39 protein-coding genes and 1 tRNA gene (1 of these 40 running past the window's edge) are annotated in these 43,726 nt (G+C 37.6%); 13 read left to right on the top strand and 27 right to left on the bottom strand.

What is annotated here, in order from left to right; all coding sequences use genetic code 11:
• Positions 1–7 precede the first annotated feature (7 nt).
• From I6U49_RS11975 to I6U49_RS11930, 10 genes are all read right to left on the bottom strand, one after another.
• Positions 8–988 carry an IS110 family RNA-guided transposase gene (locus tag I6U49_RS11975; RefSeq protein WP_198627550.1) on the bottom strand — a complete coding sequence of 327 codons (981 nt, stop codon included), beginning with the start codon at positions 986–988 and terminating at the stop codon, positions 8–10.
• Positions 989–1,340: 352 nt separating this feature from the next.
• Positions 1,341–3,497 (bottom strand): prolyl oligopeptidase family serine peptidase, encoded by a 2,157-nt coding sequence (locus I6U49_RS11970; RefSeq protein WP_198628886.1) that lies wholly within the window; start codon positions 3,495–3,497, stop codon positions 1,341–1,343.
• A 129-nt stretch (positions 3,498–3,626) separates the two neighbouring features.
• Positions 3,627–4,130 carry a DUF4625 domain-containing protein gene (locus tag I6U49_RS11965; protein WP_198628884.1) on the bottom strand — a complete coding sequence of 168 codons (504 nt, stop codon included), beginning with the start codon at positions 4,128–4,130 and terminating at the stop codon, positions 3,627–3,629.
• 51 nt (positions 4,131–4,181) lie between these two features.
• Positions 4,182–4,526: a hypothetical protein gene (locus I6U49_RS11960; protein ID WP_198628882.1), complete on the bottom strand. Its 345-nt coding sequence runs from the start codon at positions 4,524–4,526 to the stop codon at positions 4,182–4,184.
• Positions 4,526–6,901, bottom strand: a complete 2,376-nt coding sequence (locus I6U49_RS11955; protein ID WP_198628879.1) for a TonB-dependent receptor — start codon at positions 6,899–6,901, stop codon at positions 4,526–4,528. Before I6U49_RS11955 ends, I6U49_RS11960 begins: the two co-directional genes overlap by 1 nt.
• An 81-nt stretch (positions 6,902–6,982) precedes the next feature.
• Positions 6,983–7,303, bottom strand: a complete 321-nt coding sequence (locus I6U49_RS11950) for a hypothetical protein (protein ID WP_193711893.1) — start codon at positions 7,301–7,303, stop codon at positions 6,983–6,985.
• Positions 7,304–7,374: 71 nt separating this feature from the next.
• Positions 7,375–8,364 (bottom strand): aspartate-semialdehyde dehydrogenase, encoded by a 990-nt coding sequence (locus I6U49_RS11945; RefSeq protein WP_193711894.1) that lies wholly within the window; start codon positions 8,362–8,364, stop codon positions 7,375–7,377.
• Positions 8,365–8,631: 267 nt separating this feature from the next.
• Positions 8,632–9,066 carry a large-conductance mechanosensitive channel protein MscL gene (gene mscL / locus I6U49_RS11940; protein WP_193711895.1) on the bottom strand — a complete coding sequence of 145 codons (435 nt, stop codon included), beginning with the start codon at positions 9,064–9,066 and terminating at the stop codon, positions 8,632–8,634.
• A 69-nt stretch (positions 9,067–9,135) separates the two neighbouring features.
• Positions 9,136–10,242 (bottom strand): alanine racemase, encoded by a 1,107-nt coding sequence (gene alr, locus I6U49_RS11935; protein ID WP_198628877.1) that lies wholly within the window; start codon positions 10,240–10,242, stop codon positions 9,136–9,138.
• Positions 10,235–10,882, bottom strand: a complete 648-nt coding sequence (locus I6U49_RS11930; RefSeq protein ID WP_193711897.1) for a thymidine kinase — start codon at positions 10,880–10,882, stop codon at positions 10,235–10,237. The genes alr and I6U49_RS11930 overlap by 8 nt, the downstream gene beginning before the upstream one ends.
• 385 nt (positions 10,883–11,267) lie before the next feature.
• Here I6U49_RS11930 and I6U49_RS11925 point away from each other — a divergent pair, with 385 nt between their 5' ends.
• Genes I6U49_RS11925 through I6U49_RS11915 form a run of 3 tightly spaced genes read left to right on the top strand, consistent with a single transcriptional unit; the run spans position 11,268 to position 13,310 of the window.
• Entirely contained in the window at positions 11,268–12,062 is a 795-nt protein-coding gene (locus I6U49_RS11925) for a hypothetical protein (RefSeq protein ID WP_198628875.1), read from the top strand.
• Between the two features lie 10 nt (positions 12,063–12,072).
• A complete protein-coding gene (gene rsmI, locus I6U49_RS11920; RefSeq protein WP_198628873.1) occupies positions 12,073–12,744 on the top strand; it encodes a 16S rRNA (cytidine(1402)-2'-O)-methyltransferase in 672 nt (223 codons plus the stop codon).
• Positions 12,744–13,310 carry a uracil-DNA glycosylase family protein gene (locus tag I6U49_RS11915; RefSeq protein WP_198628871.1) on the top strand — a complete coding sequence of 189 codons (567 nt, stop codon included), beginning with the start codon at positions 12,744–12,746 and terminating at the stop codon, positions 13,308–13,310. Before rsmI ends, I6U49_RS11915 begins: the two co-directional genes overlap by 1 nt.
• 20 nt (positions 13,311–13,330) lie before the next feature.
• Here I6U49_RS11915 and ade read toward each other — a convergent pair whose 3' ends face one another.
• Complete coding sequence (gene ade / locus I6U49_RS11910; RefSeq protein WP_198628869.1) at positions 13,331–14,959, bottom strand: adenine deaminase; 1,629 nt, start codon at positions 14,957–14,959, stop codon at positions 13,331–13,333.
• A 132-nt stretch (positions 14,960–15,091) separates the two neighbouring features.
• On the opposite strand from ade, the gene recJ reads away from it, so the two are divergent.
• Positions 15,092–16,786, top strand: coding sequence for a single-stranded-DNA-specific exonuclease RecJ (gene recJ / locus I6U49_RS11905; RefSeq protein WP_198628896.1), 1,695 nt, complete (start codon positions 15,092–15,094; stop codon positions 16,784–16,786).
• Positions 16,787–16,934: 148 nt separating this feature from the next.
• On the top strand, positions 16,935–17,288 hold the full coding sequence (locus I6U49_RS11900; protein WP_198628868.1) for a hypothetical protein: 354 nt from the start codon (positions 16,935–16,937) through the stop codon (positions 17,286–17,288).
• On the opposite strand, the gene I6U49_RS11895 is transcribed toward I6U49_RS11900, so the two are convergent.
• The gene (locus tag I6U49_RS11895; protein ID WP_198628866.1) at positions 17,289–18,044 is read right to left on the bottom strand and encodes a UDP-2,3-diacylglucosamine diphosphatase; all 756 of its coding nucleotides are present in this window, start codon (positions 18,042–18,044) and stop codon (positions 17,289–17,291) included. It abuts the gene before it with no gap.
• A 142-nt stretch (positions 18,045–18,186) separates the two neighbouring features.
• Positions 18,187–18,660: a 6-pyruvoyl trahydropterin synthase family protein gene (locus tag I6U49_RS11890; RefSeq protein WP_193711905.1), complete on the bottom strand. Its 474-nt coding sequence runs from the start codon at positions 18,658–18,660 to the stop codon at positions 18,187–18,189.
• Positions 18,661–18,760: 100 nt separating this feature from the next.
• Between I6U49_RS11890 and I6U49_RS11885 the strand changes: the two genes are divergently transcribed.
• Positions 18,761–19,417, top strand: coding sequence for a 2OG-Fe(II) oxygenase (locus I6U49_RS11885; protein WP_198628864.1), 657 nt, complete (start codon positions 18,761–18,763; stop codon positions 19,415–19,417).
• Positions 19,418–19,699: 282 nt separating this feature from the next.
• Here I6U49_RS11885 and I6U49_RS11880 read toward each other — a convergent pair whose 3' ends face one another.
• The 4 genes from I6U49_RS11880 to I6U49_RS11865 form a co-directional block, all read right to left on the bottom strand.
• A complete protein-coding gene (locus tag I6U49_RS11880; protein ID WP_193711907.1) occupies positions 19,700–19,888 on the bottom strand; it encodes a hypothetical protein in 189 nt (62 codons plus the stop codon).
• An 89-nt stretch (positions 19,889–19,977) separates the two neighbouring features.
• Complete coding sequence (locus I6U49_RS11875; protein ID WP_198628862.1) at positions 19,978–20,745, bottom strand: enoyl-CoA hydratase/isomerase family protein; 768 nt, start codon at positions 20,743–20,745, stop codon at positions 19,978–19,980.
• A 116-nt stretch (positions 20,746–20,861) separates the two neighbouring features.
• Positions 20,862–22,190 (bottom strand): MATE family efflux transporter, encoded by a 1,329-nt coding sequence (locus tag I6U49_RS11870; RefSeq protein ID WP_198628860.1) that lies wholly within the window; start codon positions 22,188–22,190, stop codon positions 20,862–20,864.
• Between the two features lie 69 nt (positions 22,191–22,259).
• Complete coding sequence (locus tag I6U49_RS11865; protein ID WP_198628858.1) at positions 22,260–22,793, bottom strand: GNAT family N-acetyltransferase; 534 nt, start codon at positions 22,791–22,793, stop codon at positions 22,260–22,262.
• A 72-nt stretch (positions 22,794–22,865) separates the two neighbouring features.
• Between I6U49_RS11865 and I6U49_RS11860 the strand changes: the two genes are divergently transcribed.
• Positions 22,866–22,939 (top strand) — tRNA-Ala (locus tag I6U49_RS11860).
• A 291-nt stretch (positions 22,940–23,230) separates the two neighbouring features.
• On the opposite strand, the gene I6U49_RS11855 is transcribed toward I6U49_RS11860, so the two are convergent.
• The 5 genes from I6U49_RS11855 to I6U49_RS11835 all read right to left on the bottom strand — a co-directional run bounded on the left by I6U49_RS11855 (position 23,231) and on the right by I6U49_RS11835 (position 32,916).
• On the bottom strand, positions 23,231–24,133 hold the full coding sequence (locus I6U49_RS11855) for an alpha/beta hydrolase family protein (RefSeq protein ID WP_193711911.1): 903 nt from the start codon (positions 24,131–24,133) through the stop codon (positions 23,231–23,233).
• Between the two features lie 6 nt (positions 24,134–24,139).
• Positions 24,140–26,923 (bottom strand): PD-(D/E)XK nuclease family protein, encoded by a 2,784-nt coding sequence (locus tag I6U49_RS11850; RefSeq protein WP_232804705.1) that lies wholly within the window; start codon positions 26,921–26,923, stop codon positions 24,140–24,142.
• Between the two features lie 27 nt (positions 26,924–26,950).
• The gene (locus I6U49_RS11845; RefSeq protein WP_198628856.1) at positions 26,951–28,369 is read right to left on the bottom strand and encodes an OmpA family protein; all 1,419 of its coding nucleotides are present in this window, start codon (positions 28,367–28,369) and stop codon (positions 26,951–26,953) included.
• Between the two features lie 190 nt (positions 28,370–28,559).
• Positions 28,560–29,753, bottom strand: a complete 1,194-nt coding sequence (gene kbl / locus I6U49_RS11840; RefSeq protein WP_193711913.1) for a glycine C-acetyltransferase — start codon at positions 29,751–29,753, stop codon at positions 28,560–28,562.
• Between the two features lie 31 nt (positions 29,754–29,784).
• On the bottom strand, positions 29,785–32,916 hold the full coding sequence (locus tag I6U49_RS11835; RefSeq protein WP_198628854.1) for a UvrD-helicase domain-containing protein: 3,132 nt from the start codon (positions 32,914–32,916) through the stop codon (positions 29,785–29,787).
• Positions 32,917–33,084: 168 nt separating this feature from the next.
• Between I6U49_RS11835 and I6U49_RS11830 the strand changes: the two genes are divergently transcribed.
• The gene (locus I6U49_RS11830; protein ID WP_193711915.1) at positions 33,085–33,693 is read left to right on the top strand and encodes a superoxide dismutase; all 609 of its coding nucleotides are present in this window, start codon (positions 33,085–33,087) and stop codon (positions 33,691–33,693) included.
• Between the two features lie 547 nt (positions 33,694–34,240).
• Here the strand turns inward: I6U49_RS11830 and I6U49_RS11825 are convergent.
• From I6U49_RS11825 to purN, 4 genes are all read right to left on the bottom strand, one after another.
• Positions 34,241–36,139, bottom strand: coding sequence for an amidophosphoribosyltransferase (locus I6U49_RS11825; protein ID WP_193711916.1), 1,899 nt, complete (start codon positions 36,137–36,139; stop codon positions 34,241–34,243).
• A gap of 60 nt (positions 36,140–36,199) precedes the next feature.
• Positions 36,200–37,123, bottom strand: coding sequence for a PfkB family carbohydrate kinase (locus I6U49_RS11820; protein WP_193711917.1), 924 nt, complete (start codon positions 37,121–37,123; stop codon positions 36,200–36,202).
• Positions 37,124–37,298: 175 nt separating this feature from the next.
• Positions 37,299–37,766 carry a ribonuclease HI gene (rnhA, locus tag I6U49_RS11815; RefSeq protein WP_198628852.1) on the bottom strand — a complete coding sequence of 156 codons (468 nt, stop codon included), beginning with the start codon at positions 37,764–37,766 and terminating at the stop codon, positions 37,299–37,301.
• Entirely contained in the window at positions 37,766–38,365 is a 600-nt protein-coding gene (purN, locus tag I6U49_RS11810) for a phosphoribosylglycinamide formyltransferase (RefSeq protein WP_198628850.1), read from the bottom strand. Before purN ends, rnhA begins: the two co-directional genes overlap by 1 nt.
• 148 nt (positions 38,366–38,513) lie before the next feature.
• Here purN and I6U49_RS11805 point away from each other — a divergent pair, with 148 nt between their 5' ends.
• The 5 genes from I6U49_RS11805 (at position 38,514) to pyk (ending at position 42,797) form a co-directional block, all read left to right on the top strand.
• Positions 38,514–38,750: an acyl carrier protein gene (locus I6U49_RS11805; RefSeq protein WP_013069791.1), complete on the top strand. Its 237-nt coding sequence runs from the start codon at positions 38,514–38,516 to the stop codon at positions 38,748–38,750.
• Between the two features lie 16 nt (positions 38,751–38,766).
• Positions 38,767–40,020 (top strand): beta-ketoacyl-ACP synthase II, encoded by a 1,254-nt coding sequence (fabF, locus tag I6U49_RS11800; protein WP_193711920.1) that lies wholly within the window; start codon positions 38,767–38,769, stop codon positions 40,018–40,020.
• Between the two features lie 11 nt (positions 40,021–40,031).
• Complete coding sequence (gene rnc / locus I6U49_RS11795) at positions 40,032–40,763, top strand: ribonuclease III (protein ID WP_198628848.1); 732 nt, start codon at positions 40,032–40,034, stop codon at positions 40,761–40,763.
• Between the two features lie 115 nt (positions 40,764–40,878).
• The gene (locus I6U49_RS11790; RefSeq protein ID WP_193711922.1) at positions 40,879–41,367 is read left to right on the top strand and encodes an IPExxxVDY family protein; all 489 of its coding nucleotides are present in this window, start codon (positions 40,879–40,881) and stop codon (positions 41,365–41,367) included.
• Positions 41,367–42,797 (top strand): pyruvate kinase, encoded by a 1,431-nt coding sequence (gene pyk / locus I6U49_RS11785; RefSeq protein ID WP_198628845.1) that lies wholly within the window; start codon positions 41,367–41,369, stop codon positions 42,795–42,797. Before I6U49_RS11790 ends, pyk begins: the two co-directional genes overlap by 1 nt.
• Positions 42,798–42,989: 192 nt before the next feature.
• Here pyk and dinB read toward each other — a convergent pair whose 3' ends face one another.
• Positions 42,990–43,726: the 3' portion of a DNA polymerase IV gene (gene dinB / locus I6U49_RS11780; protein WP_198628843.1), read on the bottom strand. 367 nt of this gene lie beyond the right edge of the window; the window shows 737 of its 1,104 coding nt (coding positions 368–1,104); its start codon lies beyond the right edge, outside the window; the stop codon is at positions 42,990–42,992.

Below are 43,726 nucleotides of genomic sequence, written 5' to 3'. Positions count from 1 at the left end.
CTGATTTCTATGACACTTGCAAGTTATTATTATATATTTTTTGATTTTTTATGATGGCAAAAATTCTATGAATGATCTTATTTCTTACAGCATTTAAGACGCTCATTTTGTTTTTGCCTTCATTTACCTTTCGATGGTAATATTGTTTTAAATCAGAAGGCAATTGGATCGCCCTCATGGCTGCTAAATGCAGTATTTTCTTAATGCCTTTATCTGCATAGATAGAAACCGATGCCCTACCAAAAACAGAAGTTCCTGAACTTTTTGAAAATGGCGCCACTCCAGCATAACAGGCAAATTTACGAGGATTTGTGATCGATTTAAATGCATTTGTTTTAATCAACATATTCCACGATAAAATAGGACCTACTCCAGGAATAGCACGTATTAAATGGTATTGGTGCTTCAATACACTATTGTGCTCAATAACCTCAATTATTGATTTGTCGGTTTGTTTTATTTTTTCAGTTAGTAATTGAATAAGTTCAGCTCCGTGCTCTTCCAGTTGCGGCAAGTCAAGATCTGCAATCAGTAGGTTTTCTTTGTTTTTTGCTTTGAGTTGGGCTCTTTGCTTAATTAACAGGTTCCTATGGGATATAAGTGCTTTCAGCTTTTCTATTCCCGGTTCTGGTTTTTGATGTGGTTCGAGTTCTGTGTGGTTTTTTTCCAGGAATTTAGCAATACGGAAGGCATCTATAATATCATCTTTTCCTCTGGTGAGTCCAATACTTTTGTGTAAATGCAAAGGATTTACTTCGTAAAAAACGATATTTAAAGAGGTTAAGACTTCAATAATCTTACGGCCATATCGCCCCGTATTCTCAATACAGACTTTTAAACTTTGTGGCTTTGAGCCACTAAAAAAAACTTTTATAGCTTTTTTGTTGTTATCAATACGTTTGGCCAGTTTCTTCTCACCTTTTATAGAACAAATATCCAATGTGTTTTTACTGATATCAATACCTACAAAAGTCAATGAATTTTTCATAATTTTGGTTTTAGTTATGAATGGATTAAATTAAATAGGACTCAATTCCTTAATAATGGGCTTTTAATCCCGAATTTCTATTTGAGTTACTATTTAGGGAAAGAGTAGGTACTGAATCAGCATATAGCTCTTTTAACTGGAACTTGTTATAGTTAGCCTACTCTTTTTTAATCCTTAATTTACACAAATTTTACTCTTGCAAGTCTAAAGGAACTTGTTTCAGCTTCTAACATGTTTTTAATTATCAATACGCTAGATCCCCGATAAAGAATCGGGGCAGGCTTTGAAATAAATTCAAGATGACGGTTTAAAACCTTTTCAAACAGCTTCTTTAAAATAGATACTAAATAAATTATCCTTTTAGGTTTTCTTCAGTTTTATTGGGTAAAGTCTCAAAGCCCATATTGTAAAGTGTAAAGCCAAAAATATCGGCATATTCTTCAATAATCATACTGGTAGGCTTTCCGGCTCCGTGCCCGGCTTTGGTTTCAATTCTTATTAAAGTGGGGTTATTACCGGCTTGTTTTTCCTGCAATTCAGCAGCAAATTTAAACGAGTGCGCAGGTACCACACGGTCGTCATGATCTCCGGTAGTAATTAAAGTAGCAGGATATTCTGTTCCTTCTTCAACATTATGAATTGGTGAATAATTGTAGAGATACTCAAACATCTCTTTGCTATCTTGAGATGTTCCATAGTCATAAGCCCAACCCGCACCGGCGGTAAAGGTATGGTAACGTAACATGTCTAACACCCCAACGGCCGGCAGGGCTACTTGCATAAGATCTGGGCGTTGGGTCATGGTAGCTCCTACTAAAAGTCCACCGTTAGACCCTCCACGAATGGCCAGGTAATCGCTAGATGTATAGTTTTCTTCAATAAGGTATTCGGCAGCTGCAATAAAATCGTCAAAAACATTTTGTTTCTTCAATTTTATCCCGGCATCGTGCCATTCTTTACCATATTCGCCACCACCCCTAAGGTTTGGCACGGCATATACGCCGCCTTGTTCCATCCAAATCGCATTTGCGGTATTAAAAGAGGGCGTTAAACTTACATTAAAGCCTCCGTAGCCATAAAGTATTGTTGGGTTCTTACCGTTAAGCTCAAGGCCTTTTTTATGGGTGATGATCATAGGAACTTTTGTTCCGTCTTTTGAAGTATAAAATACCTGTTTGCTTTCGTAATCTTCGGGGTTGAATTTTATATTTGGTTTATTATAAATCTCAGAAGTCCCTTCTTCAATATTGTATTTGTAAATCGTACCCGGAGTTACATAATTGGTGAAAGAATAATACAATTCCTTATTTTCTTTTTTAGTTCCAAAGCCACCTGCAGAACCAACTCCCGGAAGTTCAACTTCGCGAACCAATTCGCCTTTATAATCATATTGTTTTACTTCTGAAACTGCGTCTACCATATATCTGGCAAAAAAATAGCCTCCACCGGTAGAAGGGCTTAATACATTTTTGGTTTCAGGAATAAAATCTTCCCAGTTTTCGGGACCGGGATTTGTAGCGTCTACGGTTACAACTTTACGATTAGGTGCTTCTAAATTAGTAACGATAAATAATTTACTTCCTTCATTTTCTATAACATAAGTATCAGAATCTTCGTGATCTAAAATGCTTACTAATTCTGAGTTTTCTTTAGAAAGATCTTTCATAAAAAGTTTTCCTCCTGAAGTAGAATTCCTGGCAGAGATAAATAAAAAGCGATCATCTTCTGAAACACTACCACTAACATAACGATGCTTTTGTGCTTCTGAATCTCCAAAAATTATTTGATCTTCATTCTGTGGGGTTCCCAATTTATGATAAAACAGCCTATGCTGATCTGTTTTTGCCGAAAGCTCGCTACCCTCGGGTTTCTCGTAGCTGGAATAGTAAAAACCTTCGTTGCCTTTCCAGGAAATCCCACTAAATTTTACATTTTGGATCGTGTCTTCTATACGTTCTTTATTTTCGGTATCTATTACAATCACTTTCCTCCAGTCGCTACCGCCTTCAGAAATGGCGTATGCTGCTTTGCTACCGTCTTTAGAGAAACTTAAACCGGCCAGGGAGGTGGTGCCGTCTTCGCTAAATTTATTAGGATCAAGAAAGGTTTCCGTTTCACCATCATCACCTTTTTTCCTATAAACCACATATTGGTTTTGAAGTCCGTCATTTTTATAAAAATAAGTATAATCACCTTCCTTAAAGGGAGCCCCTATTTTTTCGTAATTCCATATTTCAGAAAGACGTTCTTCGAGTTCTTTTTTATACGGAATACTGTTTAGATAATCAAAAGTAACCTCGTTTTGGGCTTTTACCCATTTTTCTGTTTCTTCGCTTCGGTCGTCTTCCAGCCAGCGGTAAGGGTCTTTTACTTCGGTCCCAAAATAATCGGTTACCGTATCTACTTTCTTGGTTTCTGGATAGTTCAAAGTAATTTCTTTTTCTGATTTAGAATCGTTGCACGAAGCCAGGACGGCAAGGGCAAAAATTCCGGAGAATGTTTTTTTCATAAATTATTATTAATGAGGATAATGCCAAATGTAATTAATTTTAGAATGTATTTTTATAAAGTTGATAAATTAATGATGGCCGTATTATTAATAATACGGCCATCATTAGTAGAATTAAAAGTTTAACTATTAGTGGTCATGGTCATGATCGTTACCATCACCATCATGATCCCCTTCTATATGAAGTTCAAGAAAGGCTTGCGACTCGTTCCCGGCAGCATCAGTTACAAATAAACCAAAATGGTAATGCCCTTCGCTAATATGCTCCCCATTAATTTCAGCAGGCACTGGAATATGATGATGAGCTTCAAAGCTTTTTTGTCCTGGTTCTATTTCAAAAACCTCACTGTAGCTCCACGGATTATCCTTATGCCCTTCCTGTTTTGCAATGGCGTGTGTATGCCCGTCAAAAGCATTGTGAATTTCCACCTTATAAGAAGCCAATTCTGTATTATCGGTTAAAAGTGCATCAAAATGAACTTCTCCTCCCGGGGCGATTTCTTCTCCGTCTACGGGATCTGAAATTACAATTTCCGGAGCTTCTGTGTCTATTACATTGTCATCGTCTTCACTACAAGAGGCCAGGAATAATGTTGCGGTAATACTAAATAAATAAACTAATTTGGTTTTCATTTTTTAATTTTTTTATATTTTTCTCTATATCGAGATTGAAATTTTATGTTTTTATTTTTTATACGGGAAATTACTTTTGAAAGGTGGCCCACGTAGCAGAAAGTTAAAATTAGGTTGCTGTACATAATTTTCCAGGCAGCAGTGTTTTATACGATTTCTTAGCGTTTCGTTTTTGTGCGATTTCTTTAACTTTTCTTCGCTTAAGATTAAAGGAGAGAATCCATTTAGATGGTAGTTGCAAGTATGATATTCAAACTCATTTGACTTCGTAAAAACAAGCTTGCTATTATCGTAGGAGTGATGCTTTACTACAAAATAATGCATAGCACTTACTCCCTGCGGAAATAAAAACACGGCAAGTAAAAAGATGCTGATATGTTTTTTAAGCTTTTGCATTATTTGATGGGTATCTTCACCATTAACTGGATGTTTCTACCCATTTCAGGGATTTCCAGGGCCCGGTAAAAATTGGTATGGTTAAAATATTTAGTATTAAAAACATTGCTAGCCTGAAGGTTTATGGCCGCTTTAAAGTTTGCTATTTGGATATTAGTTCTTAATCCACCACCAAAAACCTGATAACCGGGAGTTATTTCTTCATTTTGCGCAACCCTTTCCTGTTGAAAGGCAAAACTGCTATTGGCAAAAATTTCGGTATTTTTAAATGTTTTAGACTTATGGGAAAAATCGTAACCTATTTCAAGAAAACCATTTACGGGCGGGGTAAAAGGTAAAGGGAAGTTGCGGGATTTGTCACTGGTTACCTGTCGGTTATATAAATATTCAAAAGTGAATTGGGTATGCCACTTTTCTGCAAAAACTGTATAAAAATCTAACTCTACCCCGGTTAATAGTGCTTCACTTTGAGTGAATTGGTAAACTTGCCCGGCGTGTGGTAAAATTGAAAATCGTCCGCTGGGATTTAGAAAAATGTAATTTTCAAAATAATACAAATAAGGGCTTAGGGAAGCCTTTAAATCGTTTTTACGGTAATTCAATTTTGTATCTAAAACATAGCCTTTTTCAGGGTCTAAATTTGAATCGCCCCGCTCGTGCCTAAAAGAACCGTGGTGAATACCATTGGCGCCCAGCTCTATGGCCGTAGGTAGCCTAAAACTGGTACCGGTGTTTACAGAAAAATCCCAATTTTTGTGGAAATTAAATAGCGCCCCGGCCATTACATTTACGTTGCTGAAGTTCCTGGTTGTTTGTTCGCTACGGGTGGCATAATCTGTAGCGGTGGTTGTGGTGCTTCCATTTCCAATTAAATATTCATATAAATTGCTATCGTAAAAGCTTTCAATTTTAATCTTGCTAAGATCCAGTCTTGCACCTGCATTCAAATTGATGTTTTTTGAAACCTGGTAAGAATGTGTGGCATAAATTCCCTGGTTAACGCGAGCGTATTCCGGGAGTAAAAAATTGTAACCACTAATAGTATTATCCTGAAGCTGGGTTTGAACCCCAATAGAAGTAGTATGATTTTCAATAAAATCTTTAGTAAATTTCACCTGGGCGTCATAAGTGTTAAGGTCAAAATTGAGCTCTAAATCTGGATTAACTGCAGGGGCTAGCTGTCCGGTATAATGTGTGTGGAACCGGCTCCACTCCTGCCGGTGGTTATTTTGGAAACCTAAGATAGCTTCTAGCTTGAAGTTGTGAAAGAACCATTCATTTTTATTGATAAGCTTTAGATGGTTAACCCGTTGAAACGGATACTCGATATTTCTTTGGTCCCCATCGTCCTGTACCCTGTTTGTAGAAGGAATACCATGAGCCCCAGGAAAAAAACCAGATTTAAAATAAACATTGCTAATGCTAAGGCTTCCTTTGTAATGCTCTCCCAAATAACCTACCTGTCCATATAAATTAACCTCTTTTCCTGCGGTGTTTTTTAGCCTATTATTAAAAATAGGGACATTTCGGTTTAAGTATACAATAGTATCTGTAGGTACCGAATAATCTCCAAATTCACTTCCGGTGGCTTTAATTTTATAAAAAAACCGCTTATTTCTTAAGGCCAAATTGGTTGAAGCGGTCAGAGTATTGTTCACGCTTTTGGTAAGTCCAATTACTTCGCCTGAAAGCCCTTCCCCGGGCACTCTATCATTAATTATTTTTATAACTCCGCCAATGGCGTCGCTACCGTGTTCTATAGCACCAACACCTTTTATAATTTCAATATCTTCTACAGAGAATGCGTCTATTTCCAGCCCATGGTCGGCACCCCATTGCTGGCCTTCCTGTTTAATACCGTTTTCGGTGACCGCTACACGGTTAAACCCAAGTCCGCGAATTATAGGTTTAGATGCACCTGCACCAATTTCAGAAGCATTCACGCCGGGTAAGCGTTCCAGGCTAGTAGCCAGTGAGCCAGAAAATTGTTCCTGGAGGTACTTTTTGTTAACTTTTTCGATATTTTCAGAAGACCTTCTGCGCGCATGGCTATTTATAAAAACTTCTTCTAAAGCGGCAGCATCTTCTTTTAGTTTAAAATTAACCACAGTATCTTCAGCCAGTGAGATTAGTGTATCTAAAGTTCTAAAACCAATATATGAAACGTTGATACGATGCTCACCTTCCTTTAAAGCACCAATGCGGTAACTGCCATTTTCCCCGGCTAAGACAAACCGGTTATTTATATGAATATGAGCTCCTAAAAGAGCTTCATCCTGTTCATTTACAACCCTTCCCTCTAATTTTAATTGTTGGGAAAAAGTAATTGTAGGAAAAATGGTAAAAAGCAATAAAACAAATTGTAATTGTTTCATAGAGAAAAATACTGTGATTAATAAAAAGAGAATACAGTAAAATCAACTTTTAAAAAGTTAGATTTTATGCTTAAAAATTATTTAGCTAATCACAGCTGGAGGAGCCCTAAGGGAAAATAATCGGTTAGGAAAAAGGTTAACTGTTTCTGCTAAAGAGATAGCGTAAACCGTTTCTTTTTGGGGAGTATATATTTCGTAAGTAAATATTGAGGGGGCATCAATATTGGAAATGTGGAAATCACATACATCACAATCTATAGATGCCTGGGTAAACTCTATACTTATTGCTGAATTGCTTTCAGAGCTTACTTCATGATGAAACGCGTGCAGGGCAGGCAGAAGGCTTGCTGCTAATATCACTATACCTAAAATAGTGCTTATATGTACGCTAATTTGTTTCATTGGTCGCAAAAGTAGAAAACCGGCCCATAATTACAAGCCGGTTTCTTTCTTTTAACAAAATTAGTCGAAATTTACACCAATTTATTTTCAACCAGGTATTCGGCAATTTGTATAGTGTTGGTAGCGGCGCCTTTTCTAAGGTTATCGGCTACTATCCACATATTTAAACTTTTGGGTTGCGAGTAATCCCGACGAATCCTACCTACAAAAACATCGTCTTTGCCTTCAGCATAAATGGGCATTGGGTAAGTATTGGTGTCTGGATTGTCCTGTACACTTACTCCCGGGAATTCACTTAATATTTTTCTTACTTCGGCTTCCTCAAAGTCGTTTTCAAATTCAATATTCACAGATTCTGAATGCCCGCCAACCACAGGAATTCTAATCGCGGTTGCACTTACCAATACCGATTCGTCTCCCAAAATCTTTTTGGTTTCTTTGGTAAGCTTCATCTCTTCTTTGGTATAGCCGTTTTCCTGGAAAACATCACAATGTGGCAAAGCATTCTTATGAATAGGGTAGGGGTAGGCCATTTCCCCTTTTTCATTTTTATATTCGTTTTCCAATTGTTCTACAGCTTTTACGCCGGTACCGGTTATAGACTGGTAAGTAGAGACAATAACTCGCTTAATTTTAAAAGCGTCGTGCAATGGTTTTAATGCCATTAATAACTGGATAGTAGAACAGTTAGGGTTGGCAATAATCTTGTCTTCTTTTGTTAATTCTGAAGCGTTAATTTCGGGAATTACCAGTTTTTTGGTTTCATCCATTCTCCAGGCCGAAGAATTATCTACTACCGTTGTTCCGTTTTCGGCAAATTTTGGAGCCCACTCTAAAGAAGTTTCACCCCCGGCAGAAAATAAGGCGATATCTGGTTTAATATCTACCGCAGTTTGAAGACCAATAACTTCATAGTCTTTTCCTTTAAAATTGATCTTTTTTCCTACAGATCTTTCAGAAGCTACCAGGTATAATTCAGTAATTGGAAATTCCCTTTCGGCTAATACTTTTAGCATAATTTCGCCAACCATTCCGGTGGCACCTACCACTGCAATTCTCATAATTATATTTTTTTGTCATTTCCGCAATTCGACAAAGTCTAGCATAAACTTTGGCGGAAATCTTCTTTGTTTAATATATGTTCTTAAAACAAGCCGCAAATTTATTATCCTTGGCTTAACTTACATAGTTTCAGTCCTTAAAATTGAAAAGAATTATTGTTTTTAAACTAATTTGTGATTTTAGTTAAAAAAAGACCCCGCAGTTTCCTGTGGGGTTTAGTTAAATTACGACATTTTTAATATGAGCAGTATAGCGGTACTCGTATCTTAAGTTCTACTGTTTTGTTTTTTTAACTCATCTCTAATTTGAGTAAGTAAATCTTCCTGGGTGGGACCTTTTGGTTCTACTAACTTTGGAGCCTCTTTTTCTTTTTTGGTCTTTTCGTAGGCACGCAGTACTAAAAATATAAAAAAGGCAACAATTAAAAAGTGAATGATCGTATCTATTAAATTTCCATAGGTAATTACAGCGGCTTCAGCTTCTTTTGCTGCTTCAAGGCTGTTGTAAGAAGCGCCGTCTAAAGAGATAAACTTCTGTGAAAAATCGGTTCCACCTGTTATTAAACCTATTATAGGCATAATAACATCGGCCACAACAGAAGCGACAATTTTATTAAAAGCAGCACCTATCACTACTGCAGTTGCAAGAGCTATAATATCGCCCTTGAGAATAAATTTCTTAAAATCTTTAAAAAAACTCATGCTAAATTTTGGTTAGATTAGTAGAAAACCAAATTACACAATAATTGAATATAAAAGGAATTAAATTAATTAGTCGATAATTAAGCGCTTTACTCGTTGTGAGATACCGGTAATAAGTTCATAGGTAACAGTGCCTCCTTTTACTGCTAAATCACTAGCCTGCTGTGGGCCACCAAAAATAATTACTTCATCACCTTCATTACAGTCAATACCTGTAATATCTACCATAATACTGTCCATACATACAGTACCTACAATAGGAGCGTACTGTTCGTTTATAAAAACTCCAGCTTTTTTATGGCCATAAATACGTTTTATGCCGTCTGCATGGCCTACGGGCAGGGTAGCAGTTTTTCCAGTTTTCTCTGCTTTAAAAGCTCGCCCATAACCTACCGTATCGCCTTTTTCTAAATATTGAATCTGAGAAATAATAGTTTTAAAAGTGGCAACAGGTTTAAGTTTTTTGTTGAGGTTTTCATCGTTGGCAAAGCCATAAAGTCCCAGGCCGCTTCTTACCATAGAAAAAGCAGCAGAAGGATAGTTGAAAATCGCTGAGGTATTACAAAGGTGCAATAAGGGTTCGTAGCCAATATCCTGTATAAGTTTGCCTGCCAGTTCTTTGAATTTATAAATTTGAGAAAGGGTGAATTCCCTTTCTTTCCAGTTTTCGCTGGCTGCTAAATGAGTAAATGCCGAAACTACTTTAACAGATTGTGTGCGCCTTAAACTTTCGGTAATATGGTGGTAGTTAGCCTCGGTAAAACCAAGCCTATTCATACCCGTGTTAAACTTTATATGTACCGGATAGTTGTGTTGCTTTTGTTTTTCAGCTAATTCTATAAAAAGCTGAAGTGTTCTGGCGCTATATAAATTAGGCTCCAGGCAGTGTTCAATAATTTGCGGATAATTTACAGGTTGCGGATTTAATATTAAAATAGGTGAAGTAATTCCTGCTTTTCTAAGCCGAACTCCCTCTTCTGTATAGGCAACCGCAAAATAATCGGTACCTAAACTCTCCAATTTTAGGGCTATGGTATCAGCATCATGACCATAGGCAAAAGCCTTAATAACCGACATAAATTTAACACCCGGTTTTAGCTGGGATTTTATCGTTTTAAAATTATGAGCTAAGGCGTTAAGGTCTATTTCCAGAACGGTTTCTTCGGCTTTAGGCATTTTTATTCTTTAATTTAGCTTGTAATTCTTCGGCATCTTTCACATCAAACTTATTCACTCTTTCTTTAAGCATAGCCTTATAATAAGCAGCACGGCTTAAAGGTTCGTACTCTTCATTCTCCCCAAGAAAAACCAAATCGTCATTAATTGCTTTTCTGTAACTAAATTGAGCCAGGTTTCCGGTATGGGTACAAACGGCATGTACTTTGGTAACATATTCTGCCGTGGCCATAAGATAGGGCATAGGGCCAAAGGGGTTTCCTTTAAAATCCATATCCAATCCTGCTACAATTACCCGAATTCCCCTATTGGCAAGATCGTTACAAACCGTTACAATCTCATCGTCAAAAAACTGGGCTTCATCTATACCTATCACGTCGCAGCCATCGGCCAGAATCCTAATGTTGGAAGCCGAAGGCACGGGAGTAGACCTAATTTCATTAGAATCGTGAGAGACCACCATTTCCTCGTCGTAACGGGTGTCTATGGCAGGTTTAAAGATCTCTACGGTTTGTTTGGCAAACTGGGCCCTTTTTAAACGGCGAATCAGTTCTTCGGTCTTGCCCGAGAACATACTACCGCAAATAACCTCAATCCATCCAAATTGCTCTTCGTGATTTACTGTATTTTCGAGAAACATTTTGTAATTTTCAAATCGAAATGGGAACTTGCCCTTTTTGATAAAGTTGGAACAAATTTATTAAAAATACAAGCTGTTAGCGGCTCGTAATTACTAAAGTTATTAAAGTGGGCTATACGAGCCCGATTAAAGCCGGGGAGCTAAGTATTGCAAAGAGAAATCAATAATCCCGAATAAAGGTAAAAGTTAAGGACTGCTGGGGGAGTTTAATGAGTAAGGCACTTTTTTTGCAGCTATATTAGCTGTTGGTTGGTGCGTAAATACTCCTGGGAGGCTTGGAACTCGTAAGTTTTCCTATTTAAAACTTTATAGGTTTCTCCTAGGTGATTTTATGGATATTTGAGTTATTGTAGATAAAATTGGGTTTATAAATATTGCTAAAAAGATGAAAAACAGACTTAAAAAAAGCTTAGTAGAGCTTGCCGAAGAAATAATTTCGGAAAAGGAAAAGTTAGATACCAAAGCCCTTAAATTAAAGGCAGCGAGCTTATATGAGCAGCTTTCTATATTGAATTTTATGGAACAAAACCTCGAGGCACTTGAAACTCCTGAGGAAGTTCCGAGCCCTAAAATAGAGAAGAAGCCCGAGCAGAAAGAACCAATGCAGTATCAAAGGGACGATTATGCGCCAGATGGAACAGAATACCGAAAGGATGCCGATGCCATTACCGAACCTAATACAGAAAAAATAAAAGATATAGTTGCGCAAATGCCTGCGGAATCTGAGCGTGTAGATGAACTTATAGAACAGGCAAACCCTAAACCACAGGCCCCTCCGGCACAACAATCTCTTCAAATGGATATAGAAGAGCAATCAAAACCTAAACCCCAGGCACCTAAAAACGATTTTAGAAATATTGGGGTAGATTATGATAACCTTCCAGATTTTACTCCTTTAAATAACAAACAAAAAGACCAAAGGCCTAAATCGGTAAACGACAGGTTGAAAAAAGGAATTAATATTGGCCTTAACGAACGTCTGGCATTTATAAAAAATCTTTTTGATGGAAATACTTCAGATTACAACCGGGTAATTTCCCAATTAAATACCTTTAGCTCTCTAGAGGAAGCTCAAAAATTCATCCAATTGGTAGTGAAGCCAGATTATAACCACTGGGAGGGAAAAGAAGATTATGAAGAGCGGTTTTTGGCCAAAATTGAGAATAAGTTCAGTAATTAAAACTGTTTTAATGGCAAAATTGTTCCTGGTGCCCACTCCAATAGGAAATTTAGACGATATGACTTTTAGGGCTGTAAAAGTGCTAAAGGAGGTTGATACCATACTTGCGGAAGACACCCGAAATAGTGGTAAACTTCTAAAGCATTTTGATATTGGTACGCCTATGCAAAGTCACCATATGCATAACGAGCATAAAACCGTAAATCATATTGTTGACCGGATTAAGAGTGGAGAAGACATAGCATTAATTAGCGATGCCGGTACGCCCGCTATTTCAGACCCGGGATTTTTATTAACACGGGCCTGTGTGGAAGCAGGTATAGAGGTAGATTGTTTACCCGGGGCAACAGCTTTTGTCCCGGCGCTTGTAAACAGCGGTTTCCCTAACGATAAATTTATTTTTGAAGGATTTTTACCGGTAAAAAAGGGCCGGCAAACCCGTTTAAATTTACTGGCAGAAGAAACCCGTACCATGATTTTTTATGAGTCACCCCATAAATTACTAAAAACACTAAAGCATTTTTCAGAATATTTTGGCCAGGACAGGCCGGTTTCGGTTTCAAGGGAAATTACCAAACTGCACGAAGAAACCATTCGCGGTACAGCAACCGAGGTGCTTGAACATTATACAAATAAACCTCCTAAAGGTGAAATTGTTATTGTGGTAAAGGGGAAATCTTAATGCAACAACTGCTAAAAGAAGCCCGGAATTGTAAATTTTGTGAAAAGCATTTACCGCTTGGGGCAAAGCCTATCGTAAATGCCACTAAAAATTCTAAAATCGTTTTAATTAGTCAGGCGCCGGGTAGAATAGTGCATCAAACCGGGGTTGCCTGGAATGATCAAAGCGGAAAAAAGCTTCGGGAATGGTTGGGGGTAAACGAAAATACTTTTTACCAGCCTAATAACTTTGCCATTCTGCCTATGGGCTTTTGTTATCCCGGAAAAGCTAAAACCGGAGATGCACCACCCCGAAAGGAATGTGCACCTATGTGGCACAATACTATACTTTCAGAATTAAAAAATATAGAGCTTACAATTCTTATTGGAGCCTATGCAGCAAATTATTACCTACCCGGCGAATTAAACCTTACCCAAAAAGTAAAGGCTTATCGGGATTTTTTGCCCAATTATTGGTGTTTACCACATCCTTCGCCGGTAAACCGGTTTTGGCGCACTAAAAACCCCTGGTTTGAGGAAGAAGTAGTCCCTAAATTACAAAACAGGATCCGGGATATTATTGCTTAGAGTAATCTTGTTACCAGGATTTAAATTTTCTGTAAATCAACAAAATCAAACTTTTTCCCGCTAAACAAGCCTTTATCTGAAAGTTTTAGATCGGGAATTACCAAAAGAGCCATAAAGGAAAGCGTCATAAAAGGAGCTTTTAGAGTACTGCCCAATTCTTTGGCCATTTTATCTATTTCCTGGTATAATTTGCCGGTTTCCCAGCCATCTTTATCGCTAATAATTCCGGCAATTGGTAGCGGTAGAACTTTTTGATCATTTTCATTCACGCTACAAATTCCGCCTTTATTTTCAATGATGAGGTTTACCGCATTGCAAATCTCTTCGTCTGAAGTTCCCAGCGCGATAATATTATGCGAATCGTGCGCAACCGAGCTGGCGATGGCTCCTTTTTTCAACCCGAAATTCTTTATAAACGCTACCGCGGGAGCTTTGTCTTCATACCGGTTAACCACCGTTATCTTTAAAATATCCTGTTCAATATCTGAAATTAGTTCCCCGTTCTTTTCTAAAACTTTCTGCTGAATTTCATTAGTAATAAGTTCTCCATCCAGGGCTTCGATTACTTTTATAATATCTCCAGCGGCTTTTATTTTAAAATCTTCCGGGTTTTTAGAGGAAGTATTAAAATTATTCGGCTTTTCAAAGGCAGAAGATTTGATGTGAGAGTTACCGTTTTCAGCAACTAACTTACCGTTGATATAAGTTTGTAAAACTTCAAAGCTGGTTAGGTCATTTACCACAATAAAATCGGCCGAATCGCCTATTCTTAGTTGTCCAACTTCCAAATTATAATGATTCACCGGATTAATACAGGCAACTTTCAGTACCTTAAAAACATCAATTCCTTTGGCAACTGCTCTTGCACAAAGCTGGTTAATATGCCCTAAAATAAGGTCGTCTGGATGTTTATCATCAGAGCAAAACATCATATTTTTATAATGTTCGGGAAGCAAACTTATAAGCGCTTCAAAATTTTTGGCGGCACTACCTTCACGAATAATCACTTTCATGCCTAGGCCAAGCTTTTCGGCTGCTTCTTCTGCGGTATAGCATTCATGATCTGTAGAGATACCCGCTTCAGCATATTTTTTGGCATCGTCGCCGCGCAAACCGGGCGCATGCCCATCAACGGGTTTTTGAAAATGTTTGGCCCAGGCAATTTTCTTAAGTACTTCTTCATCTTTAAAAATTACGCCGGGATAATTCATCATTTCGGCAAGATATTTTATTTCAGGTAAGGCCAATAAATCTTTAATAGCTTCAGAATCAATAATCGCTCCCGAAGTTTCAAAACTGGTTGCCGGCACACAGGAAGGCGCACCAAAATTAAATTTCAACGGACTCTCCTTTCCGTTTTCAATCATAAACCTAACGCCTTCTTTCCCTAAAACATTGGCAATTTCATGCGGGTCGGAAACTGTGGCTACCGTACCGTGAATTACAGCCAGACGGGCAAACTCTGTAGGGACCAACATAGAACTTTCAATATGAATATGTGCATCTATAAATCCGGGAAGTAAAAAGCTTTTTACATTGTGTTGCTTTTCTTCAATCTTTTTGATTTTCCCGTTTTCGATGCTGATTTCTGCAGGGAAAATCTTTCTGTTTTGAATATCTACGTACTGTCCCTGTATAATTTTGGTCATATTTTATCTATAAATCCTGAAGTGTGAAAGTAGGGATTATTATTAAGTACTGAAATTTTTTGGAAGTCGGTTTTAGTGAAAACCCTCTTATTTTGATTGAAATACAATACGTATTTTTGGGAAAAAATTACAATGCGCTGGACTATAAAACCTAAACCCGATCCCTTATTAGTTGAAAGATTAGCCGAAGAATTGGGGGTAGAAACACCCGTGGCAACATTGTTGGTTCAGCGGGGCATTTGTAGTTTTGAGGCCGCCAAAAAGTTCTTTAGGCCCAGCCTGAAAGACCTGCACGATCCATACCTGATGAAAGACATGAATTTGGCGGTAGACCGAATTCAGCAGGCCATCGCTTCCGGAGAAAATATTATGGTGTATGGCGATTATGATGTAGATGGGACTACCAGTGTAGCCCTCATGGCTTCTTATTTAAAAACCCTTACCGCAAATATCGCCACCTATATTCCCGATAGATATACCGAAGGTTACGGGGTTTCCTACTGCGGCATTGATTTTGCAGCCGATAATGATATCTCCCTAATTATCGCGCTTGATTGTGGAATTAAAGCTATAGATAAAGTAGCTTATGCGGCCGAAAAAGGAATAGATTTTATTATTTGTGATCACCACCGGCCGGGAGAACATATTCCCGAAGCTGTGGCAGTTTTGGATCCCAAAAGGGAAGATTGTGAATACCCCTATAAAGAACTTTGTGGTTGTGGGGTTGGTTTTAAATTAATTCAGGCCCTAAATACTAAAAGAGGGGGAGCTCCTGAGGTTTTATTGCCTTATCTAGACCTGGTTGCTACAGCCATTGGTGCCGATATTGTGCCCATCACCGGAGAAAACCGAATTCTGGCTTATCATGGGCTGAATGTAATTAATGTAGCCCCAAGAATGGGTTTTAAAGCAATTTTAGCTCAGGTTAAAAAGGATAAACTCACGATAACCGATGTGGTGTTTATTATTGCGCCTCGTATAAATGCCGCCGGAAGAATGAAACATGGCTTGCATGCGGTAAATTTACTTACCGAAGAAGATGAGGCTACTGCTATGAATTTTGCCGCAGAGATAGAGAGTTTTAATGCGGAAAGAAAGGATACCGATAAAGCAATAACCGTGGAAGCACTTGCCCAGATTGAGGACTTAAAAGAGCAGGAACGATATAGTACCGTGGTGTACCATGAATCCTGGCATAAAGGGGTAATTGGGATAGTAGCATCGCGTTTAACCGAAACCTATTATCGTCCTACCCTGGTTTTTACCAAAAGTGGGGAAAAGCTGGCTGCTTCAGCGCGTTCGGTGAAGGGATTTGATGTGTATAATGCCCTGGAAGCCTGTAAAGAGCATATAGAACAATTTGGCGGGCATAAATATGCAGCGGGACTCACTTTGGAAGCTTCGGAATATGAAAATTTTAAGACAAAATTCGAGTCGGTGGTTTCTGAGACGATAGATAGGCGACTGCTAACTCCTGAAATTGCTGTAGATGCCGAAATTGACCTGGATGAGATTACCCCGAAATTCTTTAGAATTTTAAAGCAATTTGCTCCTTTTGGCCCGGGTAATATGAGTCCTGTTTTTATGACCCAAAACCTTAGTGATACCGGTTATGGCAAATGTGTGGGTGCCGATGAAGCACATTTAAAATGCCGGGTAAAACAAAGGGGTAAAGAACCCGTTTTTGATATGATTGGTTTTGGGCTGGGAGAGAAATTCGAGACAATTTCAGAAAAGAAAATTTTTAAGGCGGTGTATTCTTTAGATGAAAATGAATGGAACGGGAAGGTTTCCATTCAGTTGAAATTAAAGGATATCAGTGAATAAATTACTTCTATTTAGATTCATTTTAAATAAAAACTTTATATTTGACTAAGCTTCCTGGAAATAAGGTAAGTGGTTAGGAAATGATAGTTGAACTTTGAGCTTGGTTTCAAAGTTTTTTAATCTCGATTATCGAGAAAAATATTTTAAAATGGAAGATGTAGCTTTAATTTATCATAACAAATTGGGGATTTCCTTTAGGTGGAAAAATAACTTACCAAACGCCGATCCCGCACGGGTACAGATGGTTTTTAAAGATATGGGCTTTTATTTATTACCCGAAGAAATTAAGCACTTCTCCAGCAATATACAGGCAGCTAAATATTATAATTGCGGTAATTGTAGTAGAGAAAAATCCTGTAGGAATATTCTTTTGAGATCTCCACTTGAAAAAATGGATTTTGCGGTAAGTGCCATAGAGCTGGAACAAATTTCAGATTTAATAGAGGGAACTTTATTTAAGTTAAACCTGGAAGATTATTTAAACGGCTGTGGGAAGAATTAGTTATTTCAATTTTTTCAGCTCAGTCTCTTTCCCATCAAAAACCGCGTAGGTATAAAAATCTATCCAATCGCCAGTGTTGATATAGGTAGATTTTCCGTTTAAATCTATTTCCAGGGGTAAATGCCGGTGACCAAACAGAAAGTAATCGTAATGTTTTTCTTCTAATTTTCTACGGCAATATTGAATAAGCCATTCTTTTTCTTCTCCTAAAAACTCCTGCTCTTCCTTTCCCGAAATTGCCTTATTTTTTACCGAAAAATATTGTGCCAGCGGAATGCCTAAATCGGGATGTAACCATCGATAAAGCCATTTTGAAAACGGATTGGTAAATACCTTTTTCATACGCTTATAGCCGTGGTCCCCAGGCCCCAAACCGTCCCCATGGCCCACAAGAAAAGTTTTATCGTTAAATGTGAATTCCTGCGGCTTATGAAATACAGGGATATTTAATTCTTTTTCAAAATAATCGTGCATCCATAAGTCGTGATTGCCTACAAAGAAGTATACGGGAATACCACTGTCTTTAATTTCGGCCAGTTTTCCTAAAACCCTCACAAAACCTTTAGGCACAGCGTGTTTATACTCAAACCAAAAATCGAATAAATCTCCGAGTAAAAATATGGCAGCAGCGTCTTCTTTAATTTCATCCAGCCATTTTACAAACCTTATTTCCCTTGGTTTGCTTTCTTCCTGGGTAGGTGCACCCAGGTGATTGTCACTGGAGAAATAAACTTTTTTGCCTTCGGGGATATTCATTTATGATAATTCTAAGCTGTAAATATAAATATTTTAGGAAATGAGTTTATAGGTTTGGAAAACCTGAGATTTTAACCCTTCCGTCTTAATCTTCTCTCGAAGATTAATCCACCTTCCCTCAAAAGGGAAGGAGTTTCTTTGGTTACTCCCCCTTTGGGGGCTGGGGGGCCTGATCGCTTGCATACCATTCAGCAAAACTGGATTCGGTTTCCTGTAGTTTTAGGGAATGTAGTTTTATATGCTCGGGTAAATACTTTTGAATCTTTTCAGCAAAATCCACTACCATATTTTCGCTGGTAGGCTGGTAATTTACCAGGATTACGTGATGCCCTCTATTTTTTAATTCCTCGGCAAGCTCTACGTGGGGGGTGTTTTTATTGAAAACCGTTGCGTGGTCAAACTGATCTACAATTTCAGATTTTACAATTTTTTTTAAGTCCCCAAAATCTATCACCATACCAAACTTTACATTGTCTTTATCGGTAATTGGCTCCCCAATCACACAAACACTAAGTTTATAACTATGGCCGTGAACATTTCGGCATTTTCCATCATAACCATACAGGGCGTGGCCGGTTTCAAAAGAGAACTGTTTGGTAATTCTAATCTTGCTCATTCTGCGTTATTTTTGGCAAAGTTAAGGGTTTTTTAGCGTTATATTTTTTTCCTAAACAATTAAGTTTCTGTTGTATATTTGTAGGCTTTTTTTATAAAAAATGAAAACTAAAACTGATTTAGAACTGTTTGAACAACTGGATTTTAAAGAAAATCCTTTCTACGAAAACATTATTACCAATTTAGTTGAAAACCACTATAGCATTGTAGATAATTTCTTTAATGCTGAAGAGGTTGCGATGCTTCGAAAGGCATTAAAATTAAAATTTGACGAATCCCAATTTAAAAAGGCTGCAATTGGTAATAGAACCAACGAAATTGTGGCGAAGTCTATTCGGGGAGATTTTATTCTATGGCTCAATGAAGCCGAAGCAGGGGAAGCTGAAAGTTTGTTTTTTAATAAAATTAATTCATTAATAGCCTATTTAAACAAAACCTGCTTTTTGGGGATTTTAACCAAGGAATTTCATTATGCGCTTTATCCCGAAGGTACTTTTTACCAGCGGCATTTAGATACCTTTCAAAATGATGGAAGGAGAAAACTTTCTTTGGTATGTTATTTAAACGAAGAAGATTGGAAACCTGAAAACGGTGGGGAATTGGTAATTTATTCCGAAGAAAATGGGGAGGAGGTAGCCAAAGCTATTTATCCAATGCCGGGTAGGGTGGTGATTTTTGAAAGTCAGTTAATGGAACACGAGGTAAAACCGGTAAAAACTGCCAGGTTGAGTATAACCGGTTGGTTAAAAACCCGATAATCGAGAATAAATTCTCCCAAATTATTTTCTAAACTAAACTACCTCTGGGAAAGCCCAAGGGGCATTAGTTGAAACTATTTTTTAATTTCGAAGCAAGCCTTGGGGTATTAAACCCCTTGGCGGTGCTAATAAAGCTTTATTTAATCACTGGTAAGAAATTGGCCACAAGAGGTTAATTCTTGAATTTCTTATAAAGCACTACAACAATTAAAACAAGTGCTAAAATTAGCCAAAATCCCATTCCGCTTAAAAAGCTTAAAAATTCCCAGGTATCTTCTCCCATTAGTTCATACGTTTTTTCTGTTGCCTTTTCCTCCAATTATAACGTGCATAGAAGAAAACGGCAAGAATAAGTAAAATACCCAGCAAATACAGCCAGTTGCCAATAATAAACTCCCAAATGGTAAAACCCCATTCCTGTTCGCTGTTGGGGTCCCTATCTTTTGGTAAATGTTCCTGTAGTAAACTCATAAGCTTGTTTTCAAAGTGGAATTTACGTTTTTCCGGCCGGCAAATATGTTATAAGGATGCTAATTTAGAACTATAATTACCTGGACTATCTACTTTTTATATTTGGCCAAAGCCTTTTTTGTAAAATCTGAAAGCACTAATTCTCCCGATATTGCTGCTCTTTCCGGAAGTAATTGCTCCCAGTGATCTGTATTTTTCCAAAGCATTTGCTTCATCTCATATAAGGCTTCGGGGTTATAAGATGCCAGCTTTTCGGTAAAAATGGCTATTTCTTTATCTAAATCTTTTAGGTTTTCAAAAACACGGGCGTAGAGACCTTTATCTTTTGCCCAATAGGCGTTTTTCCATTCGTGGGCAGCCAGGCTTAGTTCACCCAATGCACCCACACCAATTTTGCGTTCTACGGCCGGGGCAATTACAAAGGGGCCAATACCTATGCTAATTTCTGAAAGCTTTATTGCGGCAGCATCAGTAGCCATAGCATAGTCACAGGCAGCAACCAGGCCTACGCCACCGCCAACTGTTTTTCCCTGAATGCGGCCTACGATAAGTTTCTTACATTTCCGCATAGCGTTTAAAACTTTGGCAAAGCCCGAAAAGAACAATTTTCCTGCCTGCATAGTTTCAATTGCTACCAGCTCATCAAAAGAAGCACCGGCGCAAAAGGCTTTTTCGCCCTCAGATTTTAATAAAATAACTTTTACGCTCTGGTCTTCCGATAGTTTGTAAAACTCTTTCTCCAGTCGTTCTAATAAGTCTGAAGGGAAAGAATTACTGGCCGGATGACCAAATTCTAAATGAGCAATCCCATTTTCTATATGTGTGTATAAACTTCCGTTTTCTCGTGTGGTTGCCATAAATTCATTTTTCAGTTAGCTGAATACTCAAATTTAGAAAGATTAATTTTGAAAAATACTGTTTTGGTTTAATTGTTTTTACCTGCTCACTGTTACTGCCAACTGGCCACTGAGAATCATACTTCTTTTTGCAAATACTTCCTTCGGAATTTAATTACCAAACCGGCGCTGCGAATAAGCATCCAAACAAAAAATGCGATCCATATACCATAGAGTTGTAGTCCAAAATAATCTGAAATTAACAGGGTAGGGGTAAAGCCCAAAAACGTGGCCACAAGCAATAGGTTTCGCAGGTATTTTGCTTCGCCCAAACCTTTAAAAATCCCATCGAACATAAAGGCAATGGCGTTTACCGGTTGCATTAATAACACGATCCAGAATACCGAAGAGAAAATGGTCAATACCGCTGTGTCTTTATTAAAAACCAGGCCAATTTCATTGTATAGGAGTCCGCAAACAGCCATAAGGATAAAGGCTATCAAAACCGCGTATTTGCTAATTTTCTTACTGAGTTCCCATAAATTTTTATAATCTCTGGCACCCAGTAATTTTCCGCCAATCGCGTTTCCGGCATTGGCATAGCCATCTATAAAAAAGCTAAAAAACAACCAGATATTCATTAAAATACTTTGTGCTGCGATATAATTTTTCCCATAATCTGTTGCATAGGCATTTGCCAGGTATATTGCGAAATTTAAAGCGGCTGTTCTTACAAAGAGGTTGGCAGCCATAAGCAAAAGGCCTTTTAGCCTGGGGTTTATATTCAGACTTAGTTTTAAGTGGAAAGGTGTCTTTTTAAAGAAAAACCAGAGTGCCATTACCAGCATGGTCCCCTGCGCAGCAAGACTGGCATAAGCAGCGCCTTTTAAATGCATGGGAGGTATAAGGCCGTCTATACCATAAACCAAAAGAAAGTCCAGGCCAACATTAACAGCCGCGCCTACAAGGCTGCACTTCATTGCCCAAAGCGTATTTTGAAGTCCGCGAAATACTCCAAAAATGGCAAAAGTTACTAAGGTTAACGGGTACCCTAAAGCTCGAATTTGATAATAGTCTTCAGAATATTGCAAGATAAGGCCTTCGGCATTATAGGCACTAAAGATTGCTTCGGCAAAAAAAGCGGTGGTGGCATAAATCACCAGGCTAAACGCAAGATTGAAATAAACGGCCTGAGGAATAAGTGTTTTTACTGCGTGAAGCCGGTTTGCACCTAAATGTTGTGAAACAATAGCAGAAATCGCGGTTTTGGTTTGCGCTACAATCCAGATAATAGCCGAAAGAAATGAACCCACAATTCCCGCTGCAGCAAGAGCTTCAACCGAGTTTTTTTCTACATTTCCAATAACCGCAATATCTGTGAGTGAGATAAGCGGCTCGGCAATCCCGGCAATGATGGCCGGGATGGCAATTTGATTGATATTTTTAAAACTAACGGAAGATTCCAAAAAAACAATTCTTTATAAGAAGCAAATATAGAATGCTTTCTTGTAAAGCCTCATTTTACAATTGATTTCTTAAGGGTTTTTATCGGTTTTTTCTATGTGATTTGATAGTGTTTTTTCATAACAGTGAAAAGGATATTCATTTTTATGCGGAAAATAAACGTCCCCAAGTTTTATATACCCCCGGGTTTCATAAAATTTCTGGTTGCGTTTGTTCTTGCTAAATGTATCTAAACGTATGGAATCAAAGTTCCTGTTTTTAGCAAATTCCTCGGCAAAATCCATCATTTTCCTGGCGTAAGCTTTTCCCCAATAAGCCGGATGCGTAGCGAGCCTATGCACATAAAGGTTGTTGCCGGTCTCGGTAAGCCAATCAATATTCTGGTAAACCTTATCCATTTTTGGGGTGAGCACAACAATGGAAATAATAACTTTTTCTTCCTCAAAAACATATAATTCCTTATTCTGAATATCGGTTTGAAGTTTTTCACGGGAAGGATAATGTTTGTTCCACTGAAATATATTTTGCTCCTGAAGCGCTTTGGCACAGGCTTCGGTTAAGCTTTTTATTTCGGAGAGGTCGGTTATGCCTGCTTTTCTAATCATTTCTTAATTATAATAATAAATAAAAGTTCTTTGCTGAAATTTATAGAAAATTATTACATTTGCTTTCCAATTGGGGGATTAGCTCAGCTGGCTAGAGCGTTTGGCTGGCAGCCAAAAGGTCATCGGTTCGACTCCGATATTCTCCACAAAACCACCGTTTTTCGCGGTGGTTTTTTTATTTCTGAACTTTTATTTTAAAAATATTGAGAGTTTGTTGAATCTTCCCGATTTTGCATCATGAAAACCTAAACTCAGCATAAAAAAGGAGGTTGACTTAGAAGGGCTCATGGCGTCAAGCTGGTCTTCTTTAAGCTTTTAACTTGTTTAGCTTTTCAAAATCTTAGATTCTGAACTAAATTCAGAATGACGATTTATAAAAAAACGATCTTAAAAATTAACTCAAGACCGTTTTTGGTGAAAACATACTTTAGAAAAGCCTAAGAGTCGGCTTCATCATTATCTATATATTCATCTTTTAAGTCCTGGACGCTAGCAGCTAAAAACTCTGATGTCCTGTTTAAAACATGCTGAAACTCCTTTGATAATTCATCTTTATTCCACGGATGGGAAATACCAAAAACGTGATCGGCATTTTCAACTAACAACAATTTTGAAATCGCACTCCATTCAAATAAATTCCCGGCATCTGCAATAGAAACCGTGGTGTCGTTACTACCGTGTGCAATAAAATGAGGAATGTCTAATTTCTTAGCCGATTTTTTAATGTTTAGCCGCTCCCTATTTTCCCTAAAATTTTTGTAAAACTGATAATGATGGGGTAATTGCTGCCCTGTACGAGTGTTTGTTATGTACTGTACACCTTTTTTCTCCCAGGCCTCCAGCTCTTTTTCTTTTGGAAAACGTGAGGCAAAGTCACTTACAGCGGCAAAAGTAATAAGTTTATTAATTCTTTCTTCTTCGGCAGCTTTTATAACCGCAATTCCACCGCCCCTTGAATGCCCAATTAGATTGATGCTCTTTACGTCTATTTGTTGTGCTTCCTGAAAATCTGGTGTTAAAACCCAGTCTATAACACTTTGTAAATCGTCTAGCTCTTTAATATAGTTGTTATCTCCAAAAGCCTCTATATTTAAAAATTCGGTGGGATTATCGGGCGAAGTGCCATTGTGGGAGAAATTAAATTTGACAAAGAAATAACCTTTTTCGGCATAAAATTCTCCCATTTTATTCCAGGCTCCCCAATCTTTAAAACCTTTGTAGCCGTGGCAAAAAATAACGATTGGTTTTGGTTTTTTATCGTCCTTAAAAATCAGGTCAATTAAGATCGGCTTATTATGTTTTCCATCAATCTGCAGATTGGTTCTTTTTGTAATTTCCATAGACATTTATATTTCTTTTTCCTTGAAAGGAACCTGTGGATCACAAATTTCTGTAATTAATTTTTTTAATTCCATTTCAAATGCATCCAGTGTTTCTTTATTTATAGCAGTTTCTTTATTTTTTGTTCTCGGCTTATCTTTTTTTGTGAATTTCAGGAACCCACTTTTTAAATTTTTAAACGAAATTATCCCTGCTTCAACTGGAAAATCCAGCGAATTTTGGTCATGTATCATTTTGCTGTATGCCAGTACCTGAAAACTCTTGCTGTATTTATCATAATCTGAAGTGAGATCTTCCCAATCTACAATTTCAATTTTATCCTGGGTTACCTTTCCCGTTTTATAGTCAATAATTCTGGTAATACCGTTAGTATTTTCTACTCTATCTACTTTTCCGCGCATAAATATCGGAAAATCAAGCTTCCCTATCTTAATTTCAGATCTTAAGTTTTCCTCAATTTTTAAGATCTTAATTTCTTCATTTTTAAGTCGTTCCAGTTCCTGGTTTAAAAAATTACGAAGATAGCGTTTGGCCACTTCAAAAATCAGTAGGTTTTTTCCCTGGTTAAGCGGCCCGTTTAAATAAGATTTTTTAAACTGAAGCGCGATTTCTTTCTCAATTTTTGCTTTAAAAGCTTCAATGTCTTGTGCCGTAAGAAACTTATTCTCGAGGGGCTTGTAGAAGTTCTCTAAACTATCGTGTACCACAGTTCCCAGGGTGTTGTAGGCTACCGTTTCCTCTACTTCCTGGCTGTCTCGAACGCCAAGCACGTACTGTCGGTAAAAATCCAGGGGGTTTCTAATATATGAGCTTAGGGCTGAAGGTGAGAAACCGTAAGCAGCAAGCGATTTTATTTTCTCAATAATTTCGGGCGTTTTTTTAATCTCGCGAAGTTCATTTTTAATAGCCGGTACTTTAGGGCTTACCGTGGTGTGTTTAAGCTGGTGTGCCGGCTGTTTTTCAATTTCCAATTGTGTGAGAAACCTGCTCTTTTCGCCCGAGTTTAAACCGTCGGTTTCTGTGTTGTAAAGCAAATGTATGTTTTCTGCCCGCTGTAAAAGCCGGTAGAAATGGTATGTATAAACAGCATCTTTTTCTTTGTATGTTGGAAGTTTATAAGTTTGTTTTAAATCGAATGGAATAAAAGAACTCCCCGATTTTCCCGAGGGCAAAACCCCTTCGTTAACCGAACAAACTATTATATTTTTAAAATCTAACGCACGTGATTCCAGCATTCCCATAAGTTGTAGGCCTTTAAAGGGTCTTCCCTGAAAATCCAAATTTTGAGTGCTTATTGTTTCTTTATAAAATTGATAAAGTGAGCTAATACTTTTTAAATGCGGATAGGCTTTATTTAAATTTTCCAATTTGTTAAATAACACGTGAAAGTGATATAAAAATTCCAGGGCAAGCTTATGTCCGCTACTCTTTAAATGACTTTTAATCTGGTTTATCATCTCCTGAAAAGCTTCCAGAGCTTTGGAAGGCGAATTCTCCCAGTTTGTAAAACAAGCTTTTACTACAGACTGTGCGGTACCTGAAAAAGCATTTATAATTTCTTTAGAAGATAAGTTTACTGTATTTTCTGACTGAATTTTTTCTATAAAATTCCGGTTTTGTTGTTTTAGTATTTCGTTTAAGGCGGGATGATTGATTACCGAAATAACATCTTTATAATAATAGGTTGAAGCTGTATGTTGATGAATTTGAAATAACTTATCAAAAAGGGAAGCAATGGGTGCGTTCTTAAGCGGGAACCCCATGGTAATATTCAAATCTTTTACATTTGGGGGCAAACTGTTTAGCACTGGAAGTAGAAGGTCCTCCTGACCCAAAACCACGGCGGTTTCCTGTAGGGTTTCTTCGTCTAATTCTGCCAGTAATTCTCCCAAATATTTAGCCTGGCCAACATTTTTAGGAATTCCGGTAATTTGGATTTTTTTTGGTTTGTGATATTCACTTACCTGCAGCTTTGCCTTCCTTTTTTTGTAAACCGGCCAATCTTTCAAATACTGATTTATAAAAAGGGACGCATCATGTTGCCGATCTTTAACAAAAACCTCGTCGAGGTCCCAATAGATTTCGGCTATATCTTTTTCAAGTAAATGCTGAACAATTTGTTGTTCTGCTGTATTTAGTGCGTTAAAGCCAATGAAAACGTGTTTAGTGGGATGATTTTGAGCATAATCAATTATTTTTTCTGAAGCCAACCGGTAAATTAGTCCCTGGTAGGCGTTATTTTGGGAAAGTAACTCCTTTTTTAGTCCATCGTAATAAGTGGGCAAACTTTTCCAGAAGGCCAGGTAATTATTTATGAGCTCTGTTTTGGGCTCCTGAATAGACCAGTGTTTTAAGTCCTGAATGTCTGTCAGGTAATTAAAGAAGCTCTTATGGTCTATTAAGTAGCGATCAATTTCATTAAAATCGTGGATTAGGCTTTGGGCCCAGGCGGTAAAGGTTTCAAAATCTTCCTGTGCCTCTTCGGGAGTAACTGATTTATAAACCTTGTAAAACTCAAATAAGGTTATTGTATTATCTACTGTTTTTGCTTCCGAAATAATTTCGGTAAACTCTTCAATACTATAAACTTTGGGCGCAAAAATATGATGCATGCCTAATGCCGAAAGTTCTTTAAGTAAAAAGCTTCCCGCTCGTTTGCTGGGAAGTATAAAAGTTGTTTCTGAAATATTTTCTTCGGAAGAGATAAGTTCTTTAAGAACTTTTGAAATAAAAGATACCATAGCATAAAAATAAAAAACGCCCCGGAATCCGGGACGTTTTTGTAACATAAATATCCAATCTAATTGGAAGATTATTTATTCCATAGAAGAATCAGAATCTTTTACTTCTTTATTCTTATCTAAAGAAATTTCAACCCTACGGTTATCCTGTCTTCCAGCGGCAGTACTGTTAGTAGCAATTGGTCTTGATTCACCATAACCTTCAGAAGTCAATCTGCTGCTTTCTACACCATTTTCTTCTAACCAGGCTTCTACTGATGCGGCACGCTCACGAGAAAGTTTCTCGTTATAATCGGCGTTACCGGTACTATCTGTATGCCCTTCAATATGGAAAATTGTGTTAGGATATTCGTTCATAATGTCTGCAATAGACTGAAGTGCTTCTTCTGAATCGTCTCTAATCGTAGCTTTGTTCAGGTCGAACAATACAGTTTTAGAATATTCATTCAATTCAGAAATAACTTCTACGTCTGGCTCAGGACATCCGTTGTTAGCTGCAGTTCCAGCAACTTCAGGACAATCATCGTCTTTATCTAAAACACCATCACCATCCTTATCTTCGTAAGGACATCCGTTGTTTTCAGCAGGACCTGCTTCGTTAGGACAGTCGTCTTCGTTATCGGCAACTCCGTCTCCATCGGCATCAGGACACCCGTTCATTTCAACAGAACCAGCTTCTTCAGGACATTCGTCTTGTGGGTCTGGAACTCCGTCTCCATCGGTATCAGGACATCCGTCAAATTCAGCTAAACCAGCTTCATCAGGACAGTTATCCATACGGTCTTCAATACCGTCTCCGTCAGTATCAGGGCATCCGTTAAATTCAGGTAAGCCTGGAGTTTCAGGACATTCGTCGTCTTTATCGTAGATTCCGTCACCATCAGAGTCTGTACCACCAAACATGAATTTTATACCACCGGCGTGTTGAAAGTGGGTTGCACCATCAACATCAAAAACGTGCTTGTAGTTTGATTCAAGTGTTAAGGCAATGTTGTCGTTAAACCAGAAGTTTAAACCTACCTTACCGTTAAGTGTCGCTGCACTAAGGCCTGAAATTGGAATATCACCATTATCAGCAATGTTAGTGTAACCACCACCAATACCAACAACAGGATCAATCCATCCATCGTTTAGTAATGCTCTTAAGCTATAGTTGAAAGACCCATCAACGGCATAGTATGCCATTTGGGAAACTCCCATATCACCATAATTTTCAATTTGGTTTAAAGAACCCGCAAGTTCAAAAACGAAACCGCTTCCAATATAGCGTCCTACAGATAATCTTGATACAGAAGGTAAAATATTCCAGTGATCTCCTGTATTAAAATACTCGTCGAAAGTCCCTCCTAATGGAGCATCTTCACCAGTAGGGTAAAAATCTACCGCATTGGTCTGGACACCAATAGCCCAGGGATTGTTAGCATCCTGTGCCTGCACCGAAGTGATACCCAGAACCAACATTGTAGCGAATAAAATTTTGCTAAGATGTTTCATATTCAATAGTTTAGTTTTAAGTGTTAATTGTTAACAAAAGTATACCGTTAAAGCTTATCAACAAAGCTTAAAATAATAAAGTTTTCTTAATAATCCCTTTGATAGTCTGCTTTTTGAGAGCTTTTTAAGAATTGTAGACCTTTATTTTTGATAAATTTTCATTACAGTTTTCCCCCTAAAACACGATCTCTTAAATTACTCCTAATTCTTTCCCAACCCTTGTAAATGCTTCAATAGCTTTATCTAAATGCTCCTGCTCATGCGCTGCCGATAGTTGTACTCTAATTCTTGCTTTTTCTTTAGGAACAACCGGGTAAAAGAATCCAATTACATAAATACCTTCTTCCAGAAGTCTATCGGCCATTTTTTGCGATAATTTGGCGTCATATAACATTACAGGGACTATAGCCGCTTCACCATCAATAATGTCGAAACCTGCATCTTTAATTCCCTGTTTGAAGTATTTGGTGTTACTTTTTAGTTTTTCACGTAGTGTATTATCGTTTTCCAACATATCAAAAACCTTGAGAGACGCGCCCACAATGGCCGGTGCCAGTGAATTTGAGAACAAATAGGGTCTTGAACGTTGTCTTAATAATTCTATGATTTCTTTTTTAGCGGTGGTGTAGCCTCCCATTGCACCACCAAGGGCTTTACCCAGGGTTCCTGTAATAATATCTACTCTATCCAAAACCCCTTTTTCCTCTAGGGTACCAATACCTTTTTCACCAATAAACCCGGTAGCATGGCATTCGTCTATCATAACCAGGGCGTCATATTTATCGGCCAGGTCACAAATTTTGTCTAATGGAGCTACAAGGCCATCCATAGAGAAAACACCGTCGGTTACAATAATTTTAAAGCGAGCACCTTTTTCGTTGGCTTCCTGAAGTTGTTTTTCCAAATCGGCCATATCACCATTTTGATAGCGATACCTGGCTGCTTTACATAAACGTACCCCATCAATAATAGAGGCATGGTTTAGTGAATCTGAAATTATCGCGTCTTCTTTGGTTAAAAGTGGCTCAAAGATTCCGCCATTGGCGTCAAAACAAGCAGCATAAAGAATAGTATCTTCTGTTCCGTAGAAATCGGCTATTTTTTGTTCTAATTCTTTATGAATATCCTGGGTTCCACAAATAAACCTAACACTAGACATACCAAAACCGTGACTGTCCATAGTATCTTTTGCGGCTTTTATAACCTCTGGGTGGGAGGATAATCCTAAATAGTTGTTAGCGCAAAAATTAATCACTTGCTGCCCGGTAGAAATATTGATTACCGCATCCTGAGGGCCGGTAATTATTCGTTCTTTCTTAAAAAGACCGTCTTCTTTAATTTGCTCGAGTTCTTTTTCTAAATGTTGTTTTATCGATCCGTACATAATTCTATTTTTTTACAAACTTACATTTCTTTTATACAAGGCGCACATTTAGCCTTTTATTTGTATACACAAGATTTTTACTGCTTACCGTATAACCCATGTCTTCCAAAACCTTAGCATAATTATTAATTTGGTTTTCGTGGGTAATATTAAACTTCCCGGTTTTGTAATCTATAATATCTACTTGATTTCCCGAAAAATTAATTCTATCTGGTCTTAGCCTTTTGCCATCGGGAGTTAAAATATCCCGTTCATTATAATTTTTTGCTTCTTTGGTATAAAATGATAAAAGTTGTGGATGATTGGTGATTTCATAAAGTAAGACCTCTATTTTTTCTGCGGAATCTTTTGTAATTACACCTTCATTTACCGCCTGTTCAACAACCGGTTTAACCTGTTCTTTATAGTTGATTTTTGCCAGTAACTCGTGTAAAATTTCTCCTTTTTCAATCGCTTCTTCTTGTTTGCTGTCCCAAAGCATACCGGATTTCGTAACGATATTAACCGCTTGATTTTGTGTTGCTGAAGAATAGAAGCTTTCTGAAACAATATTTTTAGAGTGTGTCTCTTTTGAGGTGTCAGGATTTGCTATTTCCCCAAATTCATAGGTGTTTTTATTAACATCCCACTTTCCGATTTCTTTTAAAAAGCCAATTAATAAGCCTGATGTCTTATGGGTTTTTTCATTGCCTTTTGCATCTATTTCCTTTTTGCTTAAAAGGTAGAGTTGTTGCGAGGCACGCGTGCAGGCTACATAAAGAACATTTAGTGTATCCAGCTCTTTTTGGTAAATTAAGTTGGAGTAAATGTTTGAAGCCTTTGGGCCCCAATTTAGCATTTTGTCTGTTGCGCTTAAATAGTTTACAGGAATATCATCTAAAGGTGGTTCCATGGGAAGCCAAACTGAATCCATTCGTGTGCTTTTGGAATCTGAATTTGCATAGGGGTAAATTACCACCGGGAACTCCAGGCCTTTAGATTTATGAATGGTCATTATTTGTACAGCATCTTCAGCTTTAGGAACCACTATACTTAAATTTTCTACCTCCTGTTTCCATAAATCAATAAAATCGGCTATTCCGGCAGTAGCCTTTTGCGTACTTTCAAAGATAAAATCAAGAAAGAACTGAACATAAGCATTAGAAGTCTTTACAAGTGAGAAACATCTAATAATATACTCGGCGGCTTCGTAGACAGAGAGTTGCTGTATTTCGTCCAGGTTAAAATTGATATTATAGTCTTTTAACCAATTAAAAAATAGTTTTCCGTCTTTTGGCAAATTAGCCGAAATAATAGGGTAGCGGTCTTCTATTTGTAGAAAATTGGCAAGAAAATCAAAAAGTTCAAGTTTTAAGTTGTTGTCTTTAGGATTTAGAGAGAATTCCAGTAAATGAGCAATAAAATTTACCTCCGGCGAATTCCCCACAAGCAAAGTTTCTGATGAAACCACCGGAACTTTATGTTCACTTAAATAATTTGCAATCGTAACCCCTTCTTTCTTTTTACGGGTTAAGATGCAGATATCCCCTTTTTTAAAATTCTCATGCTCCAGGTTTTGAATGATTTCCAGAATTTTTTCTGGATAGATCTCATCTTCTTCTGTAGAATTTTCAGCCTCTATAAAATCGATGTTTACATAACCAAAGTCTCCTGCCTGCGGACTTTGATTGCTTTCCTTGAATAAATTAGAGTAAGAAGGGTTTTGTAAAGTGCCCGCTGCATAATTAAATAAACTATTGTTGAAGTTTACAATTTGGCTTCCGCTGCGATAATTATTGGGAAGGTTTTCTACCTGCTTTTCTATACTAAAGGGGTTTGTATCCAAACACAGGTCTATAAATTGCTCGGCTTTTCCACCACGCCACCTGTAAATTGATTGTTTAGCGTCACCTACAAGCATGGCATTGGCAGAATCCTGCGCGTTTTCTGAAGAAAGCTTATGGTCTATTAGAGGGATAAGGTTTTCCCACTGCATCTGTGAGGTATCCTGAAATTCATCTATAAAATAGTTTTGATAACGTTCCCCAAGTCTTTCGTAAATAAATGGAGCTGGCTGGTCTTTAACCTGGGCACTAATTTTAGGATTGAATTCTGAAATAAGAATTAGGTTTCGCTCTTTTTTTATAAGCTCTACTTCCTGGTTTATCGCATTGAGTAGCGAAAGTTGGGTTAGATTCTTCTTGATGGCTTCTAGAAAATCAAGATTTAGATAAGCTCTTTTAGAAAGCTCAAAAAGGCTAACAATAAGTGGCTGAATACCGTCTAATGAATCTTTTACAGCTTGATTCTTATTAGATTTAGCATAAAGGGGGGCGCTTTCCAGTTTTAACATCCAGGCTTTTTCAAAACCGTCTATAGTTTTTTGATCTCTTAATTTTACAAAGTGTTTATAAACCAAACCACGACTAAAGTCTTTTTCTTCAATATTATTGCTTTCAACAAGCTCAAAAAATTCTGAACTGGTTTCTGCAATAATAGCTTTGGTTTTTTTAATTTCTAAACTGATTTTTTCCTTGAATTTTTGAAAATCTTCAGTGGTTTTTCCTTTGAGTTTTTTTAGGGCTTCCTGGTGGTTTTCCCCAATGAGCAATTCAGAAATTTCAAATAAATCTTTAGCAATATCCCAGCTTTTATCATCATCGGTTTTATTGATGGCAAAGGCCACCAGAACCTTTGTGAGATCTTTATGAGTCCCAGCTTTGGCAATAAGTCTATCTACTGCCTCTAAAAGAATTTGTCGCGTATTAAGTGCGATCTCAAAATTTACCGGTAAGCCTAGATCTTTGGCAAAAGTTCTAAGAACCCGGTGGGTAAACCCATCTATGGTAGATACTTCAAAGGCCGCGTAATTGTGGATAATGCTTTTAAGGATTTTTGAAGCTTTAACTTTAAGTAACACCTCATTTAGCCCGGTTTCTTTAGCAACAGCTTTAAAGAGCGCATTATTTTCAGAAGTCGTCTCTTCGTCAGTAAAGCTTCTTAAGCTACTAATAATTCTAGACTTCATCTCATCTACCGCCTTGTTGGTAAATGTGATGGCCAAAATGTTTTTATAAGCGTCGTTTTTTTCGCTTTTAAGTAATAAAAGTAAATATTCCTTGACCAGGGTAAAAGTTTTTCCCGATCCTGCAGAGGCATTATAAATGGTGAAATTGTTTGTCAAAAAAAGAATTTGGTATTTGTGAGTTTTTTAATTTTAAAGGTAAAATAAAAATGTTTGTTGGTTTATATAGGCTTTTAAGTATTTTATAACACTAAAATGTTTTGATTAAATCGCTTAATACCTAAATTTGATCGAATTTAATACTAATCACTAAAAAAATATATTCAAATGGCTTTTGAGTTACCAAAGTTAAAATATGCTTTTGATGCATTAGAACCACATATAGATGCGAAAACCATGGAGATTCACCACGGGAAGCACCACGCAGGTTATACCAGTAAATTAAACGCTGCGATTGAAGGTACAGACCTTGAAGGAAAGACTATAGAAAATATCCTTGAAAATCTTGATAAATCGAATAATGCTGTAAGAAACAACGGTGGAGGTTTTTATAACCATAGACTGTTTTGGGATATTATGTCTCCAGATGGTGGAGGAAAACCAGAAGGCGAACTTGCTAAAGCAATAGATGCCGCTTATGGTTCTTTTGAAGCTTTCAAAGATGAATTTTCTAAAGCAGCTGCAGGACAATTTGGTTCTGGATGGGCGTGGCTTTGTGTTCATGAAGGCGGAAAAGTAGAAATTTGTTCTACTCCAAATCAGGATAACCCTTTAATGCCAGGAATTGGCTGTGGAGGAACTCCTATCTTAGGATTGGACGTTTGGGAACATGCATATTACTTAAACTACCAAAACCGTCGTCCAGATTATATTGACGCTTTCTTTAATGTTATTGACTGGAAAGAAGTTGGAAGCAGATATGCTAAACAGAAATAAAAAATAGTTATTTCTATAATATTAAAAAGGCCGCCATTAGTGCGGCCTTTTTTATTGGTGCCGCCAAAGGCTGTAATACCGTGAGACTTTCCTCGAAATTAAAAATTTGTTTTCAATGGATCGCCCTGAAGTAGTATGCTTAATTTTATCAATAAAAAAAGGCGGGAATAAACCCACCTTTTTTTGCCCCAAATCTACCATGAACTTAACCTACTTATGTTATGGTGATTCTAAAGTAGAGTGAATAAATCTTGATTACAAGTTTTTTAGATGAAAGGGCTATTTTCTTGTTAAAGTATTGGTAGTGAGGGGAAATTGTAAGAAAAAATGAATTTTATGTACGTTGTATCGTGGGAAAAACTTTTTGGATAAAAGCTTTAGAAAATACAAAGGGCATAAAAAAAGGCAGATCATAGATCCACCTTTCTTTGCCCCAAATCTACCATGAACTTAACCTACTTATGTTTATGGTTCTGCTAATGTATGTAAAGTTTGTCCTGCTAGAAATCATTTTAGATGAAAGGCAGAAATACTAGTTAAAATGCATTTAGTAGGCTCTGCCCTCGTTACCTTCATAAAAATTAATGAAAGCTCTATTCACAACCCGGTTACCTCCAAAGGTTGGATAGTTCCCTGTAAAATACCAATCTCCAAGATTTTTAGGGCAAGCCTTATGTAAATTATCTACAGTTTGGTAAATCACTTTTACCTTGGCATTTACATCGGTATCGCAAAGCAATTCTGAAATTTTATCTGAAATCTGTTCATCAGTAAAAGGTTCGTAAATTTCTTTTACAAAATTTTTCACTTCTTCATCAGCCAGGTTCACCTGTAGTTTACATTTTTCATATACTTTTTCTACGATATCATACTGGTTGTTATCTTTTAGAAGCTCTAGTGCTGCTCTAAAAGCTACAAGACCTTCCAGTCGTGCCATGTCAATTCCATAACAATCAGGATAGCGAATTTGCGGTGCTGAAGAGACTACTACAATTTGTTTGGGGTTTAACCTGTCCATCATTTTAATGATGCTTTTCTTTAAAGTGGTTCCCCTTACAATGCTATCGTCTATAATAACCAGGCTGTCTTCGGGTTTAATCACTCCATAAGTTACATCGTACACATGGGCTACAAGATCGTCCCGGCTGCTGTCTTCTGTAATAAAAGTTCTAAGCTTTACGTCTTTAATCGCAATTTTTTCGGTACGTAACCTATGGGCCAGGATTTCTTGCAATCTGGCATCGGTTAAAGTTTCTTTTTCGGCAAGAATAGCGTCATTCTTTTGCTTGTTAAGTTCGTCCTGTGCGGCTTCCACCATTCCATAGAAACTTGTTTCTGCTGTATTTGGAATAAAAGAGAAAACGGTATTTATGGTGTCGTGGTTTATAGACTTTAGTACTTCGGGCATCAGTAAACGCCCAAGCATTTTACGTTCTTTATAAATCTCGGCATCACTTCCTCGTGAAAAATAAATACGCTCAAATGAACAGGCTTTTCGTTCTAAGGGTTCTAGAATTTTCTTAATATTTACCTCTCCACTCTTTTTGGTAATAATAGCATTTCCGGGAGGCAGCTCATGTACATCGTCAAAATTTACGTTGAAGGCAGTTTGAATTACCGGTCTTTCTGAAGCCACAACTACCACTTCGTCGTCTTTATAGTAATAGGCAGGCCTTATTCCGGCGGGATCTCGTAAAACAAAAGAGTCTCCGTGACCAAGCATCCCGGCCATCGCATAACCACCATCCCAGTTTTTGGAAGACTTTCTAAGAATTTTAGCGAGGTTTAATTTCTCTGCGATAAGAGGGGAAGCAGCTACTTTTGAAAAGCCTTGCTTTTTTAATTTTTTATAGAGTTTTTCAACTTCGGAGTCCAGGAAATGGCCAATTTTTTCCATTACGGTAACGGTATCGGCTTTTTCTTTTGGGTGCTGCCCAAGTTCTACCAGGTTATTAAAAAGCTGGTTTACGTTGGTCATATTAAAGTTTCCTGCCACAATTAGATTACGGTGCATCCAGTTGTTTTGTCTAAGGAACGGGTGTACACTTTCAATACTGTTTTTCCCGAAAGTTCCGTAGCGTACGTGCCCAAGGTAAACTTCACCTACATAAGGAATGTTCTTCTTTTGTAGGGCAACATCATCGGCATATTCGGGATTGGCTTTGATTTCGTCATTAATCCTGCCATTAATTTGTTCAAAAATATCCTGAATTGGCTGGGCTTCGTTAGATCTAATTCTACTAATATAGCGATCTCCGGGAGCGGTATTTAACTTGATATTGGCAAAACCGGCACCATCCTGGCCGCGGTTATGTTGCTTCTCCATCATTAAATACATTTTGTTTATTCCGTAAAAGGCAGTACCATATTTTTCTTTATAATACTCCAACGGTTTTAACAATCGTATTTGGGCAATCCCACATTCGTGTTTTAAGGCGTCACTCATAATTAAAGGATTTGAATCCTGTTTTATATAAAAAATGCCCTGAAAATTCAGGGCATAGGTTTAGGTTAATGCTATTTCAAACTGAGTTAATTTTTTGAACTCTTCAAGGCGCGAATCAACTTCCTTGCCTGAAAGCTCTTCCATTCTTTCGGTGCCGAATTTTTCAACACAGAAAGAAGCAAGGTTAGCCCCGTAAATAATAGCGTTTTTCATATTTTCAAAACTAATATTGCCAGACTTTGAAAGATAACCTGCAAAGCCTCCTGCAAATGTGTCTCCGGCGCCTGTAGGGTCAAAAACCTCTTCTAAAGGAAGGGCGGGAGCAAAAAATACCTGTTCTTCGTGGAATAATAATGCGCCGTGTTCTCCTTTTTTTATCACTACATATTTAGGCCCCATGGCAGCGATTTTTTTAGCAGCTTTTGCTAAAGAGTATTCTCCAGAAAGTTGCCTGGCTTCTTCATCATTAATAGTAATTACATCTACTTTGCTAATTACTTTCATCAAGTCTTCCAATGCATTGTCCATCCAAAAATTCATGGTGTCAAGAATGGCCAACTTTGGAGATTCTAGTTGTTCCAAAACGCTAAGCTGAACCAATGGATGTAAGTTGCCTAGCATTACAATCTCGGCATCTTTATAGTTAGCTGGTACTACCGGTTTAAAATCTGCCAGAACATTTAGCTGTGTGTCTAAGGTGTCTCTGGAGTTAAGGTCGTTATGGTACCGGCCGCTCCAAAAGAAAGTTTTCCCACCGGGAACTACTTCAATTCCGTCTATATTTATATTGTTTTTAGTAAGCAGGTCCAGATATTCTTGTGGAAAATCGTCTCCCACAACAGATACTACTGCGCTGTCTACATTAAACTGTGAAGCCGAAAGCCCAATATAGGTTCCTGCGCCTCCAAGAATTTTATCGGTTTTTCCAAATGGAGTTTCAATAGCATCAAAGGCTACAGTACCTACAATCAGTAATTTACTCATAGTTTTATTTAAAAAATGTGCTGCAAATATACAGTTTGTTTTTCAAGGGCTCAATCAAAATTACCCGATAATAGCGATTTAAATAGCAAGTATTCCGTATGAAAATACGCCTGGGTTTTTAATAATGCCTTTTAGGGCTTGCTTTAAAGGAACTTATCAAAAAATAAAGTTGAATCTAACTTTGTTGAAAACCTTCATCTATTAATAGTTTTTTTTCTTTTGAGGCCGCTACCGCTAAAGCATCACAACGTTCATTTTGTGGATGGTTGTTATGTCCTTTTATCCATTTAAAACTTACAGTGTGTTTTCGAATTTCTTTTAAAAGTTCTATCCAGAGATCGGCGTTCTTTCGGTCTTTAAAATTTTTCTTTTCCCAACCAAAAACCCAATTTTTGTTTACGGCATCGGCCACATATTTTGAATCTGTAAAGACAATGGCTGTAATGCCGGGCTTTTTTAGCTTTTTTAAAGCATCAATTACCGCGAGTAATTCCATCCTGTTGTTGGTAGTGTGTTTAAAGCCTTTTGCAAATTCCTTGCGATAGCTTTTTCCTACCCATTCCATTACAATGCCGTAACCACCGGGGCCCGGATTTCCCCTTGCAGCACCATCGGTATAAATGTGCACCTGGGCTGTTTGCATTAATGCGATTTCTTTTGAAGTAATTGTTGAATAATTTCCGGAAAATGCTTGTATTCTAATTCGTGTATTTTTTCGGCAAGCGTTTCAGGAGTGTCGTCTTCTGAAATGTTTGTTTTAGCCTGAAAAATCACTTCTCCTTCATCGTAGTTTTCATTTACGAAATGAATGCTGATGCCGCTTTCTTTTTCCTTATTTTCAATAATGGCTTTATGCACATTCATACCATACATACCTTTTCCTCCATATTTTGGAAGCAGGGCAGGGTGAATGTTTATAATTTTACCGGGAAAGCTTTTTAAAATGTCCTGGGGAAAAATCCACATAAATCCGGCTAAGACAATTAAATCTGGATTTATATCTTCCAAAATATGTAGAACATCATAACTATTGTAGAGTGCGTCCCTATCAAAATGAAGCGCCTTAACATTTAAATTGTGGGCTCTTTTCAGCACTTTGGCCGACCGTTTATTGGAAAAGACCGCTACAACACTGGCATGAGGCGAGTTTTTAAAAAATTTAATAATATTTTCGGCATTGGTTCCGGAGCCGGAAGCAAATACAACTATTTTTTTTTGGTTAAAATCGGTTGGAGTGCTCAAAATAAGCTTGTTAACAATTATTAGAGTGTAAAATTAAGTCCTTTCAATGAAATTTATGTAAATTACAGCCACATTTTTAAAGTAAAAATCGGTTTTAAAATAAAGTTTTTTATTTTTGCCACCTAATCAAAATTTAAATAAAAATATTATGTCAGACATTGCATCAAGAGTAAAAGCGATTATCGTTGACAAATTAGGTGTTGACGAGAACGAGGTAGTTAATGAAGCGAGCTTCACAAACGACCTGGGTGCTGATTCATTGGACACTGTGGAATTGATCATGGAATTCGAAAAAGAATTCGACATCCAGATTCCTGATGACCAGGCTGAGAACATTGCCACAGTAGGTCAGGCAATTTCTTATATTGAAGACGCAAAAAAATAAAAAGAGTATAGACCATATGGAGTTAAAGCGAGTTGTAGTAACGGGGCTGGGAGCCCTAACCCCCATTGGTAACAATATTGAAGAATATTGGGAGGCTTTGGTAGCTGGAAAAAGTGGTGGTGCACCTATTACCTATTTCGATACTGAAAAATTCAAGACCAAATTCGCTTGTGAACTCAAAAATTTTGATCCGCTGGATTTCTTTGATCGCAAGGAAGTAAGAAGGCTGGACAGGTTTGCCCAATATGCCATCGTAGCTTCAGACGAAGCCATAAAAGATTCCGGCATCAACCTGGATACCGTAGATAAGTATCGGGTTGGTGTAATATGGGGGGCCGGAATTGGCGGATTGGAAACATTTCAGAATGAAGTTATAAATTTTGCTGAAGGGGATGGTACTCCAAGATTTAATCCTTTCTTTATTCCTAAGATGATTGCAGATATTGCCCCGGGTAATATCTCTATTCGTCATGGGTTTATGGGTGCAAATTACACTACTGTATCGGCCTGTGCATCGGCGGCCAACGCCATGATAGATGCCTTGAATAATATTAGGCTGGGACATAGTGATATTATTGTATCTGGAGGTTCTGAAGCAGCGGTAACTTTGGCCGGTATGGGTGGTTTTAATGCCATGCATGCGCTTTCTACCCAAAACGACAATCCGGAAACGGCATCAAGACCTTTTGATGCTACCCGCGATGGTTTTGTTTTAGGAGAAGGTAGTGGGGCGCTTATTCTGGAAGAATATGAGCACGCAAAAGCCAGGGGAGCTAAGATTTATGCAGAAGTACTTGGAGGAGGTTTGTCTTCTGATGCTTACCATATGACGGCACCTCACCCTGAAGGAAATGGAGTGGTTGCGGTTATGGAGAATTGTCTAAGAAATGCAGGTATGAAGCCTGAAGATGTAGACGCCATTAATACTCACGGAACTTCTACTCCTCTAGGAGATGTGGCCGAATTGAAGGCTATAAGCAAAGTGTTTGGTGAACATGCCAAGACAATAAACATCAATTCAACAAAATCAATGACCGGACATTTGCTGGGTGCTGCCGGAGCGGTAGAAGCTATTTCGGCAATTTTATCTATGCAACACGGTATAGTACCACCTACTATTAACCACGAGCATAAAGATGAGAATATTGATCCTGAATTGAACCTTACTTTAAACAAAGCTCAGAAACGAGATGTAAAAGTTGTTATGAGTAATACGTTTGGGTTTGGAGGGCACAACGCTTGTGTTTTATTTAAAAAGTATGATGAATAACCAAATATATTATGGGTGTTATTCGAAATATATTAAATTCCCGCTCTGGTAAAGGCGGGAATTTTTTTTCGGTTTTACATAAAATACTTGGTTTTAGGCCCAAGAACCTGCTTCATTACGAGAAGGCGTTTACCCACCGCTCCCTTAATATGAAAGATAAAAAGGGTAATGCTATAAACTTTGAACGTATGGAATTCCTGGGAGATGCCATATTAAGTGCGGTTATAGCTTCTCATCTTTTTAAAGCAGTCCCCGGGGGCAATGAAGGTTACCTCACCAAAATGCGTTCTAAGGTGGTTAGCCGGAAGCATTTAAATGAGCTGGGCAAAGACCTTAAGCTCATAGACCACGTACAAACCAATATTCCTAAAAATCAATTTGGCTCTAATATTCATGGAAATTTATTTGAGGCTTTAATTGGCGCCATATATCTTGATAGGGGATATAAGTATTGCAAACGCTTTATATACGAGCGTGTAATAGATCCTTATGTTGATATAGAACAATTGGAAGGCCGCGTAATAAGTTACAAAAGTCTTTTTATAGAATGGTGTCAAAAAGAAAAACGAGAGTTTGATTTTGAGGTTTATGAAGATACGGGCAATGACGATGTTAAACATTTTGCCGTAAAATTGAGGTTAGATGATAAGGTGGTGGCCAAGGCCAGAGCCACTTCTAAAAAGAAGGCAGAAGAAAAAACGGCAAAAAGAGCTTATTACGCGCTTCAAAATAGAATTACTTAAAATCATGAAAATTACTATAAACTAAAACGTTTTCGTATGTAATCGTAAAGTTTTGAAGAGATAAAGCTTCATTTTTCTCAATCTTAATCTTATCTTTAGCCTTAAATTAAAAGCTATGCAATTGCATAAAACGTTGCTTGAAGATGTTGAGGAAGACGATTTTGGATTAATTGCACTTTATGGTGATTTAGAAGATTATAAGATGGCTTATTTGCTAAATAAGTATCTTAAACTTCAATTAAAGAGAGAGCGCAGGGATTTAGATTTTAACCATAAACAGGTTAAAGCCTTTTATGCTCATTATTCTTTTAAAGACCTAAAAAATTTTAGATCTTATCATCTGGTGGCTAACAAATTTAAAGGAGAATCCAAAAAAGTATTAAGTTCAGGTTCATTGTTTGAAGAAGAAGAAGTTAGACCCCTGCAGGTAAACCTGGTGCCTGAGTATAAGAAGGTTGATTTCTTTCTTAAAATAGATGAAGAACTTAGTGAAAAAGACCTCAATTTACTTGTTAATGCCATAAGCCAGATACCACCGGTTAGAGCAGTTTATAAAATTGACACAGATTTACTGAAATCCAAACAAAATTTAATTTTTGAATAATGCCAACAAATAAGAAGACTAAAATAGTTGCTACCCTGGGACCGGCAACTAGTTCCAAAGAAACTTTAGATAAAATGCTCCAGGCCGGAGTAAATGTTTTTAGAATTAATTTTTCCCACGCCAATTATGATGATGTAAAAGAACGCGTCCAAATGATTAGGGACCTTAATAAGGAGAAAGGTTACAATGCCGCTATATTGGGAGATTTACAAGGCCCTAAACTTCGTGTTGGGGTAATGAAAGATGAAGTGGTTGTTGCCGAAGGCGATGAAATTGTTTTTGCAACCGGTAAAGAATTTAAGGGAACTGCAGAACGCGTTTATATGAATTATGAGACTTTTCCGCAAGATGTATCAGCGGGAGAGCGTATTCTTTTAGATGATGGAAAACTTATTTTTGAGGTATTAAGTTCTAATAAAAAAGATGAAGTTAAAACCCGTGTTATTCAGGGCGGACCTTTAAAATCTAAAAAGGGGGTGAACCTTCCAAACACTAACATCTCACTCCCCGCATTGACTGAAAAGGATGTGAAAGATGCGATTTTTGCCTGTGAGATGCAGGTAGATTGGATAGCACTATCTTTTGTACGTCACGCCGAAGATTTAAAGGAACTTCAGGAGTTAATTAAAAAGCATAGTGAATACAAAATACCTATTGTAGCTAAGATTGAAAAGCCTGAAGGTGTAGCCAATATAGATAAGATCGTAGCCTATTGTGATGGTCTTATGGTAGCCAGGGGAGACTTAGGTGTAGAGATACCTGCACAGGAAGTTCCTCTTATTCAAAAGAAATTAGTACTTACGGCTAAAAAAGCCCGAATCCCGGTAATTATTGCCACACAAATGATGGAAACCATGATCACCAGCCTTACCCCAACCAGGGCCGAGGTAAACGACGTGGCCAACTCTGTTATGGATGGTGCTGATGCGGTAATGCTTAGTGGGGAAACTTCGGTAGGACAATACCCGGTACAGGTAATTCAAAAAATGGCGCAAATTCTGGTATCTGTAGAGAACTCGCCATTGATTAAAGTTCCTCACGACCCGCCACACGTACGTACCAAGCGGTATATTACAAAGGCGGTTTGTTACCACGCGGCACATATGGCCAACGAAATAAAAGCAAAGGCTATTTGTACCCTAACCAATAGTGGTTATACAGCCTTCCAGATTTCTGCCTGGAGGCCCGAAGCACATATTTTGGTGTTTACATCTAATAATAGAATCTTATCACAACTAAGTTTACTTTGGGGGGTTAAGGCCTTCCATTACGATAAGTTTGTAAGTACCGATGAGACCATTGAAGATATTAACCGAATTGCAAAAGAAAAATCTTTTGTGGAAACCGGCGATTTTACCATTAACCTGGCAGCAATGCCTATAGGTGAAAAAGGAATGGTAAATACCTTAAGGGTTTCAGAGATAGAATAAGTTCTAGCTATTTTAAAAAGTAAGCCACGAATACACAACTAGTGAATTCGTGGCTTTTTTTATTGACATCAACAATGGGTATAATGCCCCGAGATAGTTTAATCTGTAAATTTTTTTGTACTAAATTTAGAAAACAGGTTTCTACATTATTCGTATTTGGAATGATGGTTTATACAATCCAAAAACGAAAATTCAAAACTCAAACTTTAACTGCACTTCTATTTCCTTTTCCTCCTTTGGTTTCTTTTCGATCTTGTCTGTATTTAAATTTGAAAGTGAAATTCCTAAAAGTCGAACCGAATCTTTCATCTTTTCCTGGTATAATAATTCTTTAGCGTTTTCAAGGATTAATTCTTTGCTGGAAATATAAAATGAAACGGTTTTACTGCGGGTTTGTTGGGTAAAATCACTGTACTTAATTTTTAGGGTAATAGTTTTACCGGCAACCTTACTTTTTTTAAGTCGGCGTGCGATTTCTTCGGCGATATTTTCCAACCTTTCCAGCATAAAGATTTCCGAAGAGATATTTTCATTAAAAGTGCGTTCGGCACCCAACGATTTTCGTATGCGGTTTGGTTTAACCTCGCTTAAATGAATTCCGCGAACTACATTAAAATAATGCGCACCGCTTTTCCCAAATTTTTCGGTTAGATATTCCAGGCTTTTGGTTTTTAGGTCTTTCCCGGTAAAAATGCCCAGCTTATACATCTTTTCGGCCGTTACTTTTCCAACGCCATGAAACTTCCTGATATCCAAAACCTCTAAAAAGGCTTCAACTTCCTCAGGATTCACCGTTTTTTGTCCGTTTGGTTTATTAAAATCACTGGCGACTTTCGCAATAAATTTATTGATAGAAATCCCGGCCGAAGCGTTTAAACCTGTTTTCTCTTTAATTTTTTTCCTAATTTCTTTCGCGATAAGGCTGGCGC

The sequence above is a fragment of the Salegentibacter maritimus genome (assembly GCF_016236915.1).
Taxonomy (GTDB): domain Bacteria; phylum Bacteroidota; class Bacteroidia; order Flavobacteriales; family Flavobacteriaceae; genus Salegentibacter; species Salegentibacter maritimus.
The sequence above is the reverse complement of the archived record's forward strand: the minus strand, read 5'-3'. Positions and strand labels throughout refer to the sequence as shown.

What these genes read in the sequence shown, in the direction of transcription:
- I6U49_RS11855 (WP_193711911.1), bottom strand. Translation starts at nt 24,133, where the DNA reads ATGGAAATTACAAAAAGAACCAATCTGCAGATTGATGGAAAACATAAT.
- rnhA (WP_198628852.1), bottom strand. Translation starts at nt 37,766, where the DNA reads ATGCAAACAGCCCAGGTGCACATTTATACCGATGGTGCTGCAAGGGGA.
- I6U49_RS11845 (WP_198628856.1), bottom strand. Translation starts at nt 28,369, where the DNA reads ATGAAACATCTTAGCAAAATTTTATTCGCTACAATGTTGGTTCTGGGT.
- I6U49_RS11895 (WP_198628866.1), bottom strand. Translation starts at nt 18,044, where the DNA reads ATGAATATCCCCGAAGGCAAAAAAGTTTATTTCTCCAGTGACAATCAC.
- I6U49_RS11890 (WP_193711905.1), bottom strand. Translation starts at nt 18,660, where the DNA reads ATGAGCAAGATTAGAATTACCAAACAGTTCTCTTTTGAAACCGGCCAC.
- mscL (WP_193711895.1), bottom strand. Translation starts at nt 9,066, where the DNA reads ATGAGTTTTTTTAAAGATTTTAAGAAATTTATTCTCAAGGGCGATATT.
- I6U49_RS11900 (WP_198628868.1), top strand. Translation starts at nt 16,935, where the DNA reads ATGGAAGATGTAGCTTTAATTTATCATAACAAATTGGGGATTTCCTTT.
- I6U49_RS11930 (WP_193711897.1), bottom strand. Translation starts at nt 10,882, where the DNA reads ATGTTTCTCGAAAATACAGTAAATCACGAAGAGCAATTTGGATGGATT.
- I6U49_RS11865 (WP_198628858.1), bottom strand. Translation starts at nt 22,793, where the DNA reads ATGATTAGAAAAGCAGGCATAACCGACCTCTCCGAAATAAAAAGCTTA.
- I6U49_RS11830 (WP_193711915.1), top strand. Translation starts at nt 33,085, where the DNA reads ATGGCTTTTGAGTTACCAAAGTTAAAATATGCTTTTGATGCATTAGAA.
- I6U49_RS11945 (WP_193711894.1), bottom strand. Translation starts at nt 8,364, where the DNA reads ATGAGAATTGCAGTGGTAGGTGCCACCGGAATGGTTGGCGAAATTATG.
- I6U49_RS11955 (WP_198628879.1), bottom strand. Translation starts at nt 6,901, where the DNA reads ATGAAACAATTACAATTTGTTTTATTGCTTTTTACCATTTTTCCTACA.
- I6U49_RS11965 (WP_198628884.1), bottom strand. Translation starts at nt 4,130, where the DNA reads ATGAAAACCAAATTAGTTTATTTATTTAGTATTACCGCAACATTATTC.
- I6U49_RS11960 (WP_198628882.1), bottom strand. Translation starts at nt 4,526, where the DNA reads ATGCAAAAGCTTAAAAAACATATCAGCATCTTTTTACTTGCCGTGTTT.
- I6U49_RS11925 (WP_198628875.1), top strand. Translation starts at nt 11,268, where the DNA reads ATGAAAAACAGACTTAAAAAAAGCTTAGTAGAGCTTGCCGAAGAAATA.
- alr (WP_198628877.1), bottom strand. Translation starts at nt 10,242, where the DNA reads ATGCCTAAAGCCGAAGAAACCGTTCTGGAAATAGACCTTAACGCCTTA.
- I6U49_RS11950 (WP_193711893.1), bottom strand. Translation starts at nt 7,303, where the DNA reads ATGAAACAAATTAGCGTACATATAAGCACTATTTTAGGTATAGTGATA.
- I6U49_RS11975 (WP_198627550.1), bottom strand. Translation starts at nt 988, where the DNA reads ATGAAAAATTCATTGACTTTTGTAGGTATTGATATCAGTAAAAACACA.
- ade (WP_198628869.1), bottom strand. Translation starts at nt 14,959, where the DNA reads ATGACCAAAATTATACAGGGACAGTACGTAGATATTCAAAACAGAAAG.
- pyk (WP_198628845.1), top strand. Translation starts at nt 41,367, where the DNA reads ATGCCAACAAATAAGAAGACTAAAATAGTTGCTACCCTGGGACCGGCA.
- recJ (WP_198628896.1), top strand. Translation starts at nt 15,092, where the DNA reads ATGCGCTGGACTATAAAACCTAAACCCGATCCCTTATTAGTTGAAAGA.
- I6U49_RS11880 (WP_193711907.1), bottom strand. Translation starts at nt 19,888, where the DNA reads ATGAGTTTACTACAGGAACATTTACCAAAAGATAGGGACCCCAACAGC.
- rsmI (WP_198628873.1), top strand. Translation starts at nt 12,073, where the DNA reads ATGGCAAAATTGTTCCTGGTGCCCACTCCAATAGGAAATTTAGACGAT.
- I6U49_RS11820 (WP_193711917.1), bottom strand. Translation starts at nt 37,123, where the DNA reads ATGAGTAAATTACTGATTGTAGGTACTGTAGCCTTTGATGCTATTGAA.
- I6U49_RS11885 (WP_198628864.1), top strand. Translation starts at nt 18,761, where the DNA reads ATGAAAACTAAAACTGATTTAGAACTGTTTGAACAACTGGATTTTAAA.
- I6U49_RS11915 (WP_198628871.1), top strand. Translation starts at nt 12,744, where the DNA reads ATGCAACAACTGCTAAAAGAAGCCCGGAATTGTAAATTTTGTGAAAAG.
- I6U49_RS11790 (WP_193711922.1), top strand. Translation starts at nt 40,879, where the DNA reads ATGCAATTGCATAAAACGTTGCTTGAAGATGTTGAGGAAGACGATTTT.
- I6U49_RS11970 (WP_198628886.1), bottom strand. Translation starts at nt 3,497, where the DNA reads ATGAAAAAAACATTCTCCGGAATTTTTGCCCTTGCCGTCCTGGCTTCG.
- kbl (WP_193711913.1), bottom strand. Translation starts at nt 29,753, where the DNA reads ATGTACGGATCGATAAAACAACATTTAGAAAAAGAACTCGAGCAAATT.
- I6U49_RS11850 (WP_232804705.1), bottom strand. Translation starts at nt 26,923, where the DNA reads ATGTTACAAAAACGTCCCGGATTCCGGGGCGTTTTTTATTTTTATGCT.
- rnc (WP_198628848.1), top strand. Translation starts at nt 40,032, where the DNA reads ATGGGTGTTATTCGAAATATATTAAATTCCCGCTCTGGTAAAGGCGGG.
- I6U49_RS11805 (WP_013069791.1), top strand. Translation starts at nt 38,514, where the DNA reads ATGTCAGACATTGCATCAAGAGTAAAAGCGATTATCGTTGACAAATTA.
- I6U49_RS11825 (WP_193711916.1), bottom strand. Translation starts at nt 36,139, where the DNA reads ATGAGTGACGCCTTAAAACACGAATGTGGGATTGCCCAAATACGATTG.
- I6U49_RS11875 (WP_198628862.1), bottom strand. Translation starts at nt 20,745, where the DNA reads ATGGCAACCACACGAGAAAACGGAAGTTTATACACACATATAGAAAAT.
- fabF (WP_193711920.1), top strand. Translation starts at nt 38,767, where the DNA reads ATGGAGTTAAAGCGAGTTGTAGTAACGGGGCTGGGAGCCCTAACCCCC.